Annotated in this window: 57 protein-coding genes and 1 tRNA gene (2 of these 58 only partly in view); 35 read left to right on the top strand and 23 right to left on the bottom strand. The window is 55.7% G+C overall.

Annotation, left to right across the window (positions count from 1 at the left end; translation table 11 throughout):
- The 4 genes from obgE to rplU form a co-directional block, all read right to left on the bottom strand.
- Positions 1–282 carry the beginning of a GTPase ObgE gene (obgE, locus tag ACSQ3H_RS05180; protein WP_436116064.1) on the bottom strand. It extends 753 nt beyond the left edge of the window, so 282 of the gene's 1,035 nt are visible here — the first part of the coding sequence; its start codon is at positions 280–282; the stop codon falls past the left edge of the window.
- A 94-nt stretch (positions 283–376) separates the two neighbouring features.
- The gene (locus ACSQ3H_RS05175) at positions 377–997 is read right to left on the bottom strand and encodes a GNAT family N-acetyltransferase (protein WP_436116063.1); all 621 of its coding nucleotides are present in this window, start codon (positions 995–997) and stop codon (positions 377–379) included.
- Between the two features lie 117 nt (positions 998–1,114).
- On the bottom strand, positions 1,115–1,387 hold the full coding sequence (gene rpmA / locus ACSQ3H_RS05170) for a 50S ribosomal protein L27 (RefSeq protein WP_099997631.1): 273 nt from the start codon (positions 1,385–1,387) through the stop codon (positions 1,115–1,117).
- A 25-nt stretch (positions 1,388–1,412) separates the two neighbouring features.
- Positions 1,413–1,895 (bottom strand): 50S ribosomal protein L21, encoded by a 483-nt coding sequence (gene rplU / locus ACSQ3H_RS05165; protein WP_436116062.1) that lies wholly within the window; start codon positions 1,893–1,895, stop codon positions 1,413–1,415.
- Positions 1,896–2,246: 351 nt separating this feature from the next.
- Between rplU and ACSQ3H_RS05160 the strand changes: the two genes are divergently transcribed.
- The 4 genes from ACSQ3H_RS05160 (at position 2,247) to ACSQ3H_RS05145 (ending at position 4,517) form a co-directional block, all read left to right on the top strand.
- Positions 2,247–2,336, top strand: a tRNA-Ser gene (locus tag ACSQ3H_RS05160).
- Between the two features lie 497 nt (positions 2,337–2,833).
- Positions 2,834–3,151, top strand: a complete 318-nt coding sequence (locus tag ACSQ3H_RS05155; protein ID WP_436116061.1) for a hypothetical protein — start codon at positions 2,834–2,836, stop codon at positions 3,149–3,151.
- A gap of 524 nt (positions 3,152–3,675) precedes the next feature.
- Positions 3,676–3,981, top strand: coding sequence for a hypothetical protein (locus tag ACSQ3H_RS05150; protein WP_436116060.1), 306 nt, complete (start codon positions 3,676–3,678; stop codon positions 3,979–3,981).
- Between the two features lie 281 nt (positions 3,982–4,262).
- On the top strand, positions 4,263–4,517 hold the full coding sequence (locus tag ACSQ3H_RS05145) for a RidA family protein (RefSeq protein WP_436116059.1): 255 nt from the start codon (positions 4,263–4,265) through the stop codon (positions 4,515–4,517).
- On the opposite strand, the gene ACSQ3H_RS05140 is transcribed toward ACSQ3H_RS05145, so the two are convergent.
- Positions 4,514–5,218, bottom strand: a complete 705-nt coding sequence (locus ACSQ3H_RS05140) for an SDR family NAD(P)-dependent oxidoreductase (RefSeq protein WP_436116058.1) — start codon at positions 5,216–5,218, stop codon at positions 4,514–4,516. The genes ACSQ3H_RS05145 and ACSQ3H_RS05140 overlap by 4 nt on opposite strands.
- A gap of 762 nt (positions 5,219–5,980) precedes the next feature.
- Between ACSQ3H_RS05140 and ACSQ3H_RS05135 the strand changes: the two genes are divergently transcribed.
- From ACSQ3H_RS05135 to ACSQ3H_RS05100, 8 genes are all read left to right on the top strand, one after another.
- Positions 5,981–7,390 (top strand): adenylate/guanylate cyclase domain-containing protein, encoded by a 1,410-nt coding sequence (locus ACSQ3H_RS05135; protein WP_436116057.1) that lies wholly within the window; start codon positions 5,981–5,983, stop codon positions 7,388–7,390.
- Positions 7,391–7,545: 155 nt separating this feature from the next.
- Positions 7,546–8,532 (top strand): BMP family protein, encoded by a 987-nt coding sequence (locus tag ACSQ3H_RS05130; protein ID WP_436116056.1) that lies wholly within the window; start codon positions 7,546–7,548, stop codon positions 8,530–8,532.
- A gap of 22 nt (positions 8,533–8,554) precedes the next feature.
- Positions 8,555–10,003, top strand: a complete 1,449-nt coding sequence (locus tag ACSQ3H_RS05125; RefSeq protein ID WP_436116055.1) for an amidase — start codon at positions 8,555–8,557, stop codon at positions 10,001–10,003.
- Complete coding sequence (locus ACSQ3H_RS05120; protein ID WP_436116054.1) at positions 10,000–11,529, top strand: ABC transporter ATP-binding protein; 1,530 nt, start codon at positions 10,000–10,002, stop codon at positions 11,527–11,529. The genes ACSQ3H_RS05125 and ACSQ3H_RS05120 overlap by 4 nt, the downstream gene beginning before the upstream one ends.
- A complete protein-coding gene (locus ACSQ3H_RS05115; protein ID WP_436116053.1) occupies positions 11,519–12,568 on the top strand; it encodes an ABC transporter permease in 1,050 nt (349 codons plus the stop codon). The genes ACSQ3H_RS05120 and ACSQ3H_RS05115 overlap by 11 nt, the downstream gene beginning before the upstream one ends.
- Complete coding sequence (locus tag ACSQ3H_RS05110; protein ID WP_436116052.1) at positions 12,565–13,509, top strand: ABC transporter permease; 945 nt, start codon at positions 12,565–12,567, stop codon at positions 13,507–13,509. The genes ACSQ3H_RS05115 and ACSQ3H_RS05110 overlap by 4 nt, the downstream gene beginning before the upstream one ends.
- A 48-nt stretch (positions 13,510–13,557) precedes the next feature.
- Positions 13,558–14,856: an amidohydrolase family protein gene (locus ACSQ3H_RS05105; RefSeq protein ID WP_436116051.1), complete on the top strand. Its 1,299-nt coding sequence runs from the start codon at positions 13,558–13,560 to the stop codon at positions 14,854–14,856.
- A 206-nt stretch (positions 14,857–15,062) separates the two neighbouring features.
- Complete coding sequence (locus tag ACSQ3H_RS05100) at positions 15,063–16,004, top strand: Gfo/Idh/MocA family protein (protein ID WP_436116050.1); 942 nt, start codon at positions 15,063–15,065, stop codon at positions 16,002–16,004.
- Between the two features lie 29 nt (positions 16,005–16,033).
- On the opposite strand, the gene ACSQ3H_RS05095 is transcribed toward ACSQ3H_RS05100, so the two are convergent.
- Positions 16,034–16,663, bottom strand: coding sequence for a LysE family translocator (locus ACSQ3H_RS05095; protein ID WP_436116049.1), 630 nt, complete (start codon positions 16,661–16,663; stop codon positions 16,034–16,036).
- A 322-nt stretch (positions 16,664–16,985) separates the two neighbouring features.
- Here ACSQ3H_RS05095 and ACSQ3H_RS05090 point away from each other — a divergent pair, with 322 nt between their 5' ends.
- The 3 genes from ACSQ3H_RS05090 to ACSQ3H_RS05080 all read left to right on the top strand — a co-directional run bounded on the left by ACSQ3H_RS05090 (position 16,986) and on the right by ACSQ3H_RS05080 (position 19,614).
- Positions 16,986–17,954 carry a hypothetical protein gene (locus ACSQ3H_RS05090; protein ID WP_436116048.1) on the top strand — a complete coding sequence of 323 codons (969 nt, stop codon included), beginning with the start codon at positions 16,986–16,988 and terminating at the stop codon, positions 17,952–17,954.
- Positions 17,955–18,179: 225 nt separating this feature from the next.
- A complete protein-coding gene (locus tag ACSQ3H_RS05085) occupies positions 18,180–19,265 on the top strand; it encodes a fatty acid desaturase (protein WP_436116047.1) in 1,086 nt (361 codons plus the stop codon).
- Positions 19,266–19,284: 19 nt separating this feature from the next.
- Positions 19,285–19,614, top strand: a complete 330-nt coding sequence (locus tag ACSQ3H_RS05080; protein WP_436116046.1) for a MocE family 2Fe-2S type ferredoxin — start codon at positions 19,285–19,287, stop codon at positions 19,612–19,614.
- A gap of 73 nt (positions 19,615–19,687) precedes the next feature.
- Here ACSQ3H_RS05080 and ACSQ3H_RS05075 read toward each other — a convergent pair whose 3' ends face one another.
- The gene (locus ACSQ3H_RS05075; RefSeq protein WP_436119352.1) at positions 19,688–20,734 is read right to left on the bottom strand and encodes a LacI family DNA-binding transcriptional regulator; all 1,047 of its coding nucleotides are present in this window, start codon (positions 20,732–20,734) and stop codon (positions 19,688–19,690) included.
- 285 nt (positions 20,735–21,019) lie between these two features.
- Positions 21,020–21,355, bottom strand: a complete 336-nt coding sequence (locus ACSQ3H_RS05070) for a hypothetical protein (protein ID WP_436116045.1) — start codon at positions 21,353–21,355, stop codon at positions 21,020–21,022.
- Positions 21,356–21,432: 77 nt separating this feature from the next.
- Between ACSQ3H_RS05070 and ACSQ3H_RS05065 the strand changes: the two genes are divergently transcribed.
- On the top strand, positions 21,433–21,612 hold the full coding sequence (locus tag ACSQ3H_RS05065) for a hypothetical protein (RefSeq protein WP_436116044.1): 180 nt from the start codon (positions 21,433–21,435) through the stop codon (positions 21,610–21,612).
- Positions 21,613–21,639: 27 nt separating this feature from the next.
- Here the strand turns inward: ACSQ3H_RS05065 and ACSQ3H_RS05060 are convergent, their stop codons facing one another.
- Positions 21,640–21,930, bottom strand: a complete 291-nt coding sequence (locus ACSQ3H_RS05060) for a DUF6074 family protein (protein WP_436116043.1) — start codon at positions 21,928–21,930, stop codon at positions 21,640–21,642.
- A 255-nt stretch (positions 21,931–22,185) separates the two neighbouring features.
- On the opposite strand from ACSQ3H_RS05060, the gene ACSQ3H_RS05055 reads away from it, so the two are divergent.
- The 3 genes from ACSQ3H_RS05055 to ACSQ3H_RS05045 all read left to right on the top strand — a co-directional run bounded on the left by ACSQ3H_RS05055 (position 22,186) and on the right by ACSQ3H_RS05045 (position 25,139).
- Positions 22,186–22,608 carry a hypothetical protein gene (locus ACSQ3H_RS05055; protein WP_436116042.1) on the top strand — a complete coding sequence of 141 codons (423 nt, stop codon included), beginning with the start codon at positions 22,186–22,188 and terminating at the stop codon, positions 22,606–22,608.
- Positions 22,609–22,688: 80 nt separating this feature from the next.
- Positions 22,689–23,534: an SDR family NAD(P)-dependent oxidoreductase gene (locus ACSQ3H_RS05050; RefSeq protein WP_436116041.1), complete on the top strand. Its 846-nt coding sequence runs from the start codon at positions 22,689–22,691 to the stop codon at positions 23,532–23,534.
- 354 nt (positions 23,535–23,888) lie between these two features.
- Complete coding sequence (locus ACSQ3H_RS05045; RefSeq protein WP_436116040.1) at positions 23,889–25,139, top strand: aminopeptidase; 1,251 nt, start codon at positions 23,889–23,891, stop codon at positions 25,137–25,139.
- A gap of 66 nt (positions 25,140–25,205) precedes the next feature.
- Here the strand turns inward: ACSQ3H_RS05045 and ACSQ3H_RS05040 are convergent, their stop codons facing one another.
- Positions 25,206–26,309 (bottom strand): saccharopine dehydrogenase C-terminal domain-containing protein, encoded by a 1,104-nt coding sequence (locus ACSQ3H_RS05040; RefSeq protein ID WP_436116039.1) that lies wholly within the window; start codon positions 26,307–26,309, stop codon positions 25,206–25,208.
- A 121-nt stretch (positions 26,310–26,430) separates the two neighbouring features.
- Between ACSQ3H_RS05040 and ACSQ3H_RS05035 the strand changes: the two genes are divergently transcribed.
- The 4 genes from ACSQ3H_RS05035 to ACSQ3H_RS05020 all read left to right on the top strand — a co-directional run bounded on the left by ACSQ3H_RS05035 (position 26,431) and on the right by ACSQ3H_RS05020 (position 32,446).
- Positions 26,431–26,859 carry an Lrp/AsnC family transcriptional regulator gene (locus ACSQ3H_RS05035; RefSeq protein ID WP_436116038.1) on the top strand — a complete coding sequence of 143 codons (429 nt, stop codon included), beginning with the start codon at positions 26,431–26,433 and terminating at the stop codon, positions 26,857–26,859.
- 70 nt (positions 26,860–26,929) lie between these two features.
- Positions 26,930–27,739: an ImuA family protein gene (locus tag ACSQ3H_RS05030; RefSeq protein ID WP_436116037.1), complete on the top strand. Its 810-nt coding sequence runs from the start codon at positions 26,930–26,932 to the stop codon at positions 27,737–27,739.
- A 13-nt stretch (positions 27,740–27,752) separates the two neighbouring features.
- Entirely contained in the window at positions 27,753–29,198 is a 1,446-nt protein-coding gene (locus ACSQ3H_RS05025; RefSeq protein WP_436119351.1) for a Y-family DNA polymerase, read from the top strand.
- The gene (locus ACSQ3H_RS05020; RefSeq protein WP_436116036.1) at positions 29,198–32,446 is read left to right on the top strand and encodes an error-prone DNA polymerase; all 3,249 of its coding nucleotides are present in this window, start codon (positions 29,198–29,200) and stop codon (positions 32,444–32,446) included. The genes ACSQ3H_RS05025 and ACSQ3H_RS05020 overlap by 1 nt, the downstream gene beginning before the upstream one ends.
- A 4-nt stretch (positions 32,447–32,450) precedes the next feature.
- Here ACSQ3H_RS05020 and ACSQ3H_RS05015 read toward each other — a convergent pair whose 3' ends face one another.
- From ACSQ3H_RS05015 to ACSQ3H_RS05005, 3 genes are all read right to left on the bottom strand, one after another.
- Positions 32,451–32,693: a DUF768 domain-containing protein gene (locus ACSQ3H_RS05015; RefSeq protein ID WP_436116035.1), complete on the bottom strand. Its 243-nt coding sequence runs from the start codon at positions 32,691–32,693 to the stop codon at positions 32,451–32,453.
- A gap of 75 nt (positions 32,694–32,768) precedes the next feature.
- Entirely contained in the window at positions 32,769–33,575 is an 807-nt protein-coding gene (locus ACSQ3H_RS05010) for a transglutaminase-like domain-containing protein (protein WP_436116034.1), read from the bottom strand.
- 178 nt (positions 33,576–33,753) lie between these two features.
- Complete coding sequence (locus ACSQ3H_RS05005) at positions 33,754–35,712, bottom strand: AI-2E family transporter (protein ID WP_436116033.1); 1,959 nt, start codon at positions 35,710–35,712, stop codon at positions 33,754–33,756.
- Between the two features lie 182 nt (positions 35,713–35,894).
- Between ACSQ3H_RS05005 and ACSQ3H_RS05000 the strand changes: the two genes are divergently transcribed.
- The 3 genes from ACSQ3H_RS05000 to ACSQ3H_RS04990 all read left to right on the top strand — a co-directional run bounded on the left by ACSQ3H_RS05000 (position 35,895) and on the right by ACSQ3H_RS04990 (position 37,123).
- Positions 35,895–36,053 carry a DUF3309 family protein gene (locus ACSQ3H_RS05000; protein ID WP_436116032.1) on the top strand — a complete coding sequence of 53 codons (159 nt, stop codon included), beginning with the start codon at positions 35,895–35,897 and terminating at the stop codon, positions 36,051–36,053.
- Positions 36,054–36,309: 256 nt separating this feature from the next.
- Positions 36,310–36,648 carry a DUF883 family protein gene (locus ACSQ3H_RS04995; RefSeq protein ID WP_436116031.1) on the top strand — a complete coding sequence of 113 codons (339 nt, stop codon included), beginning with the start codon at positions 36,310–36,312 and terminating at the stop codon, positions 36,646–36,648.
- A 1-nt stretch (position 36,649) separates the two neighbouring features.
- A complete protein-coding gene (locus ACSQ3H_RS04990) occupies positions 36,650–37,123 on the top strand; it encodes a hypothetical protein (protein WP_436116030.1) in 474 nt (157 codons plus the stop codon).
- Here the strand turns inward: ACSQ3H_RS04990 and ACSQ3H_RS04985 are convergent.
- Positions 37,100–38,632, bottom strand: a complete 1,533-nt coding sequence (locus tag ACSQ3H_RS04985) for an HWE histidine kinase domain-containing protein (protein ID WP_436116029.1) — start codon at positions 38,630–38,632, stop codon at positions 37,100–37,102. The two genes, ACSQ3H_RS04990 and ACSQ3H_RS04985, sit on opposite strands and share 24 nt — an antisense overlap.
- A gap of 139 nt (positions 38,633–38,771) precedes the next feature.
- Between ACSQ3H_RS04985 and ACSQ3H_RS04980 the strand changes: the two genes are divergently transcribed.
- Positions 38,772–38,993, top strand: coding sequence for a hypothetical protein (locus ACSQ3H_RS04980; protein ID WP_436116028.1), 222 nt, complete (start codon positions 38,772–38,774; stop codon positions 38,991–38,993).
- Between the two features lie 8 nt (positions 38,994–39,001).
- Here ACSQ3H_RS04980 and ACSQ3H_RS04975 read toward each other — a convergent pair whose 3' ends face one another.
- The gene (locus ACSQ3H_RS04975) at positions 39,002–40,390 is read right to left on the bottom strand and encodes a sensor histidine kinase (protein ID WP_436116027.1); all 1,389 of its coding nucleotides are present in this window, start codon (positions 40,388–40,390) and stop codon (positions 39,002–39,004) included.
- Between the two features lie 53 nt (positions 40,391–40,443).
- Positions 40,444–41,199, bottom strand: coding sequence for a Crp/Fnr family transcriptional regulator (locus tag ACSQ3H_RS04970; RefSeq protein WP_436119350.1), 756 nt, complete (start codon positions 41,197–41,199; stop codon positions 40,444–40,446).
- Between the two features lie 143 nt (positions 41,200–41,342).
- Between ACSQ3H_RS04970 and ACSQ3H_RS04965 the strand changes: the two genes are divergently transcribed.
- Positions 41,343–41,702, top strand: a complete 360-nt coding sequence (locus ACSQ3H_RS04965; protein WP_436116026.1) for a hypothetical protein — start codon at positions 41,343–41,345, stop codon at positions 41,700–41,702.
- A 20-nt stretch (positions 41,703–41,722) separates the two neighbouring features.
- On the opposite strand, the gene ACSQ3H_RS04960 is transcribed toward ACSQ3H_RS04965, so the two are convergent.
- Entirely contained in the window at positions 41,723–42,274 is a 552-nt protein-coding gene (locus tag ACSQ3H_RS04960; protein ID WP_436116025.1) for an RNA polymerase sigma factor, read from the bottom strand.
- Positions 42,275–42,285: 11 nt separating this feature from the next.
- Positions 42,286–42,489, bottom strand: a complete 204-nt coding sequence (locus tag ACSQ3H_RS04955; protein ID WP_112532194.1) for a NepR family anti-sigma factor — start codon at positions 42,487–42,489, stop codon at positions 42,286–42,288.
- Between the two features lie 183 nt (positions 42,490–42,672).
- On the opposite strand from ACSQ3H_RS04955, the gene ACSQ3H_RS04950 reads away from it, so the two are divergent.
- The 3 genes from ACSQ3H_RS04950 to ACSQ3H_RS04940 all read left to right on the top strand — a co-directional run bounded on the left by ACSQ3H_RS04950 (position 42,673) and on the right by ACSQ3H_RS04940 (position 45,328).
- Positions 42,673–43,467 carry a response regulator gene (locus tag ACSQ3H_RS04950; RefSeq protein WP_436116024.1) on the top strand — a complete coding sequence of 265 codons (795 nt, stop codon included), beginning with the start codon at positions 42,673–42,675 and terminating at the stop codon, positions 43,465–43,467.
- A 76-nt stretch (positions 43,468–43,543) separates the two neighbouring features.
- On the top strand, positions 43,544–43,708 hold the full coding sequence (locus tag ACSQ3H_RS04945) for a DUF1328 domain-containing protein (protein WP_027231091.1): 165 nt from the start codon (positions 43,544–43,546) through the stop codon (positions 43,706–43,708).
- A gap of 153 nt (positions 43,709–43,861) precedes the next feature.
- On the top strand, positions 43,862–45,328 hold the full coding sequence (locus ACSQ3H_RS04940) for a glycosyltransferase family 39 protein (protein ID WP_436116023.1): 1,467 nt from the start codon (positions 43,862–43,864) through the stop codon (positions 45,326–45,328).
- Here ACSQ3H_RS04940 and ACSQ3H_RS04935 read toward each other — a convergent pair.
- Positions 45,270–45,989, bottom strand: coding sequence for a glycosyltransferase family 2 protein (locus ACSQ3H_RS04935; RefSeq protein WP_436116022.1), 720 nt, complete (start codon positions 45,987–45,989; stop codon positions 45,270–45,272). The two genes, ACSQ3H_RS04940 and ACSQ3H_RS04935, sit on opposite strands and share 59 nt — an antisense overlap.
- Before the next feature lie 310 nt (positions 45,990–46,299).
- Here ACSQ3H_RS04935 and ACSQ3H_RS04930 point away from each other — a divergent pair, with 310 nt between their 5' ends.
- The 4 genes from ACSQ3H_RS04930 to ACSQ3H_RS04915 all read left to right on the top strand — a co-directional run bounded on the left by ACSQ3H_RS04930 (position 46,300) and on the right by ACSQ3H_RS04915 (position 50,803).
- The gene (locus tag ACSQ3H_RS04930; protein ID WP_436116021.1) at positions 46,300–47,703 is read left to right on the top strand and encodes a murein hydrolase activator EnvC family protein; all 1,404 of its coding nucleotides are present in this window, start codon (positions 46,300–46,302) and stop codon (positions 47,701–47,703) included.
- On the top strand, positions 47,693–49,018 hold the full coding sequence (locus tag ACSQ3H_RS04925; protein WP_436116020.1) for a S41 family peptidase: 1,326 nt from the start codon (positions 47,693–47,695) through the stop codon (positions 49,016–49,018). Before ACSQ3H_RS04930 ends, ACSQ3H_RS04925 begins: the two co-directional genes overlap by 11 nt.
- 99 nt (positions 49,019–49,117) lie before the next feature.
- On the top strand, positions 49,118–50,254 hold the full coding sequence (locus ACSQ3H_RS04920) for a divergent polysaccharide deacetylase family protein (protein ID WP_436116019.1): 1,137 nt from the start codon (positions 49,118–49,120) through the stop codon (positions 50,252–50,254).
- A 24-nt stretch (positions 50,255–50,278) separates the two neighbouring features.
- On the top strand, positions 50,279–50,803 hold the full coding sequence (locus ACSQ3H_RS04915) for an RNA pyrophosphohydrolase (protein ID WP_436116018.1): 525 nt from the start codon (positions 50,279–50,281) through the stop codon (positions 50,801–50,803).
- A gap of 26 nt (positions 50,804–50,829) precedes the next feature.
- On the opposite strand, the gene ACSQ3H_RS04910 is transcribed toward ACSQ3H_RS04915, so the two are convergent.
- From ACSQ3H_RS04910 to ACSQ3H_RS04895, 4 genes are all read right to left on the bottom strand, one after another.
- Positions 50,830–51,696, bottom strand: coding sequence for an alpha/beta fold hydrolase (locus tag ACSQ3H_RS04910; RefSeq protein WP_436116017.1), 867 nt, complete (start codon positions 51,694–51,696; stop codon positions 50,830–50,832).
- Between the two features lie 44 nt (positions 51,697–51,740).
- Positions 51,741–53,243: a xylulokinase gene (locus tag ACSQ3H_RS04905; protein WP_436116016.1), complete on the bottom strand. Its 1,503-nt coding sequence runs from the start codon at positions 53,241–53,243 to the stop codon at positions 51,741–51,743.
- Positions 53,233–54,324 (bottom strand): ABC transporter ATP-binding protein, encoded by a 1,092-nt coding sequence (locus ACSQ3H_RS04900; RefSeq protein WP_436116015.1) that lies wholly within the window; start codon positions 54,322–54,324, stop codon positions 53,233–53,235. Before ACSQ3H_RS04900 ends, ACSQ3H_RS04905 begins: the two co-directional genes overlap by 11 nt.
- 117 nt (positions 54,325–54,441) lie before the next feature.
- Positions 54,442–54,621, bottom strand: partial view of an extracellular solute-binding protein gene (locus ACSQ3H_RS04895; protein WP_436116014.1) — the end only. The gene runs 1,275 nt beyond the window's last position; only the last 180 of its 1,455 coding nucleotides appear in the window; its start codon lies off the right edge, out of view; it ends in the stop codon at positions 54,442–54,444.

The raw sequence follows: 54,621 nt of genomic DNA, 5'->3' as shown, positions 1-54,621 counted from the left end.
CGTGCCGACTGGCACCTTGAGAATAACATCGGCACCTTTACCGCCGGTCATATCGCGACCCATGCCATGCATGCCGGTCTTGGCCTTGAAATGCTGCTGGTAGCGATAATCAATCAGCGTGTTGAGGCCATCGACAGCCTCCGCCCAAACATCGCCGCCCCGGCCGCCGTCACCGCCATCCGGACCGCCAAACTCCAAAAATTTTTCACGGCGGAACGACACCGATCCGGCACCACCGTCGCCGGAACGGATATAGACTTTCGCCTGATCAAGAAATTTCATGGAAGTTCAGTCCCTTTTGATGTTCCGAGGCATTACAGGAAAATCCCGGAGATGAAAACTGGTCGCCCCACCTCTTGGGACGACTAGTCAATGTTTACGACGTCCAGCTTCGTAGACCGATCCACGTCCTCCGGTCGAGCATATACCGCTCGACAGGCACGTTTCCGGCTGTGATCGAATCCATCATACCGGTGTTGGTATACTGGAAGCCGCTTTTATAGATCACCCGACGCGAAGCGATATTGGAGACACGGCAGGACGCATAAAGCTTTTCAACCTGTGTTGCCCTGAACACCAGATCGACGAGAGCATGTGCAGCTTCTGTCGCATAGCCCTTGCCCCAATGGGGCTCGCCCAGCCAATAGCCGATTTCCAGCTCATCCCTGCCGCTGCTCAGATGCTCATCCTTGTTGCGGCGATAATTGATACCACAACATCCGATGAAAGTGCCGGATTGCGCGAGGGTAATCGAGTAGACGCATTTGCCGATCTCGCCCGCATTGGCACGGCGCACGAAATCCACCGCATGTTCCTTCGTGTAGGGGTGCGGCATGCGGGAGAGCATTTCAGCCACGCGAAGATTGTCGGCGAGACGGGCAATTGCATCCACATCCTCGTTACGTGGCGCTCGTAAAACCAGGCGTTCCGTAACGAGAACGGGACAATCTATCAGATCCAGCCGTTCTTCATCGTCTTCCAGTATTTCAGCAACCATTTGTCTATCCTCCAGACACGAAAGGGGAGATGGGTGGTAATCCCATCTCCCCTTTGATCTTTTGGCGGTTGCCATACACCGGGTCCGATGGGACGCCGGTGCTTCAAGCAGGACCGGCTATTCTGCTGCTTCGGCGATCGGGTTGACGATCGACACGTAGCTACGGCCGTTGGCTTTGGTGCGGAAGGAAACAGTGCCTGCTTCAAGTGCAAACAGAGTGTGATCCTTGCCCAGACCAACGTTGACGCCGGGATGCCACTTGGTGCCGCGTTGACGCACGAGGATGTTGCCGGCAAGAACGCGCTCGCCGCCAAACTTCTTCACGCCAAGGCGCTTCGATTCCGAATCACGACCGTTGCGTGACGAACCACCAGCTTTTTTATGTGCCATCGGATTGCTCCTTTAAATCTTGTTCTTATTCGCCCGATGCGGGCTTCTCAGCCTTGGCAGCAGCCTTCTTTGGCGCAGCCTTGGCCTTTGGGGCGGCTTTCGTCTCGTTTGCATCCGCAGCAGCGGCAGCCTCCGCCTTCGGAGCAACCTCCTTCTTGGCCGGCTTTTCAGCGGCCTTCTTGGAAGGCTTTGCACCATCCGTCAAGATTTCCGAGATGCGGATCGTCGTCAGTTCCTGACGATGACCGCGCGTACGCTTGGAATTCTGGCGGCGGCGCTTCTTGAAGGCGATGACCTTGCGGGCACGGCCCTGTTCGACGACTTCAGCTGTGACCAGCGCGCCGCCAACGACAGGAGAACCGATCGTCGCGTCAGCTCCAACGCCAACCATCAGAACTTCGGCAAATTCAACGATATCACCGGCACTGCCGGCAACTTTTTCGACCTTCAGAAGGTCATTGGCGGCAACGCGATACTGCTTACCACCGGTCTTGATGACTGCGAACATTTTTTCCCTTTCGGAGTTCGGTTCGGTTTAGTGCCGTTTTGCGGCAATAACCGTCTTTTTGTCAGTCGTGACAGATTGATCGAAAGGCACTCTTACGCATAAGAATAAAGGCACCCGAATTCAAAAACAAACGGCGCGGAGAATCCCCCACGCCAGTCGTCGGGCGCTTATAAGATCAGCTTTGTCACAGAGTCAAGAAATTTAACGCAAAATTGCTCTTGTATCCTGAAGCTTTGCCCGCTATCTAGCGCGTCGCACGCTCAAGCCAAGCCCTTCGGGGTATTGCGGCACCGGCAGGGTCCATTTTCCCGGCCGATACATCCGGGGTCTTTTTTGATTGATCCCTCACGCGGAGAGGTGGCTGAGTGGTTGAAAGCACCGCACTCGAAATGCGGCATGGGGGCAACTCCATCGGGGGTTCAAATCCCTCCCTCTCCGCCATACGATCAATAAAAGCAATTGGTTAGAAGCCAATCTCAGGATTGCTATAGCCATTGACGTAACCGATGGTTTGGGGAGAGACACTTCCCGGCAGGTGTTCCAAGGGTGTTTGGATGATGAGTGCCCTGTACCGAACTAATGATTGCTTTAATTCGCCGGTGGAAACACGTATTTTAACGGGTCTTTGGAGCTATCAGATTGGGGTCCAACTCCTGTGCAAACCGGAGAGTAATATTGGCGCATAGGAGCGTTCGGAGAAGCTAGCTCGTATACTGTGAAGCATACTGGCGGGTGGGATCACGTATTCCCTACGCCCGATCTGCGTTAGATTTCATCTATGGCCTCACGCTATCTTAACCACCCAAGTCTACACTTTAATTGCTGAGCCCCAATGTCAGAGCCCGGCCAGCCTTTGTTTTGCGTTCAGGCAGGACGGGCCTCCACTGACATTTCGCGCGTTCAGCTAGGATTTTTGTCCGTCGCTCGTGGAGGAGTGGATGCGCGTTTGGTTTATCGTTACGACATTCTTGCTTTTGGTGGCCTCGCCAGCAGGCGCGCAGAATAAAATTCAGACGCAGACCACCGATGGGTTCCTGAAATCTATTGGCATGGCTGAACCGGCACCGCAGAGATTTGTTCAATCAAACGCCGCACTGCCCTGCTTTGCTGTTAGCAGAGGACCAGCAGACTCGATGGTATTTTTAGTGAACCAATGCAATGGGCAAACATGGATGCTCATCAGAATGCCCATAGAGAAGACGCCAGGAGAATTCCAATATGTTTGGCGGCCGGTCTATCCGACAAAAGAGCCTTAGATTCGAAGCCCCGCGGCAGCCATGAAGAATGCATCGATCTCAGTAATGAATTCTAACGAATCCGCGATTGATTGATGCGCGTGGAGTGCTGCTGCAAGATGCCGAGGCTGGTACGCAATGCCGGCGGTGAGGCTCGGCGCTGCCCTTGATGCCTCCGCCGAGCCTCACTCCTATAGTCCAGCAGAACCGGTCGATCTGCTCGAACCGAGCATCGATTTTGCCTCGACTGGAGCCAGCCGTTCTGCTTTGCCGCCGCAAGACTTCACGGGGAGCGGGGAATGAATCGGGTAAGTTCATGATTGCGACATTTGCGTTACTTGGCGGCGCGTCGGCCCGGACCACTGCCAGGAACGTCGCGCCGAACTTGTCGAGCCGGCGGAGCGCTGTTGACTGCGCGCGGGCATAGTTAAACGATGTCATGGATGTCATGTTTACATCCTCGCATTGGATCGAACTGCGTTTTTGAGCGTTGTGCAAAGGGGCCGTCTCACGTGCCCGCATGACTTAACTCGGAGGATACAGCTATGCATGCAGCCAATCTGCAAATCGAAGGTCTCTGCCTTGCTATCGCTTCTATCAACCGTTTGCTGGTCGAGAGGGGTGTCGTCACACAAGAGGAATTGGACACTGCATTCGACAAAGCAGAGGCCACCGCGCGCGGCGACAATCGGTTTACTGGGGACATGTCGCCATCAAACCGAGATGCTGTTTGTTTTCCTATAAGGGTCCTTCAAGTTGCCAACGATACTGGAGCAGAAAAGCCGTGGTCGTTTTCAGAACTTGCAAAGCTCGTTGCAGAGACGAAGGAGCCGTACAACGATCAACGTTAGGTTGGCGCAATTCAGGTTCATATATACCCTATGCCCCTGCCCTGCATTAGCGCCACCGGGCGCGTCTGGTGGCAATCCGCGGGTCATATCAGGAACAGCCCATAGCACTGGCCGGGAGATACGCGCCTTGCCTCCCACTTCCCCATCATCCGGCAAGTAAGATCGAGGTCCATCGTCGGCCCAAACGAAAAACCCACGCAACGCGTTTGCCTTATTGGCTGCAATGCTCTCTGAAAGAGCGACACTGTAAACGACTTCTAACCGCTGGAAAGATCAAATCAATGACATTGAAATGTATCAATCCTAACGAAATATCCACTCGCCTGACGTATAGCCATGTCGTCGTTGCTACAGGCAGCCGATTGGTTTTTGTCGCTGGACAAGTAGCCGAGGACAGTGAAGGCAATCTTGTTGGCTCGGGCGATATGATGGCCCAGTCCCACCAAGTGTTTGCCAACATCGGGCGCGCGCTCGCTGCGGCTGGAGCCAGGCCAGCTTCAGGTTCCCCACGCCACTCTTTGTCGGCGCGTCATTAGAAGGTCTCCACCCAAGGCCGCACCTCGATTTCCCAACTCCACGCATTCCGAGGTTGGCGAAGGAGTGCAAGGTAGGTCTCCGCGATTGCATCCGGGTCGAGCGTACTGTCCATGCGGTCAACCGGATCGGGGCGAGCGGCACTGCGAATGCCACCATCGATAACCACGTGGGCGACGTGAATCCCTTGCGGTGCCAATTCACGGGCGGCACTTTGGGCTAGACCGCGCAGAGCAAATTTGCCCATCGAGAAAGCGGCCGAGTGGGCAAAGCCCTTTACACTGGCGGTCGCTCCTGTGAAGAAGAGTGCGCCGTGCCGGTTTACAAGCATCCGTTTTGCCGCTTGCTGGGCAACCAGAAAGCCTCCGTATGCGGAGATATCTATCGCCTTGTGCACGGCTTCGGGATCAAGGTCTGTGAGCCGCCCGGGCAAACGCGCGGAAGCATTATAAATCACGATGTCGGGCGCGCCGATCTGTCCGTCCACCTGCTCGAACAGTTGCATGACATCCTCGGGATTGGAAGCATCGACGGTGAATGTATCAGCGTCGACCTGCGCTGCCAGCGCTTCCAGTTTGCTGGTGTTGCGTGCGGCCAGACCCACTTTAATTCCCTCGGCGGCCAGAACACGGCAGAGGGAAGCACTAAGGCCAGTTCCTGCACCGACGATGAGGGCAGTGCGATAGCGTAGCGGTGTCGTCATGTGAGCAATTGCCTGTATTCGGGATTACAACCAGAAATCGATCTGAATGGCGGATTCTAGCATCTTAACCGATCTGACTAGCTGAAACACCTGTTCGACAGGGCGGAGCGGTTGGTGTGGCCAATTGCCATCATAGGCATAGTCCAGTTGCCGTTGTCATCTTCTTCGGTTTGGCTTCTTGCGACGAATGCGAGTAGCGCGGGATCGCTTCAAGTTCGAGGTGCTAAATGAGCGGGCATGCGAAATCATGACACGAGAAAGGCGGCGTATCATGAATCAGCAGCACGCCTTTCTCGACAAGTCCGGGGCACACACAGGGCCTCATGAGTTTCAGCCAGTGATTCAAGCCAAGCTCCCACTTCCACGGGAATTTTTTCTTTACCGTTTGACCAAGCGTCAACCAATGAGGCGTCACACCCGAGTAATTCGGCAAGCTGAATTGGCGTCCAGTGCACGGATTCGAGAGCTTCTGCAAAGCGTTGCGGGGTCATTGCGGCACCCTACTCCAACCCTTGGGGATTTAAAATGGCCATCCAACCCGTCATGTTCAACAATTCTGGTGCGTTCTCACGCCAGTAGTTGCAACGGTATCGAGGATATCAACATCTTTCAGATGCACCAATGCAATGCTACCCGGCAGAGTTATGCCTCTGAAAGGGCCGACTATGTCAACTTTTTCGACGGTACCGTGTGATACGCTCGAAGTAATGTCCGCCTAACGAATTCGCTGTCCGCACGCCAGTTTCGGTGTAGAATAGGTCTATGGGTGAAGCTCAGCCTTTATTCGCAATGCTGCGTCAGTCGGCGCAGCCGGACATCGTCGAAGCCCTCGAGCGGCTCGTTCGCGAAGCGCCAGACCGCAAACTCGGCCGTGTCAATGCGCTCGCGTTCGCCTCTAACGAGGGACTTGACGAAGAGCAGACAATCAACGCCTTCTTGCATGCATCTCGTCTCGGCCTGTTCGAGATGTCGTGGAATGTTCTTTGTCCTGGTTGTGGCGGGGTACTCGATGCCAATACCTCGCTAAAGACCGTGCAGAGTGATGAATATACATGCGCGCTTTGCGCAGCTGGCTATGAGCCGACGCTGGATGAGATGGTCGAGGTAACCTTTACGGTGAGCCCGCGTGTGCGCCGGATCGACGCCCACAATCCGCACGAACTGCCCCCTTTGGAGTATTTCCGCCAGATCTATTGGGGCTCGGGTGTCAATCTGCCTGAGGAGGACTATGAGGCAAAGGTCGACGAGTTTGTTATGGAGTCGCTTGAGTTGCCCCCGGGAGAGAAGGCCGTTATCTCGCTGCAGTTGCCGGAGGCGTTCGTTATCATCTTTGAACCGGTTACACACGCGGCGCAATTCCTGAACGTAAAGGGCGCGCCAACAAAGGAGCGACAAAGCCTCTCGCTCGTGTTCGACCGCGCACACCGGCACCACGAGACCATCAACTTGCGCCCCGGTCCACTGCGCATCGTGGTGGAGAACCACACAGAAGTTCGCACATTGCCATCGGTGTGCTTGGCTAACGACGCGCTGCACGCACTGCTCGGCAACCGCCGCCCTTTCCTGACCGCCAATCGATTACTTTCCAATCAGACGTTCCGCGAGATCTATCGCACCGACACGATCGACGTGGACCAGCGGCTGAAGATCACCAGTCTCACTTTCCTTTTTACCGACCTGCGCGGCTCGACCGAGCTGTACGAGAGGGTCGGCGACCTTGCGGCATTTGATCTGGTGAAGACCCATTTCGCTATCCTCAACGAGATTGTGGGTGCAGAGGCAGGTGCCGTTGTGAAGACGATCGGCGATGCTGTGATGGCCACCTTTCCAACACCCCACCGGGCTGTGGTTGCGGCGATGCGGATGCGCGAGGCTATGCTGCGGCTCAACAAAGAACGCGGCAGCGAGGATCTGCTTTTAAAGATCGGTATCCACGAAGGGCCGTGCATCGCCGTGAGCCTGAACGAGCGGCAGGACTATTTCGGGCAGACCGTGAACATTGCCTCGCGCGTGCAGCACCTGGCCACATCGCGCGAAATCTTCGCCACCGGTTCCGTGCTTGAGGACCCGCGCGCCTCCGAACTCCTGGCACAGCGTGGTCTGACGCCGATGTCGCACAACGTCATGCTTCGCGGCATCACCGACCAGATCAGCGTCTTTACGATTCCATAAGCTCGGCTCATGGGCATTGGTCAAATCCGACCCGGGATAACCTTAGTGGCCTACGCCATATTGATCGTTTTTTGAGCACCCATTCACTTGACACGTTTTTGTGCAAATCCTACTGTTTTTTGAACAATTGGTAAAAAAACAGGGGAACGAGACAAGTGACAAAACAAACTATAATTTCGCGGCGCGCAGTATTGGCAACGGGAGTGGCCCTGGGCGCGGGGCTTTTGGTGCCGGCCGCAAGGGCGCAAGCGGTTATGAAGGTCGCGGGCATTCATGCATCCCCCGTTGAAAATGCGTGGAATTCGTGCCTCCACAAGGCACTTCAGGACGCCGATGCCGACGGTACCATTGAATATGTCTTCTCCGAAGGCGTATCCGGAACGGACTATCCTCGGGCAATGCGCGAATATTCCGAACAAGGCTGCAAACTGATCGTTGGCGAATCCTACGCCGTGGAGCGTGAAGCCCGGCAGGTCGCAGCCGATTATCCTGATACCGCTTTCCTGATGGGCTCCAGCGGAGAGGCATCAGGCAAAAATTTCGGCGTTTTCGGAACCTGGAATCACGGCGGCGCCTATCTCGCTGGCATGCTTGCTGGCGCCATGACGAAATCGGGAACGGTCGGTTCAGTCGGTGCGATTCCGATTCCCGAGGTCAACATGTTGATCAATGCCTTTGCGGCTGGCGTGAAGGAAGTCCGGCCGGATGCCAAGCATATCGTCTCTTTCATCGGCACCTTCTTCGATCCACCGAAGGCGCGTGAAGCCGGCCTCGCCCAGATCGACGCGGGCGCCGACATACTCTTCGGAGAGCGGATTGGCACCGCCGATGCCGCCAAGGAGCGTGGGATCAAGTCGGTCGGTTCGTTGATCGATTATACGCCGAGATATCCCGATACGGTTTTTGCCAATGCCATGTGGTATTTCCGGCCGATCCTTGATGCCGCCGTCGCCGACGTGAAGGCGGGAAAGCCAACTGGCAGTAACTACACGCCCTTTGGTTTGATGAAGAATGGCGGCAGCGACATCGTTTACGTGAAGGGTGTGGCTCCGGCGGCAGCGGAGGCCGCCATGGAAGCCAAACGCAGTGCCATCAAATCTGGGGCTTTCGAAGTTCCGATCATGGTGGAGCAGCCCAAGTAACAACGGCGATTGTGTGAGCGGCGTGAGCCTGTTGAAGACATCGAAGCAAGGGAAAGCCCGTGGCGATGCGACAGCGCTTGCTGAGGCAATCGGCACCGGCGAGTCATCCTGTACTGACGCCATGGCGGCAGCCTTGGCCGCTGCCGCGAACCACTCCGGTATAGGAGCAATCTGCCATATCGACCCGGATGGCGGTATGGCGGCCGCGATGGCGATGGAACGGGAGCGCGTCACTGATCACGTACGTTTCAACGCGCGGCCCTTCGCGGGCGTTCCCACGCTGGCCAAGGATCTCGGAGGGCCCTTTGCAGGCTTCCCGGTCAATGCAGGTTCGCACGCTTTGGAAGGGCGCGCGGACCGTTCCGCTGACTCGGATATTGCAAAGCGCTTTCGCGATGCGGGCTTCTGTCTGTTCGGCCTTACCACGAGCCCGGAATTCGGTCTTTCATTGGCAAGCGAACCTGCGCGTGGTCCGATCTGCCGTAACCCTCTTGATCTCACCCGAACGGCTGGGGGCTCTTCCGGTGGTGCTGCCGCAGCCGTTGCCTCCGGTATCGTGGCAATCGTCCACGCAACGGATGCAGGTGGCTCAATCCGGGTGCCCGCCGCGTGCTGCGGTCTCGTCGGACTTAAACCGACACGGGGCACCATGCCCGGGGGGCCACTTTTCGGCAATCATCTCGGCGGCATCGCCAGCGAAATGGCAGTCTGCCGTTCCGTGCGTGATACGGCGCTGATTTTCCAGACACTCCGCGGCAAGGCTAAAGGTCCCTACGCCGATCCGGTTGCCCTGCACCATAGTGAGAGCAAGCTCCGTATTGGATTTTTGACCGACACGGGGGCACTTTATCCCACCGATGATGAACGGCGCCAGACTGTCATGGAGGCCACGCGCGTACTGGAAGCAGACGGACACAAAGTTGTACCGCTCGAATGGGAAGCCTTGGAAAAATCCGCTGCCACAAGCCAAAAAGTATTCGCGGGCATCGTTTCCGTAAACCTTGCCCGCCTCGCGGATAGCGCCGCGATCGATATGGAACTTGCCGAGCCACTGTCGCGCGCCTTTGCCGAGCGGGGTCATCGTATGGCGGGGACAGAATTGTGGGGCATACTGAACGATGCACTCCATGTCAGTTACAATGTCTGGGCATTGTTCGAAACGGTGGACTGTATCCTGACGCCCATGCTCTCTTTTGCACCACCGGTGATCGGTTCCTTTCCAACCGATCACATGGATACAGAACTGCATCTCGATCGCATGGCGACTTTCGCGCCGCTTGCCTCGCTTGCCAATGTGTCCGGCTTCCCGGCGATTACCCTGCCCTTCGGCCGTGCCACGGACGGCTTGCCTTTGCCCGTGCAGTTACTCGCCCCTATGGGGCATGAACCCGTATTGCTTGCCGTTGCTGCAAGGCTTGAAGCGGAAGAACACTGGCATCATCGCTTCCCTGTGGCGGGTTTGGCGGCATGACGCCCGTTCTCGAACTCTCCGGCATCAGCAAGCGCTTCGGCGACATCGTTGCCAACGAGAACATCTCCATCGCACTTCGCAAGGGGGAAATTCTGGCGCTGCTTGGCGAAAACGGCGCCGGCAAGACGACACTGATGAGCATTCTCTTTGGACATTACACGGCAGATTCCGGCACTGTCCGCGTCGATGACGTGGAGTTGCCTTCGGGCAAACCCCGTGCAGCGATCAGAGCTGGCGTCGGTATGGTGCACCAGCATTTTTCACTGGCGCCAAACCTGACGGTTCTGGACAATGTCATGACCGGCACGGAAAAACTCTGGTCATTCAAGTCCGACACCGCCGCGGCGCGAACGAAACTCCTTGGCATATCTCAGCGCTTCGGCCTCAGCGTCAATCCCGATGCCAGACTTGCCGACCTGTCGGTGGGCGAACAGCAACGGGTGGAAATCCTCAGGGCGCTCTATAACGACGCCCGTATTCTCATCCTCGACGAGCCGACGGCGGTACTGACGAATATAGAAGCGGAACGCCTGTTCAGCACGCTGAAGGAAATGGCAAAGCAAGGACTTTCCTTGATCTTCATTTCCCACAAGCTCGATGAGGTGATGGCGGCCGCCGATCGCATCGTCGTCCTGCGTGGCGGCAAGGTGGCAGCAGAACGGCGCGTGAGCGAGACCAGCAAGGCGGAGCTGGCCGAACTCATGGTCGGCCACCGCGTGACACGCCCGATACGTGATGCGGCCACGCCCGGCGCCGTAGCTCTGGAAGCGAACGGGGTGACGGTCCGGCGGGGCGGCGTGGACAGGCTCAAGGACATCAGTTTCCGGCTGCGCGAAGGTGAAATACTTGGCATCATCGGCGTCTCGGGAAATGGCCAGGCGGTGCTCTCGCATCTTGTGTCCGGTCTTACGGAGCCAAGCATCGGCAATATCCGGCTTTTCGGGGAACCCCTTGCAAACCTTAGCGTGCGCGCCCTGATCGAATCCGGTATCGGCCGAATTCCGGAAGACCGCAACAATGAGGGCGCGATCGGCGAGATGGCCATATGGGAAAACACCGTATTGGAGCGCATCTGGGCTCCCGCCTTCTCGAAATACGGTCTGGTGAACCGAAAGGCCGGCATAGCCTTTGCGCAACGGATCATCGGGGAATTCGACGTGCGGGGCGGCAGGCCAACCAGCCGCACGCGGCTTCTTTCCGGCGGCAATATGCAGAAGCTCATTCTCGGGCGCAATTTGCATGACCGGCCGCGCATCCTCATCGCTGCCCAACCGACGCGCGGTCTCGACGAAGGCGCGGTCGCGGCCATCCATGCCCGCATACTGGAAGCGCGCAGACAGGGAACCGCGGTGCTCCTGATATCGGAAGACCTCGATGAGGTGATCGGTCTTGCCGACCGCATTCAGGCCATCGTCAAAGGCAGGCTTTCACCGCCGGTCGCCGCGGAAACCGCCGATCCACGCATGCTCGGTCTGATGATGGCAGGAGAATGGCTCCAAAGCGAAGAGGCTGGCCATGCGTCTTGAACGTCGGGCGCACAGGCCTCTTTTCCTCGTACTGGTTTCTCCGCTGATCGCAGTGGCAGCCGCGCTTGCCATAGCGGGAATCCTGATTGCGATGGCCGGTGCACCGGTGCTCGAGGCCTATTGGCGGATCGTCACCGGAGCTTTCGGCACGCGTCTTGCTGCCACCGAAACGCTGACACGCGCCACACCGCTCATCCTGACCGGTCTTGCCGCTGCGGTCGCGTTCCGTGCGCGGCTCTGGAACATTGGGGCTGAAGGACAATTCTATGTCGGCGCAATTGCCGTTGCGGCCCTCGGTTCGAGTGCGCTCGCCGCTCTTCCGGGACCACTCCTCATCCCTATCCTGTTTGCCGCGGGGGCCCTGGCCGGAACGCTGCTTATGCTGCTGCCTTTGTGGCTGCGTCTGCGCTTTTCCGTCGATGAGGTCGTAACAAGTCTGCTCTTGAACTTCGTGGCCGTTCTGTTCGTTTCACTGCTGGTTGAAGGCGCTCTCAAGGATCCGCTGGCTTTCGGCTGGCCGCAGTCTCTGCCGGTCAGCGAGCATGCGTTACTGCCAAAGCTCATCGCGCGATCCCGCCTCCACATCGGTCTCGCCGTGGCCGTTGCTGCGGCCATTGTCGTGCATCTTCTACAATCGCGCACCGTGTTCGGCATGCGGTCGCGCGCGGCGGGCTTGAACCCAGCGGGAGCGACCTTCGCGGGTGTGCCGCTCGGCCTGACGCTGGTTAAGGTCGCCTGTCTTTCTGGCGGACTGGCCGGCCTCGCAGGTGCCATCGAAGTGATGGGGGTTAAAGGCTACGTCACCACTGATCTATCGCCGGGTTACGGCTATTCGGGCATTATCGTCGCGATGCTTGCCAATCTGCACCCGGTCGGCGTGATCGCTGCGGCCGTTTTCACGGCGGCGATGTTCGTGGGCGCTGATGGCATGAGCCGGGCACTCGGCATCCCGACCTATATTGCCGACGTCATTGTGTCGCTTTCCCTGCTGACGATGCTCGTCGCCCTGTTCTTCACCCAATACAGGATCCGCAAATGACGGCCCTCTTCGATATAGTCGCCTCGGCGGGCCTATGGGCTGCGGTCTTGCGTATCGCAACGCCGCTGATTTTCGGAACGCTCGGCGCCGTTCTGTGCGAGCGCTCCGGCGTGCTGAACCTTGGCATCGAGGGCATCATGACTTTCGGTGCGATGGTCGGCTGGTTGACTGTCTATAATGGTGCGGACCTCTGGACCGGAATGCTGGTGGCAGCACTCGCCGGCGCCGTGTTCGGATTGCTGCATGCCCTGTTGTCAGTCACGCTCGGTCTGTCGCAGCACGTAACTGGTCTCGGCATTACGCTGTTTGCCTCGAGCCTCAGTTATTTCCTCTTCCGGCTCAACGTGCCCCTCGCTTCTACGCCGCCGACAATCGTGCCGTTCAAACCAGTTTCTATTCCCGTATTGTCCGATCTGCCATTTTTCGGTCAGGCCATTTTCACCCAGACGATGCCGACCTATCTTGCGATCCTGATCGCCATGATGATGAGCTATGTCATCTTCCGGATGCCCCTCGGACTTGCGATTCGCATGACCGGGGAAAATCCCCACGCGGCCGAAGCGCAAGGCATCAACCCGGTCCGCATACGCTATAGCGCCATCATGGCGGGCAGCGCGCTCATGGGTATGGGTGGCGCGTTTTTGACGCTTTCGGCCTTCAACAGCTTCTTTCCGACGATGGTACAAGGGCGCGGCTGGATCTGCATCGCGCTGGTGGTATTTGCCTCGTGGCGACCGGGGCGTGCACTGTTGGGCGCATTGCTCTTCGCCTTTTTCGATGCTTTCCAGCTCAGGCTGCAACCGGTTCTGGGCGACAGGGTTCCATACCAGATTTTTCTGATGATTCCCTATATCCTGTCGATTGCAGCGCTTGCCCTCGTGGCGCGGCGAGCGAAGGTGCCGCAGGCGCTGATGCAACCCTACCGTCGTGGCGAACGGTAAATCCTGTTTGCGAGCCGATTGTCCTCAACCCGTTTTCCATGGTGCACCATGTTTGACCTGATCATCCGAAATGCAAATCTTCCCGATGGCCGGGAGGCTGTCGATATTTGTATCCGAGACGGCGAGATCGCAGAGACCGGATCAAAGATCGAAGCGACGGCCACTGCTGAAATCGACGCCACCGGCCGTCTCGTGACTCCGCCCTTCGTCGATCCGCATTTTCATATGGACGCCACACTGTCCCTTGGCCTGCCCCGTATGAACCATTCCGGCACGCTGCTGGAAGGTATCGCCCTCTGGGGCGAGCTGCGCCCGGTCCTTACCAGGGAAGCAGTCGTGGAGCGGGCACTGCGCTATTGTGACCTCGCCGTCAGCCAGGGCCTTCTCGCCATTCGCAGCCATGTCGACACCAGCGATCCAGGACTGGTAACGGTGGAGGCGTTGCTGGAGGTACGCGCGAAGGTCGCTCCTTATATCGACCTTCAGCTCGTGGCTTTTCCACAGGACGGCTATTATCGCTCCGCCGGAGCGGTCGAAACCTTGAACCGCGCCCTCGACATGGGCGTCGATATCGTCGGTGGCATTCCGCATTTCGAGCGCACGATGAGCGAGGGCGCGGCATCGGTGGAAGCCTTGTGCCGGATCGCCGCCGAGCGCGGGCTGCCGGTGGATATGCATTGTGACGAGACCGACGATCCAATGTCGCGGCACATCGAAACACTCGCTGCTGAGACCATACGATTCGGACTCAAGGGGCGTGTCGCCGGCTCCCACCTCACCTCCATGCATTCCATGGACAATTATTATGTTTCCAAACTCATTCCGTTGATAGCCGAAGCCGAGATCAACGTTATTCCTAATCCGTTGATAAACATCATGCTGCAGGGACGGCACGATACATATCCCAAGCGGCGCGGCATGACCCGCGTGCGCGAACTGATGGAAGCGGGTCTCAATGTAGCCTTCGGGCACGATTGCGTTATGGATCCGTGGTATTCGATGGGCTCCGCCGACATGCTGGAGGTTGGACATATGGCGATCCATGTCGCCCAGATGGCCGGCATCGACGACAAACGCAAGATATTCGACGCACTCACTGTCAATTCCGCCAAAGCCATGGGACTGAAGGGCTATGGCCTTGCAAAGGGCTGTCATGCTGACCTGGTCATCCTTCAGGCGCGCGATCCGCTGGAAGCACTGCGGCTGAAAGCCCACCGGCTTGCCGTCATCCGCCGGGGCAAGATCATCGCCCGTTCTGCCCCGAAGATCAGCGATCTCATGCTCGAAGGACGGCCAGCAAAAGTCGATGGGGCGGAATATGCGCCCCTGCGCATGGCGACATCTTGAACAGGTTTTCGCCTGCTCTATGTCGCGCGAAGGCCAGATTTCGCAAGAGACCCTGCCCGTTTTCGAATGCAAGATCTGTGGCCGCCTGACTATGATGGAGGGGAGAGATGGTCACGACGTGGTTCGCTGCTTAGTATTGTGCACAGCACGGCTGCCTCTTGTTAAGGGGATATTTGGTTGTTAAACCCCGTCAAAAGGAATTCGTCATGCTCCCAATCAGTTTAGCAATTGTCGGTGTTGGTAAAATTGCCCATGATCAGCATCTGCCTTCGATCGCCGGCAATCCTGATTTCCAGCTTGTCGCAACGACGAGCCGCAGTAATACGGTAGAAGACATTCCTAATTTTGCGACAATAGAGGAAATGCTCGCTGCCATCCCTTCCATCGACGCGGTGTCGCTCTGCATGCCTCCGCAGTTTCGCTATGACGCCGCTTACAAGGCTATCGCCGCAGGCAAGCACGTGTTTCTTGAAAAGCCGCCAGGAGCAACATTGAGCGAGGTGGCTGACCTCGAGGCTCTTGCCATTGCCAAAGGTGTTTCGCTTTTTGCCAGCTGGCATTCCCGATATGCTGCTGCCGTTGAGGCTGCGAAGTCTTTCCTGGCATCGGCGAGTATCGCAAGCGTCCATGTCGTCTGGAAAGAAGATGTCCGCCATTGGCACCCCAATCAGGATTGGATATGGCAAGCCGGGGGCCTCGGAGTCTTCGACCCAGGTATCAATGCTTTATCAATTATAACGCATATCTTGCCGACGGGTATTTTTCTCAGAAGCGCAACGTTGGAATTTCCAGAGAACAAGCATGCACCAATTGCGGCCGACCTTTACCTGACGAACGCTGAAAACGTGTCTGTCCATGCGGAATTTGATTGGCGACAGGTCGGTGAGCAGACTTGGGACATTATAGCAGAAACTTCTGCCGGACAGATGGTTTTGGCGCAGGGCGGTTCAACACTTACCGTTAACGGCGCGGTTATTCCGGTTTCATCGGAGACGGAGTACGCAGCTCTTTACAGCCGGTTTGCCGATCTGATCAAAAACGGGAAATCCGACGTCGATCTTGCGCCTCTTCGGCACGTTGCCGACTCGTTCATGCTCGGTAAGCGCGTCGTCGTTGCGTCATTCCACGATTTGCCTGGAGCCGACTGAGCCCTGCGATTGACTTGAACTGAGGCAGGTTATTTGCGCGTCGCAAATGCTGCGGTAACTCCGAGGCCGATGAACGACGTGCCGGCGAACCAGCGCTGCAAGCGCAGGAACCGCCGGTTGCGGCGGAGGAAATCGCCTGCTGCCCCGGCTATCAGCGCGAATATCCCGTCGCTGACGATCCCGAGGCCCATAAAGGTGAGGCCGAGAATAAGTATCTGCCAATGCAGCGCGCCACGAGCGGGATCGACAAATTGCGGCAGGAAGGCGAGGAAGAAGATCGCCGTCTTCGGATTGAAGAGATTGACCACGAAGCCATCACGGAAGACGCGGTGCAGAGACTCAGCCGGCACTACGGGCGCTTCGGGATCGAGCTCCTTGGCCAACAAAGTGCGAAGACCGATCCAGATAAGATAGGCGGCACCGAGATATTTGACGATCGAGAAAGCGAGCGCCGACGACACGATGAGGGCCGAAAGCCCGACTGCCGCCGCAGTGATGTGGACGATGGTGCCAAGATGAATGCCAAGCACTGAGACAAGGCCCGCTGCCCGCCCCTGCTCGACCGACCGCGCGACGATATAAAGTACAGCCGGACCAGGCGTCAGCAGAAGCACCACTGACGCTGCTACGAATAAGCCCCACAAGGTCAAATCAGGCATAGCTTTCCCCTCACTTCGCTTTCTGTGAGCAAACCACATGGCGGTTGCCGAAACAAGAGAGGGGCCCACTCCCCTTGTACGCCGCCTCCTTCGGCTATTTGAAAAAATGATTATTCCCCTCGAAAGCTTATCCACAAATCGGCTCAAGCGCGGAGCGCTTCGGTGCAGACTCGCAAAAGCCACCTTGTCGGGGACTACTCTAGCAACGGACAAAATCAAACCATATTTCGGCAAGACTTTATTATCCTACCCATGAACATTTTCTTGGTGGACGCATTTCAATTCGTATTGCTGAACTGGCGCGGAGTAAGGATTTGCGACAATGAAAAAGCTCATAATTGCGGCCGCAACCTGTGCGGTTCTTTCCAGCACAGCCTATGCCGTTGACGACAAAACACGCGATGCCATTCAAGCGCTGAAATTTACCAAGGCGAATGCCTATGCGAAGGCCATCGACTTGTATTGCTTTGCCGATCATCCGTTTGCAAGTCAGCCCCTTGCCGATGCCGCCTCGCAAGAGGCGGAATTCCGCAAGGAAATCGACCAGAACGAGAAAGCTACGGACATTATTGCGGATGCCAATCGATCAGCAGCAGAACACTTGAAAGTCGATCAATCGGCCTGTGCGCCAGCCGCTAGTTACGTCGATGGCGTCGTAGCGACGATTGAGGATGCGAAACAGCATATGGCCGCCATCAAGCAGACGCTCTCCGACGCAAAGGCGGCTGAGGAAAGGGCGGCTCAAGCCGAAAAGCGGTCCGCGACATGCCACGAGCTGCAATCGCGCGCCGACGCTGCCGATCTCGATGGCCTGGTTTCCTACCGTGTGCCGCTCCTCGACTGTGCGGACGTGCTCGGCGTTGACAATATTGCCAAGGTGGATGCCCGCATCGAGAAGCTACGCGCCGATCAAAAATCGGCTGATGACGCTAAGCAAAAGGAAGCTACCGATGCAAAAGCAGCTGGCGCTGGCGCCGACGCGAAACGAGCTGCCGAAGTCGCGGCGAACATGGCAAAGCCAGCTCCCAAGCCAGCGGCCAAGCCCGCCGCAGAGTTGGCTTTCATCGGCAAATGGGACCAGATCGACGGCAGTTGCAGAGGCAGGCTGTGGGATTTGAACACCAGGACGTATGACGGAACGCCAATCAATAATGTCGAACGCAACGGCAACGATTATCGCGTCGAATTGAGCGATGGCTATGCCTTCGTGCTGCAAAACGTGACGAAGAGAACCCTGACCTGGTATTCGCCCGAAAGCGGTGACAGCTTCCGTTTGAAACGCTGCAAATAAGCGGCTGTAGAGCGGTAGGATCGATCCTGACTGCCTGGAGCTCACTTCGCCTCAGATGACAATTATTCCTGACAACAATTTACCGAAAGGAGATCGTTGATGGTTTTCCATCAAAAGTGGATTGGACCCGATCTATGCCCGTTCGCTACTTTTGAACCGAAGTTGGAAGGAGTTCGGGCCTGAGTTTGTAAGGCCATGGAGCTCGTCTGCCGCGGAGGAGGAAACATGGCCAGTACATTACACCAGCGCTACGCGTTATCAGGATCAAATGCGGGCGCAGCGGAAATGACCGATGAAGGGTTCAAGGACTGCGTTGAGGCACACTGGTTTGCTGCCACCGTAGACCGCAAGGCCATGAAAAACCTGATGAAGCGATCGGACAGGGAATCGCTCCGCCACTTCGGTCTTTGGCTTGGTCTGCTGATCGTCTCGGGCGTTGCCGCATTCCTGACCTGGGGTACATGGTGGTGTGTGCCGGCTTTCGCCGTCTATGGCGTGCTTTATGCAGCAAGCGACCATCGAGCCCATGAACTCTCGCATGGCACACCATTCAAGACGCGGTGGCTGAACGAATGGCTCTATCATTTGAACGGCTTCATGACGCTGCACGAGGGCTTTTACTGGCGCTGGAGTCACTCGCGCCACCACACGCACACGATCATCGTCGGGCGCGACCCAGAGATCGCCGTTCCACGCCCTCCGGATATTCTTGGCACAGTACTCGATCTTTTCTTCCTGAAATCGGGGCCAATTCAGATTTTCAACATTGTGCGCCAGGCTTGTGGCAAACTGACGGATGATGGCGAGCATTTCGTCCCCGACTCAGAACGATCCAAGGTGTTCTGGTCATCGCGTATTTATCTTGCGATCTTCATTGGTACTGGCGCGACATGCTGGGCCATAGGTTCGATCGTGCCTGCAATGTTCATCGTATTGCCGCGCTTCTATGGCGCTCCACTGACACAGATGTTCAACGTCACACAGCATGCGGGCCTCGATGAGGATGTGTACGACCATCGTCTCAATACGCGGACCTTCTACACCAACCCGGTCTACCGCTTTCTTTACATCAACATGAACTATCACATCGAGCACCACATGTTTCCGATGGTGCCATTCTACAACCTGCCAAAACTGCACGCGCTCATCAAAGATCAATGCCCGCCTGCCTATACGAGCATCTGGGCTTGCTACAAGGAGATCATTCCGGCGCTTTTGGAACAGGCGAAAAACCCAGGCTATTACGTGCAGCGACCGTTTCCAGCAGGCATTACGCCTGAACTCGGTCTGCAAGTCATCCCAGCCGAGTAAACCTAAAGAGGAGGAAATCATGAATATTGCTGCACAAACATGGCTTGATGCCTGTGGAGCGGATGATATCGATAAGGAAGACGTAGCCCGTTTCGATCACAATGGAAGAACATTCGCCATCTACCGCTCACCGGACGACCGTTTCTTTGCGACCGACGGTTTATGCACCCATGAAGCGGTGCATCTCGCCGATGGACTCGTGATGGACCACATCATCGAATGTCCGAAGCACAATGGACGTTTCGACTATCGCTCTGGAGAAGCCAAGGGCGCGCCCGTATGCAGGAATCTTCGCACTTACGAAGTGAAGATTGACAACGGCCGGGTTATTTTAAGGGTGGACTTCTGATCCACAACCAGCAAATCAGGGCATCCGGATATCCGCGCAGCTGATCGTCCGTCCTGAAGAGACGGGCGTCGCCTCAATATAGCGTGGGGGCGTCCTCGCTGAACCCCTCAGGAATTGAATCAACGGTATGGACGGTAAAGGGAACGTAGGCCATTGCAGAGCGGGTTGTTACCTCTGAAGGACGGGCGATGCTGTGGAGCATGGTCTCAATGGCGTGGCGGGCCTCCATCTCGGGGTTTTGATCGATCGTCATGGTCATGGTTCCTGATCGCAACAACCGAACGGTAACATCGGTCAATTCGTGGCCAAAAAACAGAACCTTGCCGGCCAATCGGCTACTTGTCAGCGCTTGTTCGACCGCGCGGTTCGCTCCACCAGCATTATAAATGCCGACCAGATTTGGGCACTGGCGAATAGCTTTGTCGAGCAATCTGCCGGACAAGCTAATGTCGTCATTGCCCTCCAGCACCTCGCACAGCCGTAAATTCTTTCCGTATTCGCGTAGACCGCTTTCAAAGCCCGTCACGCGTTCCATATGCCCACGATAGCGAAAGCTGTGACAGAGAACGATGATATCGCCCGACTGATGCGCCATTCGAGATAGAAAAAAGGCGGCCGTCCTGCCGGCACTGAAATTGTTGACTCCGACATAGGCACGGCGCTGCGTTTGCGGCAGGTCGGAGACGATCGTAACCACAGGTATTCCTGCCTCACTCAATTCGTCGATAACCTGTTTTATCTCTGGATCCTCGTGCCCGTAGATAATCAGACCATTGTTGGAATTTGCTTTCAAACGTGCGGCTATTTTTTGCGGAGTCCAGCCATCGTAGAAATTCCGATGGATCGTTACGGAGCGGTCGAGCGTTGATGCTGCCCTGATGAAGGCGCTGTTAAGACGTTTTATAAAGGGAGCGGTGCGCTGTGCCAAGGCGACTTCAACGCGAATACCAGAGCGGTAGATTGCGGGCAAAATCCGGCGCAAACCCAACTCCTCGGCCGCCGCTATCACTTTCGCTGCGGTCAATGCCGAGACGTTCCCACGCTCGTTCAGTACGCGGTCGACGGTCGCGATGCCGACATTGGCCAACTTTGCAACATCATCCAGCGTCGATCTCTTCATACAACCACCCGCTCCTCTCAAGCCCTGATACAATTGAAGGTTAGCGCACCAGGGGCGAAGAGCAACTCTTACGAATTTTTCGACTATGCCTGTCTTGCCTCGTGGCGTATCGGATCGTCCCTTACGGTCTGGAGAAGGCGGGAACGCGGCATTTTGCCAGTTTTGGAACCCTGCTGTCTAGCAAACGTTGATTCGGTGAATGGGCGGATATTTCGATTTGAAAGGAAGACAGTCATGTTGAAAAAACTTCTTGTCGTTGGAGCAACAGCTTTGATTGCCATAACGTCAGTCCCGCAATCCTTTGCCCAATCGATCCAGATTGGTCCTGACGGGATCCGGCTGCAGGACCCCCGGCGCGAGCAGGATTACCGGCGAATGTCGGATATAGGTGAGCGAGAAGCTGTTCGTATTGCCAGGAGCGAAGGTGTCCGCGACGTCGATAACGTCAGACGAACGAGATCGAGATTCGTTGTGGAAGGCACAGATCGCCGCGGCGATGATATCCGCGTCGACGTGGATCGCCGTACAGGTGATGTCATTTCTGTAGAATAGTGGGCGACCCGGAATAATGTGCCCGTCACTGCAAGTGGCGGGCTTTTCCACGCCAATAACCAAGGTCATAATTCTTTCCAGAATTAATACGGCAAGACGTGTATAAAGCTTTCGATATTTCAGAAACAATCAGACCAAGGCACATCATGAAAATCTATTTGCGCAAGACGACCCAGTCAAACACTCATCAGCTTGAAGAACAACGTGGCCGTGAGGACTACAAATCCATACTTAGCATCTCGGGCGATGCGACTAAGTTCCAGAAGAAATGTGCTGCTTACAAAGCTGGGTTGCAGGCCGAAGGGCACTATGTCGTCGAAGCCTAAAAGCCGAAATGGAACCGTTCTACAAGCTTAGTAAGCCGATGTATCGCTATAGACGTCAGCGAGGTCATAAAGGCGTGACAGCTCCAGTTCGACTGCGGTGAAGAATGCGCCGACCTGCTCGTCCTGTTCATCTTCCGGAATACCTATCCGGTCCAAATGCCGGAACAGCATATCGGCGATTTGGTTGCGATAGGCTTCTGCCTGCCGATCGGTAGCTTTCTCCATAAGTTTGGCCGCTACGTCGCGAACCTTCGCCACGCGTTTCGTCAGGGGAAACGCAATGATCTGGCATGGGATCGGGGATTCAGCTTCGAACATGCTCATACTCTTCCAGTCCGGCAACATCGTGCCGCGCTTGCATTGATTCGCTCAACGATAGGGCGAAGATCCCTAACAATGTGTTCAGCTGGCATTGGATACGGTGGATTTGAGCACAACGGCACGGTTACGTAACAAGTTATGTAACAAGCCGACGAACAGATTGTGTGTAACGAGACCATAATGTTGCCCGCTACGGTACGCATGCCTATTCAAGTTCGGGTAAAGTGATTCGCATTCGTTACGGCATCAGATATGGCACTCAGCAATGCAGAGAGACAAAGACGGCACCGCGAGCGGCAGAAGCAAAAGCTCGCCGCGGCTGCGCCGGATCTCTCTACGCAGTACGAGAATGTCGGTGCTGACTTGCGTGACAAACTATATGAGCTTATCGACGCGGAAAATGCGCGGCGCGAACGTGCCGTAACACCTATCGGACAGACAGATTTCCGACGGGTGATTCTCGACATCGCTTTAAACGAAAATCGTTCCGGCATCGCCGACGCTGCCCGCATGATTCTGCTCAAGGCTCTCTGCATGGGTGAAAGTTCGGAAAAGGAAATTCTCGACGCACGCCGGCAAAAAGATGCGCGGGCCGACCAGAAGACTGAAATACGCGATCCAAAGGAACAAGTGACGCCGCTTGCCCATTATCTGCGTGTCCCGAATTTCGGCTGATCGGCGCTATTTTACTTCTGTTTCCGTCTTCTGCTAGGCTCCCGCCACACCCCCCATGCGATTCAGCGAGGACCAGACCCATGGCACATCCTGCCTTTTCACCCTTCAATGTAGCCGTGATCACAGGGGGCGCATCCGGCATCGGCCTTGCAGCCGCAAAACGTTTCGCTTCTATGGGATTGAAGGTCGCCATCGCAGACCTTGCAGGCGTAAAGCTCGATCAAGCACGCACTGCGGTCTCTGAACTGAGCAATGACGAAAGCGTCCTCGCCATCGCGACGGACGTAACCGATGTTGGTAGCCTGCAGAAATTCCAGCGTGCGGTCGATGATAAATTCGGTGGCGTTGATGTTCTGATGAACAATGCCGGCATTCAACCTGGAAGCAGCATTTTCAATCCGGATAACTGGGACAGGATCATTGCCACTAATATGTTCGGCATCATCCGCGGAAGCCAGGTTTTCGGTCCGCACATGATTCGCCGGCAAAAGCCGGGCCTTATTATCAATACCGGCTCCAAGCAAGGCATCACCACCCCACCCGGCGATCCCGCTTACAATGTCTCGAAATCCGGTGTGAAGACTTTCACTGAGGCCCTGCAGCATGACTTACGTAACATCAAGGGTTGTCACGTAACGGCCCATCTCTTCATTCCGGGATTCGTCTACACGCCCCTGACTGCAGGAGACCGCACCGAAAAGCCTGCTGGCGCATGGACCGCGGAACAAACCGTCGATTTCATGTTGGAGCGCGTGTCAGCTGGCGATTTCTACATCCTCTGTCCGGATAATGATGTAACCCGCAGTCTCGATGAGCGGCGCATACTCTGGGCAGCCAACGACATCATCAAGAACCGCCCGCCTTTGTCGCGCTGGCACCCGGACTTTCAGGATGAATTCGCTGATTTCCTCGAGCAGACGGAATAGGGATTCCCGGTTCGAGCCATGCTTCGTGAACTGTCAGCCCACAGCATACCTAAGACGAATTGAAATCGCGTTTCGGCTAACCTGATAGTCCGCGTTCGCCTTGGAGAGTCTCCTCAAACCTGATCAATCAACTCGCTAGACCGCTTTGTATCACGGCGGACAGCTAGTAGCTTCTGGTACGTAACGATCATGATTGCGCTATCGCTCATCGTCTACTTGCGCATGCGCGATACCCGCGATCACAGCCTCATCCACGAGGATTGATCCAAGCAATATCCGGATCAGTCGCTTGATACGAGGACTGATCCGGTTCTATGCTTACGGCATCGTTTCCTTGATCAAGATGGATTCACAATGACCTCATCGCCCAAAATCCCCGCCATCGATCCCGTCAAACTCGATCGTCTGGCCGAAGTCGCCATCAAGATCGGGCTGCAGCTGCAGCCCGGACAGGATCTCCTTATCACCGCACCCCTTGCCGCAGTGCCGCTGGTGCGCCGTATTACGGAACATGCCTACAAGGCTGGTGCTGGATTGGTAACGTCGCTCTACAGCGATGAAGAAGCCACACTGATGCGCTACCGCAATGCACCGCACGACAGTTTCGACCGTGCGACCAGTTGGCTTTATGAGGGCATGGCCAAGGCTTTTTCCGCCAACACAGCCCGGCTTGCAGTCGCCGGTGACAATCCGATGCTGCTCTCTTCGGAGGATCCGGAAAAGGTCTCACGCGCCAACAGGGCACAATCGCGAGCCTATCAACCCGCGTTGGAAAAGATCACCAATTTCGAAATCAACTGGAACATTGTTTCGTATCCGAATCCATCCTGGGCAAAGCAGGTGTTTCCCGATCAGGATCCGGAGGTCGCCGTTACCATGCTCGCCGACGCAATCTTCGCGGCGTCCCGTGTCGATCTCGATGATCCGGTCAGCGCCTGGCGCGATCACAACGCCGCCCTGCACAAACGGACAAAGTGGCTGAATGCTCGTACGTTTTCGGCGTTGCATTTCAAGGGACCGGGCACGGATCTCACCGTCGGCCTTGCCGATGAACATGAGTGGCATGGTGGCGCTTCGGTCGCCAAGAACGGCATCACCTGCAATCCGAACATTCCGACAGAGGAAGTCTTCACGACGCCGCACGCGCTTCGGGTCGATGGCCACGTTTCCAGCACCAAGCCCCTATCGCACCAGGGCACTTTGATCGAGAATATCAAGGTACGCTTTGAAGGCGGCAAGATTGTTGAAGCAAAGGCAACGCGCGGCGAAGAAGTCTTCAACAAGGTACTCGGCACCGACGAAGGCGCGCGGCGTCTTGGAGAAGTGGCCCTTGTCCCGCATTCCTCGCCGATTTCGGCATCGGGTCTATTGTTCTTCAACACGCTTTTCGATGAGAACGCTGCCAGCCATATCGCGCTTGGCCAGTGCTATTCGAAGTGCTTCGTCAATGGCGGCGAGCTTTCGCCCGATGAAGTCAGTGCACGCGGTGGTAACAAGAGCCTTATCCACATCGACTGGATGATCGGCTCCGGCGAAATCGACGTCGACGGCATCAATAAGGACGGTACAGCCATTCCGGTTATGCGCAAGGGCGAGTGGGTCTGATCCTCAATTTCGGACAATAAAAAAACGCCACCGCATGTGCAGTGGCGTTTAGTATTTTTACTCTTGTCAGGCGACGAGACGTCCCGCCGTCTCCGTCTGGGCATATGCCTTACCAAAGCGATTGGCGAGGAAAGCGTCAAGCGCAATATCTTCTTGCTTAAGGAAACCCTGCTGTGGCAAGTCGCCCTTTGCCAGCATATCGAGCACGGCGCAGATAGCCGATGCCGTGGTGATCTGGATACCGCTATAGAGCTGCGAGCCGATATGGCTGCTGTAGACCTTGTTCGCGTAGGTCTCTTGCAGGAGGCGGCCTTTCTTGCGGCCGCTGACCGTAACGAAAATCACGACGACATCCTGCAAGGTCGATGGCAGAGCGTTTTCGAGGATATCCTTGAACACATCGCGGCGGTCACGCAGTCCAAGATCATTGAGCAGCGCCTTCATGATGGCCGCATGGCCGGGGTAGCGGATCGTGCGGTAGTTGAGCGTGCGCACCTTGCCGAGCAGCGTCTCACATAATGTGCCTAGGCCGCCTGAGGTATTGAATGCCTCGTAGGTCACGCCGTCGAGCGAGAATTCCTCGCGCTCTTCGAGCGGCGGCACTTCCGTCAACTCGCCATCGACGATAGCTTCGCAAGGTTCGCAATACTCGTTGATGACACCGTCGGTGCTCCAGGTCAGATTGTAGTTCAGCGCATTTGACGGATATTGCGGCAGCGCGCCAACACGCATGCGAACGCTTTCAAGCGTGTCGAAGCGTTTGGCCAGATCATTGGCGACAATGGAAATAAAGCCGGGCGCAAGGCCGCATTGGGGAATGAAAGCGGTCTTGGCAGTCATTGCCAGCTGCTTGACGATGCGCGTGCTCGCAACATCTTCGGTAAGATCGAGATAATGCACGCCGGATTTGGCAGCAGCTTCAGCAATGCGTGTTGTCAGATGGAACGGCGCGGCGCTGAGCACAGCGAATTTGCCATCAAGAACCTGTTCAAGTGCGCCGACTTCGGCAATCTCGATACAGGCGGTTGCAACGAGCGGTGATATGTCCAGCGCATCAAGCTGTGCTTGCGCACGATCAACGACGGTTACGCGATAATCTCCGGTACCAGCCAGAAGATTGGCGATGGTCCCACCGATTTTCCCTGCGCCGACAACAACGATCTCTTTCATGTGATTCCCCTCGGATATAAAAACTTTATATGAATTTCGCATATTGCTCGGCGAAATGAAGTCTATAAACTGACGATATAACGCCCTTAATTTAGTCATTACGCCGAATGGATTTGTCATTATGCTGACAGAAGCCGATCATTCCCTGCTTTCTCTGCTGCGTGAGAACGCCAGAGCCTCGACAGCCGACCTTGCCCGCAAGCTTGGCGTATCGCGCACCACAGTGCAAAGCCGTATCGAGCGGCTGGAAAAGCGCGGCATGATCCGGGGGTATAGCGTTCAGCTTTCACCGGAATACGAACAGAATCTGGTCAGGGCACATGTGCTTGTAACTGCCTTGCCAAAACTGGCGGTGAAGGTTGAGGCCGCTTTGCGGAAGATTGCTTGGGTCAGAACGCTTCACTCGGTCAGCGGGCAGTTCGATATGATCGTCATTGTGGAAGCGCCGTCCATCCAGGAACTGGACAAATTGCTCGACGAGATCGGAGCACTCGAAGGTGTCGAACGCACAATGTCATCGATTATTCTCTCCACCCGTATAGATCGATAATGGCTCACGCAACAACCTGATACATGCCGCTTGACTCTTACCGCCATCGGATTCCATAATGGAACATATCATGAACATTAGAAAGTATACCGTAGTGACAACTGTCGATCTTGCGGCGTTGAGACGCGACATTGCGTCTCTTGGAGAGCAGAATGCGCGGGCGGCGCAGCGCTCCGCCTTTGACTTCGGCGACAATGCTATTGACTGCTTCTTTCGCGAGGGTCTGCAGCGCGGTGCTGTGCATGAAATCTTCGCAGAAGAGGCTGGCGATGCGGGTGCGGCCACGGGTTTCGTCATTGCCTTGGCCCTCCGTGCTTCCCCAGATAAGAGCCAACTTCTTTGGCTGGAGGAAGATTTTTCCGCACTGGAAAATGGCTTCCCCTATGCACCCGGCTTACAAAATATCGGGCTTGATCCGCAGCGTCTCATCATCGTGCGATGCGCTTCGCCGCAGGATGTCTTGAAAACAGCTTCCGACAGTCTCGGCATTCGTGGCATGGGCGCAGTCATCATCGCGCCGTGGAGCAATCCGAAATGTCTGGATTTGACCGCCTCACGCAAATTGCTTTTGACGGCGCAACAAACCGATGTGCCGGCTTTTCTTTTACGATTAGGCGCATACCCCAGCGAAAATGCCGCTGTCACGCGCTGGCTGATCCGTGCTGCACCTTCGCAATCGAGTGGCGCCAATGCACCCGGACAACCGGTCTTCGAAGCAAAGCTTATACGCAACAGACAGGGAATGACAGGCCATTGGATTCTGCAATGGGAGAGTGATAATCATGTTTTCAGACAGGTCGAGCCGATTTCTGGCACTGTGGTTTCCACACCTTCCTACCGACCGCCTCAAACGCGAAAATCCGGGACGCGCCCATACTGATCAGCACCTGATCGTGGTGGACAGACTTGCCAATGCCCTGCGGCTGACGGCTGTCGATGAAAAGGCAGCCAAGGCAGGTCTCTATAAAGGCATGGCCCTGACCGATGCACGCGCGCAATTTGAAAAGCTGGATATCGCTTTCGCCTCGCCGCGCAAGGATGCCGCACTTCTCGAAAAGCTTGCCGACTGGAGCGACCGCTATACCCCGCTTGTCGCGCTTGACGAGCCGCACGGTCTCATTCTCGACCTGACCGGCTGCATTCATCTTTTTGGCGATGAAACCTATCTTATCGAAGATATCCATAAACGCCTTCACCAGCATGGCATGATCGTCCGCAGCGCTATTGCAACTAACCCCGCTGCAGCACGTGCCCTTGCCAGACATTCGCCCGGTGGAATTGTCAGCCAGAATGACGAGTCGCGCAGATTATACGCCTTGCCGCTTCATAGTCTCGATATCGAAGAAACCCATCTTGCTGGCCTTAAGCGAGCCGGTTTGCGCACCGTCGGCGATATCGATGTCTTGCCCCGAGCGGCACTCACGGCGCGCTTCGGCACAAATCTTGTGAACCGTCTCGACGCACTGTTCGGGCGTCAGGACGAACCTATCTCTCCTCGCCGCATCGTTCCGGTTTGCATGGTCGAGCGGCGTATGGCTGAACCGCTCATCGCCATGGAATCCGTTGAGCACGTACTCCTTTCCTTGAGCGACGAACTCTTCCGAAGCCTGCAAGAAAGGGTTGAAGGTGCGCGAGAGGTCGAAACGAGTTTCTTCCGAGCCGACGGCGATGTGCGTCGTATCAGCATTCAGACCGGGCGGCCTGTCACTGAGACGAAGACTCTCTTCCGATTGCTGAAGGAGCGGCTTTCCACACTCGGTGATCCGCTCGATACCGGCTATGGTTTTGATATCATCCGGCTTGCCGCAGTTCGCGTGGAGCGAAGCCAGGCAATACAAAAAAGCCTCGACAACCGCGCCCAGGAAACAGAAGAAATCAACACGCTTGTCGACCGGCTTTCCATCCGTCTTGGCAGTTCCCGCGTCCTGTGCCCGGTTCCTGTCGACACACACATTCCGGAGCGCGCCGTTTTGCTTGAACCTGCAGTCAAGGCAAAACAGGATACACCGGTTGAATGGTCGCCGGGACCGCATCCCGGCAATCCTCCGGAGCGACCGATTCGGCTGTTTCAGCCACCCGAGCGGATTGATGCCACATTTGAAGTCCCTGACGCCGCCCCAGCACGATTTGTCTGGCGCCGGGTACAGCATATTATCACCTTGGCAGAGGGACCGGAACGTATCGCCCCCGAGTGGTGGCGCGAACATGCCGGCGCGCTGACGCGGGATTATTACCGCCTCGAAGACAATAGAGGCCGTCGTTTTTGGGTGTTTCGTGAAGGCTTGTATGAGCGTGGCGATCCCACACCGCGTTGGTTTTTGCACGGGATCTTTGCCTGATGCGACTTTACACGGAACTTGCCGTCACCAGCAATTTTTCATTCCTTGAAGGCGCCTCGCAACCGCATGAACTGGTGCAGGCTGCAGCCATACTCGGGCTTGATGGTATGGGCATCGCTGACCGCAACACACTGGCAGGCGTGGTGCGCGCCTATAAGGCTCACAATGAACTCAAGGAAAAAGCAGGAATACGCCTGAACCTTTTCATTGGGTGCAGGCTGGTCTTTATCGACGGCACTCCGGATCTGCTTGTCTATCCACGCGACCGCACCGCCTATGGTCAGCTCTGTCGTCTTTTGAGCGAAGGCAAGGATAGGGCGAAAATCAAGGGTGAGTGCCATCTGATGTTCGAGGACTTCTTCTTTCGCGCAAAGGACTTTCAGATTGCGGTTATGCCCCCCATCCGTCCAGATAAAAAACTCAACTTCTTCCTGAAAGATATTTCGATGGCAGCGCCGGGCTCAGTCTGGCTTGGTCTTGCCATGCCGCATCAGGGTGCAGACCGGCGGCATGGTGAGAAGTTGGCGCGCATTGCAGGCGATGCAAATATCCCGCTGCTGGCGATCAATGATGTACTCTATCACGCCGCTGCCCGGCGCCCGCTACAGGACGTACTGACCTGCATCCGCGAACATGTCACCATCGATACGGCCGGGCGCAGGCTGGAAAAGAATGCGGAACGGCATTTGAAATCGCCGGATGAAATGCAGCGAATTTTCCGGCATTTCCCGGCGACGCTTCAGGAAACGCAGCGTTTCGTTGAGCCGATCGGCTTTTCCCTCGATCAGCTGAAGTATGACTATCCTGACGAACCTGTGCCTCCCGGTAAGACCCCACAACAACATCTGATTGATGAGACCTGGAAAGGTGCGGCAAAGCGCTATCCCGATGGCATTCCCGACAAAGTTCGTGAGCTTGTGGAAAAGGAGCTGGCCCTGATCGGAAAACTGAATTATGCGCCTTATTTTCTGACGGTCTATGATATCGTCACCTATGCCCGCTCGCAGAATATTCTGTGTCAGGGACGCGGGTCGTCCGCCAATTCCGCAGTCTGCTATTGCCTCGCCATCACCGCCGTCGACCCGGTCAAAATCAATCTGCTGTTCGAGCGGTTTCTCTCGGCGGAACGCAAGGAGCCGCCTGATATCGATGTCGATTTCGAACATGAGCGGCGCGAAGAGGTGATGCAATGGGTTTATAAACGTTACGGCCGCGATCGTGCGGCCATAGTCGCTACCGTCATCAGCTATCGTCCGCGAAGCGCCATCCGCGATGTCGGTAAAGCTTTGGGACTGACCGAAGATGTAACCGCAGCTCTTGCCAATATGGTCTGGGGCAGCTGGGGCACGACGGTTGAAAAGAACGAAGTGCGGCAAGCCGGACTGGATCCCGACAATATAATGATACGCCGTGCTGTCAGGCTGGCGACCGAATTGATCGGTTTTCCGCGCCATCTTTCCCAGCATGTCGGCGGATTTGTCCTGACACAGAAACGGCTAGATGAGACCGTTCCCATCGGGCCTGCAGCCATGGCAGATCGTACTTTCATAGAATGGGATAAGGATGACATCGACGAACTCAACATTATGAAGGTCGATGTGCTGTCGCTGGGGATGCTGACCTGCATCCGCAAAGCGTTCGACCTCATTCATCTGCATGGTGGCAACCGCTACGAGCTGGCCACCATCGAACAGGACGATCCAAAAGTTTACGACATGCTTTGCAATGCCGATTCCCTTGGTGTGTTCCAGGTGGAAAGCCGCGCCCAGATGAATATGCTGCCACGCCTGCGCCCAAGAACCTTCTATGATCTGGTGATCGAAGTCGCCATTGTCCGCCCTGGTCCAATTCAAGGCGATATGGTGCATCCCTATCTGCGCCGCCGAAATGGAATAGAGAAAGTCCATTATCCATCCCCTTCTCCGGAGAAGGGCGACAAGGATGAATTGCGCAACGTTCTTGAAAAAACCCTCGGCGTTCCTCTGTTTCAGGAACAGGCGATGCGAATAGCAATCGAGGCGGCGAAATTCAGCCCCGACGAAGCCAATAAATTGCGCCGTTCCATGGCCACATTCCGCAATGTCGGTACGATCAGTGAAATGGAAGGGAAAATGGTGGAAGGCATGGTTCGCCGCGGTTATGAGCGGAGCTTTGCCGAAAACTGCTTCAACCAGATCAAGGGGTTTGGTGAATATGGTTTCCCGGAAAGCCATGCGGCAAGTTTTGCCATCCTCGTCTATATTTCCTCCTGGATCAAATGCCATCACCCAGCAGCTTTCGCAGCCGCCCTGTTGAATTCGCAGCCTATGGGCTTCTACGCCCCCGCTCAGATCATCCGCGATGCACGCGAACATGGCGTCGAAGTGCGGCCTGTCGATATCAATTTCAGTGAATGGGACAACACGCTGGAACGAATTGATCCTAAAACCCTCGCCTTGCGACTGGGTTTTCGACAAGTCGAAGGCTTTTCGAAAGCCTGGGCGGACGAAGTCTGCGCAAGACGCGAGCGCCATTATAGTGACATCGAAGAGCTGCGCCGCCTGACACGGCTGGAAAGACGGGCCTTTGTGCTCCTTGCAGATGCCGATGCGTTTCGCTCGCTTGAAATTGACCGCCGCGAAGCACTCTGGGCGGTCCGTCGCTTCCCCGACAATGAAACCCTGCCACTATTCCAGGCCGCTGAAACGAATGAACTGGCAAGGGAAGCCGAAACCAGGCTGCCGCAAATGAAAATGTCCGAGCATGTGATTGCCGATTATGAATCGACACGTCTCTCGCTCAAGGGCCATCCGATGCAATTCCTTCGTGAGATGTTCATCGCGGAGAATGTTTCGACCTGCAAGCAGGCAAACGGCCTGGGCAACAATAGGCGTGTCAAGCTCGCCGGAGTAATCACCGTCCGCCAAAGGCCCGGCAGTGCCAAGGGCGTTGTCTTCATGACTATTGAAGATGAGACTGGCATCGCCAATATCGTTGTCTGGCAAAAACTGTTGGAGAAATATCGCAAGGAAGTCATGGGATCGCGCCTGATTCTGATCGAAGGTATGGTTCAGAGCGCAGATAATGTCGTTCACATTGTTGCCAGGAAATTATTTGATCGAACAGGCGATCTCTACCGTCTCTCCGAGCAACGAACTACCTTGCCTGTGTCCCATAGTGACGAAGTGATCCATCCTGTTCCGGATCAACCGCGGGCCAGTCATCCACGCAAGGTGCGTATTCTGCCGAAATCGAGGGATTTTCACTGAACGTTCAAGCCTGCTTACTCTCCTTGGCCAGCGCCGCCCTGTCTATTGCCGTAATCATGCAGATTTCCAGATCACCCAGACCATCCTTGATCTCGGATACCGAAATACCGGCAGCTTCCGCATCGGCAGCACATTTTGCAGCAAGTTGCTTTGGCCGACGATCATGATGTGCCATATCCGCCGGTTTGTTGGCATCGACATTCGTGTCGATCCAGTTATTAACGAAATCGATCGCTCTTTGGCTCATACATTTTCCTCCTTGGCATTGCCAATGTCTCCCGACAAACTGCCGGAAGCGCAGAAGGTTGCGAAAAACACGCGGTCAAACAGCCTCGTCGGCCCAAACCTTGAACCTCGTCAGAACATTAGGCCCGAATATATTCGTCAGAGGCACATCCGCCGCATCGCGCCCATGCGCCACCTTGATCCGGCCTATACGGGGCTGATTGTTACGTGGATCAAAAGTATACCATTGCCCGCCGAGGTAAACCTCCATCCACGCACAAAAGTCCATTTCCGCGTGCGGTAAGGGTATGCCGATATCGGTAATATATCCAGTGCAATAGCGCGTCGGAATATTCAGACAGCGCGAAAAGGCAACTGCGAGATGCGTGAAATCACGGCACACGCCGCGGCCTTCAAAATATCCCGTGGACGCCGTGCGCGTAGGGTTCGAATGCTCGTAGCCAAACACAATGTGGTTGTGCACAAAATCGCACACGGCCTGAACACGTTGCCAGCCTTCCGGTATGTGGCCAAATAGGCGCCATGCTTCCTCGCTCAACAAATCGGTTTCGCAATAGCGGCTGCCCATAAGATAGACCAGCGTTTCATCCGGAAGATCCTGTACCCGATGCTGAACAGCATCGAAAACCACAGGGTCTGGCATGCCACTGTCGCGCACGATAGCATTTGTCGAGCAAAAAAATGTGCCCGGCGCAGCGAGAATACGATTGCACCAGTTGCCGAACTGGTCGTGATACCCCTCGACACTGGCACCGAAGGTGGTCTGGAATGTCTCGATGCCTTCAAGATCGGCAAACCGTGAATGATGCACGTTCAAAATGGCAATCAGAGGCGTTTCCTGCGTAAATTCGAATGTCAGTTCACACCCCACATTAATCCTCATCGGCAGTTCCTTTTAAAAGCTGAAAGTCTGATTTCGATATAAAAAGACAGCACGACAGACTATCGCACAAAAAGCAACCGGCCCGAGAACGGACCGGCTGAATTCGTCAGCGTCAAAAGGCGATCATGCCGTGCGCCGCAAAAAACCACTCGTCAAAAATGCAAGATCGGCGGTTTTCTCATGCACAAACCTGCTCGATCGCCGCTTCGATCGACGATGCAAAAAAACAGTTGCGCGTTGATCCGACGATCTTCTCACCATCAACGTCGTCAGCATTTTCGGCCCAGAATCCGATAATAATCTTTATGCGCGCGTTCCGCCGTCTTATGCGGCGAACGAGATAGCGTGCGTGAGCGACCGAAGACGTGTTGAGATAGCTGATGTAGATGGCGCCAACGCCCGTAAGATCAAGCTTCCCTATATTGACCGCCTCAAGCTCTTCGTGAGAAATATCGCGAACATAAAAATCCTTGCGTTCAAGAAGATCACCAAGAACAACCGCTGCGGCATCGTCAAGGTCGCCGCGTCCGCCTGCGGACACCATGGCTCTGGGCTTTTCGGTTTTCGACTTCTTGTCATCAGACTGAGCCTTCTTAACCTCGGCTTCCTCCTCTTCTTCGTCCTCAACATCATGGTATTCAGACAGGTTTTCAACAAGGAGGATCATGCTTTGCGCCACACGGCTGCGCCTCGGCTCGTCAAGCACACCCCGGCCTCTGTCGTGTTCGGCGAGCAGTAGCGCCGGAATAGCAACTGAAGCGTAATAGTCCATGATGGTCGCTGATTGCAGATATTCCTCCGCTTTTTCTGTTGCTTCATCCGGATCGCCAGACAACAGCCGTTGATATAGCTGTTGCGGTGGAAGGAGCACCGGCTCATTGCCGAGGAGAACATCGAGAAACTCGAACTTCGGCACATGTCTGCCAAGAACGACAAGGCACACAGTAAGCGGTGTCGAAAGGATCAATCCGATCGGACCCCAGATCCAGGTCCAGACAATGGCGGCCATCAGGATAGCAACCGGAGACAGTCCGGTTTTGGAACCATAGAGCAGCGGCTCCATAATGTTGCTGCTGATAAGTTCTAGCACGATGAACAGAGCAGCCGTCCAGAAAAGCACCATCCAACCCGGATCGACAGCCAGCGACAGGATAAGCGGAAAGGCAGCTGCAATGATCGGCCCGATATAGGGCACAAAACGTAGAACGATCGCCAGCATGCCCCACAGCATCGGATTGGGAATACCGATGAACCATAGCCCGATTCCGATTGGTACGCCGAAGCTGATATTGATGATCAGCTGCATGAGCAAATATTGGCCGACGCGTTTACCGGCATCATGCAGGGCTGTCGTCGTTCGATGAATATCGCTCGCTCCCACTAGCTTGATGAAGCGATCGCGTAAATCTTCACGCCGCATCAGCATGAAAATGACCACCACGATGACAATGCCAATTGTCGCCAGGGGCTGGATCAACGGCCCGGCAAAGGTCTGGAGCAAACTCAATGGATCTGGGGGTGGGTTGCGGATTTCCACCGGCACGGGCTTGTTAGGATCTTGCCCGTGTAGGGGCGGCGTGGGCTCCGGTGGCGCGACATTCTGGGGAGGTTGACGCGCCGGGTATGATTTGGCCGCAGCCCCATCGCCGGTAGCGAAGCGTTCGACCTCATCCGAGCGGCCTATCTCGTCGCTAAGGCGCTTGAACACGCGCGCGCCACGATCAAAAATACTATTACCAGACTGCGCATCCTTGATCGCGCGAATCTTCGTTTCAATGTTGTACTGATAGCTTGGCAGGTTCTGCGCCAGCACCGTGAGCTGGCTCGCGATAATGCTGACGAACACGAAGATCACAAGAAACGCCGTTATGACTACACTGAATACGGCAACGCCTTTCGGCACACCTGAACGGTGCAGGCCGGTGACCAATGGTGACAGCGCAAAGGTCAAAAGCAACGCCAGCGCCAATGGAACGAAAATGACTCGGGCAAAATAAAGCGCTGCGACAATGGCTATCGCAACAATGACTGGTGGAAACTGATTTGCCGCATTCCCCGAAACAGGCGAGTGGATCGATCGTTGGGTTACCCGTTCGACGGCACGCGGCGACGCCCCTCCGACCTCTTCAGAGGGCATGAAAACCCACCGTCATGACATCCATAAAATCCCATCTCCGTTGAAACCCTCGACAGGAACGAAGTCGGCTCAATTTGGTTGCATTCGTGCCTCTGGGCCGTGCTTCGGGCTTATCCCTCGGGAACCAAATCCTATTTCGTGTGTTTTCCGACTGTAAGGTTTCCCAGGAGAAGGAGGAAAGAATGTCACTGACGACAATTCTCATCATCATTCTCATTTTGGCGCTTATTGGAGTATTTCCAACTTGGCCGCATGCAAGAAATTGGGGCTACGGTCCCTCCGGACTCGTCGGAATAGTCTTGGTCGTTCTGTTGATTTTGCTTCTGATGGGAAGAATTTAACCCGGCTATTAGTACCCAGTTTCGGACGATCACCCTGGAGACAGCAGAAGAAAAGGAGTTTTAAAAATGTTACGTGGTGTTTTGCTTTGGCTCATTGGGCCGCCACTTCCGATCATCCTCATTCTGTGGTTCATGGGCTACCTGTCATAAGGTTGGAAATGGAAGGCCACTGGCAGACCTGCAGCGGCCTTCCTTGGAACAAATACTGATGACCGACGTTTCCTGACATCCAGCTGTTTTTTCAAGGAGTTTTTCCATGGCCACGGTTTCTTCCAAAGTTCGCAAAGGAGTCGATGACGCGACCGACAGCAATCCTGATTTGCAAGCGCAGGTTGCGGCGCTGAAGGAAGACATTGCGAATATTGCAGCGACCCTAGCCAAGATAGGAAAGAACTCCGCCAAGGACGCCACGCGCAGCGCAGCAAGTACTTACGAAACCGCAAAAGTTCGAAGCGAGGAAACGTTCGAGGACCTGCGCCTACAAGCACGTGAACTCGAAGACCAGCTTACCGAAACTGTTCGTGAAAATCCGCTGACCACGATTGCCGTCGCCGCCGGCGTCGGTTTCCTTCTTGCCCTGATCGCCCGCCGCTGACATGTTAAAACTACTGACCCCACTTTTGACCAGCGTCGCCGCCGGTGAAGTTGGTCTCGCGATAAACCGAGTAAAGCGCAACGCCGTCTTCTTGGGCGTTATCGCTGCGCTGGCAACTATCGGCCTGATTTTCCTGCTTGTCGCTGCCTATATCGCCCTTGCCGAACGCTACGGTGAAATGCATGCTTCGCTGACCCTCGCAGGGAGCGCGTTCGGCTTGGCTCTAATTGCCTATATAATTATGAAGATTGTCGAACGGGCTGCACGAAAGCGTCAGAGCGAGCGTGCAAAGGTTGACACATCCGCTCTTCTCACAATAGCAGCTCTTGCCGCAGCGCCAGTTGTTCTGCGATCCCGCGCGCTCATGATGCTGGCAGTTCCTATCGTCGCCTTCGGCGGTCTTTCGCTTCTGACAAAAACAAAGCCGAAGAGAAGGTCTCCTAAAGACACCTCATCCATTGGCAAGGATATTTGAGTGATCGCGGATTGGCATGGAAATCAAAGCCTCAAGGCCGGTTTCGGGATAACTCAATCTGACGCTGCTCGACAGAACCTTATCCAGGCTACGCTCGATCAATCTTTCGCCAAGCCCTCGCGCTTCCGGCGGTAGCACTCTCGGACCATTGGATTCGACCCAGTGGATGATGACGCGGGATTCGTCCAAGCCCGGCTCGATCTGCCATGTCACCCGTACGCGGCCACCGGCGACAGAAAGCGCGCCGTGCCGGGCAGCATTGGTCGCAAGTTCATGCAGCGCAATGCCCAGTCCGAGGGCGTGGTCCGGCGGCAGCACCATATCCTCGCCCGCTAGCTCGATCTGTCGAGGATCGAAGATCGCATAAGGTTCGACCTGTTTTGCAACCAGATCGACGAGGCTGATACCGCTCCATTCCCGATCGGAAAGCAATGTGTGGGCTTCTGAAATGGCCCGAAGACGCCCTGAAAACGCCTCCATGAACTCGGCTGGATCGGAGGTGCGATTGAGCGTCTGCCGCGCCAGAGATTGCAGCATCGCCAAGGTGTTCTTTACACGGTGGTTTAGCTCGCGTAGCAGGAGTCGAGTCTTTTCGGCAGCATTCTTCGTATCCGTAATATCGATATTGACACCAACCGCGACCACAGGCTTCCCTTGCGCATCCCGCTCAAAAATACGGCCGCGTCCGAGAAGCCATTGACCGGATGACGCAGCGCGGAATTCTCCGACGTAGTCCTGATTGTTGACGAGCGCGCGCGTAAAGGCTGATTTCATCATCGGAAAATCGTCGGGGTGCATTGCCCGGAAGACGTCTTCGCCGCTGACGGGCTGATCGGGACTAAGGCCAAGCATGGAATAGGCCATCCTGTTACCACTGAACTTACCCGTGCGCAGATCCCAGACCCAGCTGCCGACATTGCCGACCTCCAGTGCCATGGAATTGCGATCTTCATCCCGATGCAGCTTCGCCACGGCGTCGGTCCCCGTACGGGATTCACGTTTGAGCGTAATCAACGAACCCGCAAGTCTTGCCAGATGCATGAGTTGCTCCTGCTGAGCCGGAGCGAATTCCGTTCGCGACTCGTTAGAGACGACACTGAGGGCTCCGATACACTCGTCCGAGACGCAGATCGGCGCGACGGCTATGAACCGGATGTTCGGCGTATGGGTGACCGCATCGATTTCGGAATAGCGGACATCCTCGGCAGCGTTGAGAACGACCAGGCAATTCTTGTCGGGCGAGGCCAGTGAACTCGCTTCGATGGCCCAGATATTAACCAGCCCAAGTCGGCCTGCACGAGACAAGACACGGCTTTGTTTCTCATCGACCAGCGAGATTTGCGCGCCGCCGCTGTTGGACATGGACAATGCAAGTTCCGCCAGACCATGGAGATCCTTGTCATGCTCTCGAATTTCAAGCGTCTTTAAACTCGAAAGAACATCACGACGCGACGAACCCGATAGAAATTCCAACGTGTTTTCTGAAATGTTTCCTGATTTCATATCCATATGATGCCTCACAAAGAGTCACCCTTACCAATACCATCGAAACAGCTCCCCTCAGGAACGCAACCCTTTGTGCTTTGTTCCTTACCGGGAACATTTAACCGGCAGCTTCGTTTCTGTTGGGCCATCAAAGGAGGCCGAAATGCTTGAAGCGAACGACATTCTTTCTGACGAAGGCCTGAGCAGGGCCCAGAAGATTGCCAAGCTGGAAGAACTGTTGAGCGAGGCTCGGGGACTGCAGCGAGCGGCTACGGAAGGCGGCATGGATCCCGACGACGGCGTGACACGGAATTTACGCGACATCGAATTGGCTCTTGATCAGTTGAACGCCGCAAAACCAGAAACAGGCGCAGCAACGCTCTGACGAAGCGATCATTCATCGTTTTCGGCGGACTCCTCCGGCTGCACCTCCGTGAGGCCTGGCAATGCCACCGTCACTGAGGTGCCCCCGCCGGGATTGACTGAATAGACGACGGACCCGTCAAACTGCTGGCAAAGCTGATCGACGATGAGCGAACCGAGTCCCGAGGAGCGTCTGTTCAACTTCTTCTGCATGCCGACGCCTGTATCGGCAATCTCCAGTCTTAGGACTTCATCTTCACCACGCGCGAGATCGATTCTTATCTCTCCTGATTTTTTACCCGGAAATGCGTGTTTTATGGCATTCATCGTCAACTCGCCGATGATTATCCCAAGCGTCGTTGCATCCCGGGAGCTTAAATTTATTGGCGTAAGCTTTGCAACAATCCCGATATCCCTGTCATGCGCAGTCGACTCCTTGATGTCAGCTATGACGTCCGGCAGATATTCGTCAGCGCGGACAGTTTCATGGTCCTTTCCAAGCCGCAGACGCCTGTGGGCGGAGGATATGGTCTGAATTCTGTCTCGTGCAGCTCCGAGTGCGGCACGTATTTCCTCCGACGATACGTCGCGCATCTGGATTCCGAGTAGCGACGAGACCGTTGCAAGCGAATTTCCGATGCGATGGTCGGAATCCTGCAGCAGTGTTTCCACACGCGCGCGCTCCCGCGTTGCTATGAGCATGGCCCTTTCAAGTTCCGCCGTCCGGTTCTGCACCATGCTTTCCAGTATCGTTTTTTCTGAAAGAAGCAATGATTGTCCCTCGGTCAGCTTGCGTACATAACGCCTGGTGCGGTTCGCAAGAACGACTGCCAAAACCAGAGCACCACCAAGGGAGGAGAGCGCAGCTATGGTTAGCCAGCTTCTCATTCGGTCCACAGCAATGTTTCGCTCGATCAGCCTTCGATCTTCTTCCCCCAGGAAGCTATCTACTGTCTTGTTGATTTCATCGAGTTGACCGACGCCGAAATTTGGTCCGAGGGATGCAAGAGCTTCCGTATTCATGCCCGCAAGCGCCAGGGAAATCGCCGCATCCACGTTTCTCTGTTTTTCTTTCGCCAGATCGCGGATTCGAGTCGCCGTAGCCTGCTGCCGTGGATTTCCCTTAGTCATTTCCGCAAGCGTGTTGAGGCTCTCGTCGAGCCGGGCGGTTGCGTTCCGGTAGAGAGCGAGCAGCGGGGCACTATGGGTCAGAATGAACCCGCGCTGGCTGCTGTGAGCCTCGTTCATCAGCGACAGCGAACTATACGCCTGTTCGCGTACTTTATAGGTGGCCAGGACATCGTCGATCTGATTGTTGACGCTACGCGCAAGGATAATCGTGGAACCCGCCGAGCCAATGATCAGAGCGAGCGAAAGTACGATCGCCAAGCCCCTTAGCGGTCTCTGTGAAAAGCTCATGACTATTCTGCGCCACCACAACAAACAGTGTGCCCTCCATTGCCTGGAATATCCTAGATATATGGTCGGAGCGTACCCGGCAAACCCTGCCATCCCGACATGTCCAAGAGCACGTCTTCATCAAGAATCTCGCATCCGCGATCAAGCCAACGGAGGGCGTTACGAGCTGCTAGCTTTTTCAACGTCTTATTGGTGTGAACAATCGAAAGGCCGAGCGTATCGGCTACATGCTGTTGCGTCAGCGGCACGGTCAGCTTGTCATTTTTGACCATCCCGACCGATTTGGCACGCTGGAACACGAAAGCAAAAAGATAGGCTGCCCTCTCCAAAGCCGTACGCCGCCCCACGCTCAGCAGGATTTCGTCGAGCATTTGTTCCTCGCGTGAAGCGATCCAGGTTATATCATAAGCGAGTTCAGGATAGTTGCGGAACAGGTTCGAGAGTTTATCGCGCTGAAATACGCAAAGTATCATCGGCGACAGTGCCTCGATCGAATGTTGCATCTCTCGCATCACCGATCCCTGCAGACCAATCAGGTCACCTGGAAGAACATAGTTCAGAATCTGCCGGCGACCATCTTCCAGTGTCTTGTAACGGAAGCCCCAGCCCGAGAGCACCGTAAAGAGGTGCGCACTATTGGCGCCTTCCACAAGGACAGTCGTACCGGCATCGGCAACCAGCTCGCCCGTCTTGAAATCCGAGAGAAACGATATTTCCTCTCTGTTATGCCGTTGGAAATGCGGAAACTCCCGCAATGGACATTCGTCACAGGGATACCGCCGGGCAGCTGAAGCCTTCGTGGTTTTCATCATGGCCGTTCAGTTGATGGTCACGTGACAAGTTATCATGCCACCTGCGAATTGCTTAACATTTCTTCGCAATCGATATGTCTTAGTTAAATGACATTGCGATACCGCCCTGTGCATAAGAAGTTCCCACAGGAGCAGCTTTAATGGAATTGAAAGGCATGCGACTTCTGGTCCTCGAAGATGAATATCTGATTGGACTGGAGCTGGAGCGCATCGCGGAAGAGTGCGAAGCACAATCTGTCGATCTGGTCTCAACGGTTGATGAATTAGTTGCCTGGATCGACAGCGAGGCCGAATGCGACATTGCAATCATCGAGGTTCAGGCACACGGCATTTCTTCTTTGCGGGCAGCTTCCCGATTGCAGTTGCGCGGCGTGCCAGTTGTTTTCACCACTGCTTATGATGTGGAAACAGGCGGCATAGATGGCTTTGCCGGCGTTCCGGTTGTCGGCAAACCTTATGGGAAGAATCAGATTGTCAAAGCAGTAGCTGCAGCGAGATAGCCATTCAAAGAAGTGGGTCCTCAGGCGAACTTGTTTGACGTGACTTGCGTTGCAATCGAATCAGGGCCGTAGTCTACCTCCCCCTGAACATCGAGCAATTCCTGCAGACGTGTTCTGGCGCGGCTCACGCGGCTTTTGATCGTTCCGACTGCACACTCGCAGATCTCGGCGGCTTCCTCGTAAGAAAAACCCGACGCACCGACAAGGATGATCGCTTCACGCTGATCGTCGGGGAGCTTTTCGAGTGCCTTGCGAAAATCCTGCAAGTCCAGCGAGCCATATTGTGCCGGATGAACGGACAACTGTTCGGTGAAAATTCCGTCGGAATCCTGAACCTCACGCCCGCGCTTGCGCATCTGGCTGTAGAATTCGTTGCGCAAGATCGTAAACAGCCAAGCCTTGATATTGGTGCCGGGTTCGAACGAATCCTGCTTGGCCCACGCCTTCATGATAGTATCCTGCACAAGGTCATCCGCTCTGTCCGGATTGCCGATCAACGACACTGCGAACGCCCGCAGTTTGGGCAGCGCAGCAATCAAATCTCTCTTGAAATCGGCAGATTCATGTACCATTCAACAGCCTGCTATTTGGATGATTGCGTGTGATTGCGTTCAGCCTCATCAAGCTTTTCAAGAAGATCAAGAAAACGAGCCGGAATTTCCTCCTCCTGCACAGATGCGTAAAGTGCGCGTAACTTTAAACCAATTTCTGTCTCGGCGTTCTTTATATCGCGGCGGCGAACCCGCACCTTCTCAGGAGCGTCAATAGAATTCTTTTTGGCGTTCATTGTTTGATCTTTGCTGGTGGTTCGTCGCTGTAGTATCAATAGGGCCTATGTCCAGGGCACATTAATGACGACAATTCCTGACAAAAGGGAAAGTTCCGTTGCAGGGAACTTTTTTTTTGTGAAAGTGTTTCAGGTAACCCGCTGCCGCTGCAATACCCCACCTGAAACAGGGAACTCATCATAATGTCATTATCCACCCGGATAGCTCCACATCTGCCTTATCTTCGCCGTTTCGCTCGCGCCATCACCGGCTCGCAATCTTCCGGCGATGCCTATGTCGCGGCGACACTTGAAATTCTGATCACTGATGTTTCTCTTTTCCCAGAAGCAGGATCCGATCGTGCGAGCCTCTACAAGCTGCTGATCAAACATTTCAACTCCGTCAATGTTCGCCCTCTCGAACTGAAATCCGAGTTCGGCTGGGAACGACACGCGGCGGCCAACCTTACTGCGATCGCACCGAGAGCCCGTCAGGCTTTCTTGCTGATCAGCCTGGAAGGTTTCAGCCAAGCCGAGACGATGGAAATTCTCGATGTCACAGACGGCGAACTTTACGGGCTGCTGGATGAAGCATCCGTCGGCATTTCGAAACAGATCGCTACCGACATTCTGATTATTGAGGACGAACCGCTGATCGCCATGGATATTGAGCACATGGTCGAGAGTCTCGGGCACCGTGTCGTTGGCATTGCTCGCACCCGCGACGAGGCGCTCAAGATTTATTCCGCCACTCATCCGAGCATGATTCTGGCAGATATCCAGCTTGCGGACGGAAGCTCAGGCATCGACGCGGTGAACAATATTCTCAGCCAGGACGCGGTCCCAGTCATCTTCATCACTGCCTTCCCTGAAAGGTTACTGACAGGCGAACGTCCAGAGCCGACATTCCTCGTCACCAAGCCATTCAATCCCGATATGGTCAAGGCGTTAATCACCCAGGCTCTCTTCTTCAAAGAGAGCAGCAAGGCCAAGGCATAGAGCGCGTTGCCCATCTGCGCTCGGGAACAAAACGGCCTCTGGCTCGTTTGAATCCGACAAGACAGGGAGATGATAAATGCTTTATTATGCTGTAATTTTTCTGATCATAGCACTTGTTGCGGGCGCGTTGGGATTTGGTGGTATTGCTGGTGCCTCGGCGGGTATCGCCCAGATCATTTTCTACGTGTTCCTGGCACTGTTGCTGATCTCACTAATCGCCAGCATCATACGCCGGGCATAACCGCAGCAAGTCACAAAAAACCGCCGGTCTTGTACCGGCGGTTTTTTGTATCCGTAAAGCTGCCCGCTTGGGATTGCGGCAAACTGTGCTTTTGTAGTAGGTCACCCTGCAAAGAAAGCGTTGGGGGCAAGGGTGTTCTGGCGAAGTTTCAGCATGGCCTCACTGGATGGCCCAGCGATCAATTGGTCAAACCTCGCCCGCCTGGCGCCGCGTGCAATCGTTCTCTACATTCTTGTCATTCTGGTACTGCGTCTCCTTCTCTCGCGCTTCATGGAAATTGACGAGGCGCAATTCGTTGGCGAGGTTGCTTTCGCATGGAACTATGGAAACTCGCATCCGCCCATGTACAACTGGTTGGTGCGGCTGGCGCTCGAACTGACTGGCTGGAACTGGGTCCCCGCCGTTGCTCTGGTACGACTTTCCTTGCTTGGGCTCTATCATTGGCTTACTTTCGATACGGCGCGGCGATTAGGTGGTGACCGCGCGGGTGTTTTGGCCTTGGCCACATCGGCACTTCTGCCACAGATTGTCTGGATGTCCATCCAGACCACAGCACACACTATTCTCGTTATTTCCGCAGCGATTGGTATTGTCCATTCCTTTGCCCTGTTGCACGAGGGTAAGGGTACTCGTGCCTATGTCTGGTTTGGCATCTGGGCTGCAATCGGGGCGCTGGCCAAGTACAATTTTTTCATTTTCCTGATCAGCTTCCTCATCGCCGCCGCGATGACACCAACCATTCGCCGTCAATTGTTTCAGCGGCAGATCTGGATCTCGATTGCAATTTTCGTTGCCGCTTTTACACCTGTCGTCGTCGCCTCCCTTAATGCACCCCCGGCGGCGACCGCCGGCAGAATGTACAAGCTTGCCCAAGCGATCGGCTATCTGGAATCATTCGATCTTCCGCGTGTAGGGCTCGACGGGCTCGCCAGCCTCCTGATTTCAACCTTCCTGTGGGCTGGCCCTGCCCTTATCTTCTTCCGTATTGGTCAGATTCGAGATCATCCACGCCCCGTGCCGGATGGCGACGCGGATGTCCGCAAGCTTCTGCTTCGCACAATACTGATTGGCCTTGCCGCTTTCGCGGTGCTGGTTTTCGTTGCCGATTATCATTCCGTCGCAGAGCGATATATGGCCCCGATCCTGGCACCGACTGCGATCCTCTTGGCGCTCTACCTGCCGCAGGTGCTCGGCGCACGCAACCTGCTGGTCATCTCGGGTGCCATGTACATCCTTGCCCCGCTCGCGGTCACAATGATTGCCCTGTTCGGTACCGCCCGATTCAATTTTCCCTTCGACAGCATCGCCGACGCCATCCGCGCCCAGAACCCTACGCCCGCGAGGATCACCTCCAACCGCCAGGATGATGCAGGCAATGTGGCAGCCCTGCTGCGTTGGCCGCCTGAACGGGGCGAGGCCTCAGATATCGTGCTTGTCTGGCAGGGCGATGACCAGCCCGGCGAGGGTGCGCTAGCGCGATTACCGACCGACGCGCAGCCAATCGGACCGGTAACACGTGTTACGGCGCGAGTTAGAAACTTCAATGGGGAAATGCGAACCTTCAGCTTCCAGCGCTATTCATCTCGATTACCGATACCGGATCAGAATAGCGGCGGATAAGCCAGAAGACGCCAACCGTATCGAGAAACGCCACCGCAGCGCGATCAAAAAAACCATATTTTGATACGCCGGCCAGTCTTGGACGATCCTCGACGTCCACCTCGATCACTGGCAAACCCGCCCGTCGCGACAAAGCCGGGATGAACCGGTGCATATTGTCGAAATAGGGTAGACTTTGCGCCAGCACAGCCGGAAGAACCTTGAAACCGCACCCTGCGTCTCGGCAATCGTCCTTCAGCAGCCGTTTGCGAACAAAATTGGCGGATCTTGAAGTCAACAGTTTGACGATACCGTCATTACGCCGTTTCCTCACACCCGCGAAAAGCGCCGGGGACGCGCTTTCAAGGCGGGGCCACAATCGCGCAATATCCATCGGGTCGTTCTGACCATCGCCATCCAGAGTCGCAATCCACCGCCCTTGCGCTGCTTTAAAGCCGCTGATCAAAGCTCGCGATTTACCAGTGCGTTTTTTGTGGCGCAGCACACGGGTATGGTCGCCGGCCGTAGCCGCCTCCTCTGCCGATCCATCTGCCGATCCATCGTCTATCACAATGATTTCATAGGATGGGCCGGACAAGAGGGCTGTATTGATTTCCCTCACCAGGTTTCCGATGTTGCCGGACTCGTTGTAGCAAGGAATTACGATTGTCAAATCGGTCATACTGAGAACCATTGTGAAGCGGATGCACCACATCCGGATGCCCAAGATTGCTGATTGAGGGGATAATTTACGGATGCAGATATCAGCTAAATATATACATGTTGGAGCGAATTCCATCCCCCTGTACAAGTATCGGCGGTAAGGGCGTGCTCTGAGGTATTTCGACGTGGTGATTGTGATGCCGCAATTCCGCCACGCCGATCGATACTAAATCAACCGGCTTTCGACACGGCTGGTTTATGGTTAATACTTCATTAATCGAAGTCTCCCTAAAGTCGGGATCAAACCATATCTCTATTCCGGTCCGGCAATGAAATTTGAGGTACCAAAGGCAATCCTGGATATAGGCAAACGCACATTTTCATATGTCGTTGTCCTACCTCTGACCTTTGCCGGTATTTTGGCAGTTCAACCGCGGATTCAAGCCCAGGAAACACCTCCACCTTCAGTTCAGCAACCGGCCCAGGAACCGTTGGATGCCCAGGAACCGTTGGATGCAAAGCGTGCCAGGACCGCCAAGGAACTTGAGGATCTGACCGGGCAGATATCGCTGTCCTCAGACCGTGTTACGGCGCTGGATAACGAAATCTCGACATTGAAAAAAGATCAGACCACGATAACAGCCGCGCTAATCCAATCGGCCAAGACCGAGAAGAAGCTGAGTGAGGATATAACCGGTTTCAGCGACAAGCTGGTCGATCTGCGCGAGCGGGAAGACAGCATAAAGACATCTCTGAAAGCTCGGCGCGGTGCGCTCGCCGAAGTGCTGGCGGCCCTGCAGCGCATGGGTCTTAATCCCCCACCGGCGATCCTCGTTCGCCCCGACGATGCCCTCGCCTCCGTGCGAAGCGCTGTCCTTCTTGGCGCTGTTGTCCCCGAAATGCGTCAGCAGACGGAAGTCTTGATCGCCGATCTCAAGGATTTGACGCGTGTCAAAACCTCGATTGCCGAGGAACAGAGCCGTTTGACCGCCGCGCTTTCCGGGCAAGCGGAGGAGAAGAAACGCCTCGACCTGCTTCTTGCTGAGAAGCAAAAAATGCAGACCACCTCTGAAGAAACGCGTCTCGCCGAGCAACAGCGTGCCGAGGACCTTGCCAGGCGCGCCACGTCGCTGCGTGATCTCATTGCCTCCATGGAAAAAGACATGCAGGAGGTCAAGAAGGCCGCCGATGAGGCGAGCGCGCTGGAACAGCAGAAGATCGCTGCAAGCCAGCAACGGGCCGATGATTTCGCCTCCAACCAAAGCCGTCTCTCGGCGCAAGTGAATTTTGCGTCGCTGAAAGGCCATCTTTCCATGCCAGCAGCGGGCAAGCTGGTGAAACATTTCGGTGATGAGGATGGAGTGGGCGGCGTTGTTCAGGGCGACACGCTCGAGACCGCTGCAGGCGCCACAATTACTTCACCGGCAGACGCCATAGTCCTTTATGCCGGCGCATTCAGGTCGTATGGTCAACTCTTGATACTTGACGCGGGCAATGGATATCATGTTGTCTTGGCGGGAATGAATAAAATCAACGTCTCCCAGAACCAGTTTGTGCTGGCTGGGGAACCGGTCGGTGTGATGAACAAGCAACTTATTGCGAGTACCGCACCTGTTCCGATGGGAAATGGAGCTCCAATGCTTTACATTGAGTTCCGAAAGGATACAAAACCTGTTAATCCCGCTCCCTGGTGGGCGGAAAGGCTTGCTGGAAGGACCGCAAATGATACGTAGGCTAACGCTTCTCATGGCCGGAGCCCTCATGGGTGCAACGGCAATGGTCGTTGTACAGGGAGCTCTGCCGACAACCGCCGCAGAAGCCGCGGGCACCGACACCTATAAACAGCTATCAATTTTTGGTGATATTTTCGAGCGCGTCCGCGCCCAGTATGTCACCCCGCCGGATGACAAGAAGTTGGTCGAAAGCGCCATCAACGGCATGCTGACCTCGCTCGATCCGCATTCATCCTACATGAATGCCGAACAGGCCCAGGACATGCGTGTCCAGACCAAGGGTGAATTTGGCGGCCTCGGCATCGAAGTCACCATGGAAAACGAGCTGGTAAAGGTCATTGCTCCGATCGAGGATACGCCAGCCTCTAAGGCCGGTGTTCTGGCCGGCGACTATATTTCGCAGATCGACGGAACTGAAGTACGCGGCATGACCCTTACCGATGCCGTCGACAAGATGCGCGGTGAGGTCAATACGCCGATCGAACTGACACTCATCCGTCAGGGTGCCGACAAGCCGATCAAGCTCACCATCGTCCGCGACGTGGTCAAGGTCAAAGCTGTCCGCTCCCGCGTTGACAATGATGTTGGTTATGTCCGCGTTATCTCTTTCACTGAACAGACCTTCGAAGATCTGCAGAAGGCGATCAAGGATATCCAGAGCAAGGTTCCAGACGACAAGCTCAAGGGCTTTGTCCTTGATCTCCGCTTGAACCCCGGTGGTCTGCTCGACCAGGCCGTCGCCGTGTCGGATGCCTTCCTCGACAAGGGCGAAGTTGTCTCGACACGCGGTCGCGATCCGCAGGACATCACCCGCTTCGACGCAAGGCCCGGCGATCTGACCAACGGCAAGCCGCTCATCGTCCTGATCAATGGCGGTTCGGCAAGTGCTTCGGAAATCGTCGCAGGTGCGCTGCAGGATCATCGCCGTGGAACGATCCTCGGAACACGCTCTTTCGGCAAGGGTTCGGTGCAGACGATCATTCCGCTCGGTGAAAATGGCGCGTTGCGTCTGACTACAGCGCTGTATTATACGCCCGCTGGCAAATCCATCCAGGGCAAGGGTATTGTACCGGACATCGCTGTTGACCAGCCTCTCCCGGCCGAGCTCCAGGGCAAAGCTGAACCAATGAGTGAATCCAGCCTGAAGGGTCACATCAAGGGCGTGCAGGAAGACGCCGAAGGTTCTGGTTCAATCGCCTATGTACCACCGGATCCAAAGGACGACCTGCAGCTTATCCAGGCGCTGAAGCTTCTGCGCGGCGAGCAGGCCAATGCAGCCTTCCCGGCCGACCCCAAGAAGGGCGTGCCTAACTGATATGAAAATGGGGACCGGGCTTTTCTTCTATAGTCTGGTCCCCATGGCTCGTTTCTCCAGCCATAATGCTTTCCCTGATATCCTCTGCGGCCAAAACGCGTGAACTCCGATCTCAACCGGCCGCTGGGGCAAAACAGCAAACGGCCAGTCTCAAAATCTGACAAGAAAACAGTAACACGCTGGCTGGTTCCATCGGCTGCGGTTGTCTGCGTTCTGGGGCTCGCCTCGCTCGTCACGTACACCAGCCATCAAGGATTCCGAAGGCCCGAACCGGAGGCGCCAAAGCCGCAAATTGCGGAAGCAGCGCCAAGTGTAAAGCCGCCAACCCCTCTACGTGACGACAAGAGCCAGCCCGGCAATATCGTCACGGCCCCCGAAGGTGGCCCCAAGATCATCGTCGTCGGTGATCCTATGAAACGCTCGCAGGACCCGCGCACCGCTCATATTCCTGAACCCGACATGCTGGAGCAAAGCCCGCAAGGGCCACTCCCAGTCATCGCGCCCGATGGCCGGCGTCCGCTCGATATCTATGCCCGGCTGTGGTCAGGCGCGCGCGGCGCTCGCGTCGCCATTGTCATCGGAGGACTAGGCCTGTCGCAAACCGGTTCGCAGCAGGCAATCCAGACTTTGCCACCTGAAGTGACGCTGGCCTTCTCTCCGGAGGGAAATAGTCTTCTCCGCTGGATGCAGGCAGCGCGCCAGGATGGCCATGAAATCCTGATGCAGATACCGCTGGAGCCGTACGACTACCCGCGGGTCAATCCGGGCCGCAACACGCTGACCGTCGAGGCATCGCCAGCAGCGATACTGGAGAATCTGCATCGAGCCATGGGCCGCATCAGCAACTATACAGGCGTCATGAATTATATGGGCGCGCGTTTCACTGCCGAGCCGGCGGCCATGACGCCGGTCATTCAAGACATCGCCAAGCGGGGGTTGCTTTATCTGGACGACGGCACCTCCGCACGCAGCAAGGCCGATAGCATTGCCGCGCAGCAAGGTGCTCCATTTGCTGCGTCCGACGTGTTGATCGACGCTTCCCAGGATCGCGGCACGATTCTGAAAAAACTTGACGAACTGGAGCGCATCGCTCGCGCCAAGGGTACCGCCATCGCCACAGGCTCGGCCTTCGATGTTACGGTGGAAGCCGTCACTTCTTGGGCCAACGAGGCAAAGGCGCGCGGTATAGAGATCGTCCCTGTGTCCGCCCTTGTCCGCGATCCGGAAAAAGGTTAGCAACCGCCGGCCTGGAGCATTTGCATGAGCAAGAACAAGAAACCTGTCGATCCTGAATCCCTGCCCTACCGCCCCTGCGTTGGCATCATGGTGCTGAACAAGCAGGGACTTGTCTGGGCCGGGCACCGCATCGTCATTGCCAATGACGAAATGGACGGCGCAACCCAGCTCTGGCAGATGCCGCAGGGCGGCATCGATCTGGGGGAAGACCCGGAGCCGGCAGCGCTGCGTGAACTCTATGAGGAGACCGGTATGAAATCCGTATCTCTCCTCGCAGAAGCACCCAACTGGATCAATTACGATCTGCCTCATCACCTCGTTGGCGTTGCGCTGAAAGGCAAGTATCGCGGTCAGACGCAGAAATGGTTCGCCTACCGTTTCGAGGGCAATGAAAACGAAATCGCGATCAACCCGCCGCCCGGCGGGCACACCGCTGAATTCGACCAATGGGCATGGAAACCGATGGCTCAATTGCCCGACCTCATCGTTCCATTCAAGCGCAGGGTCTACGAAGAGGTCGTCGCAGCGTTCAGGCATTTAGTGGATTAGATTACTCTCGGACCTCCTACTGGACCTTATCGATTCTCGCATATCCTTTTACTCGTTGTATGCCCGATCAATGCTTGGAGCATTGTGTTCCAGTCCTCCGGATGCAGTTCATGACCGCCTCCTTCAATCTCGACTAGCTTCGCCTCAGGCACGATCTTGATGAATTCGCGCCCATGTTCGACGGGAAAGATGGGATCAGACGTGCCGTGGATAACGAGGAGCGGTGCTTGAAGGCGAGTGAGCTGACCCTTCCATTGATCTCCGCTGGAAAGCAGGAAATGATTGGTTGCGCTTTCGAAACGCCGCGCCCGGTCATAGTCAGTTACGATAAGTTCTCGCGCACGTTGCTCATCAAACGGATGTCTTGTACCAGAAATCGCGCGGGCGTCAGCAACCATGAACTCAATCACCTGCGTGCGATCCGACCAATCGAGGTCAGCGGCCCTGGCTGAATGCTCTATGTAGGCGGCAGTCATTCCGGGTAAATGAGTGGTGTCGACGCCGACTGGCGACGTGCTCATCAGTGTCAGTGTTCGGCACCGATGCGGATATTTCAATGCCACAAGTTGAGCGATCATGCCTCCCATGGACATGCCAACAATATTAGCCGCGGAAATGCCGTAGCCATCAAGCACGCGAACCGCATCGTCCGCCATGTCGTCGAAGCTGTATTGAGGTTTGCCAACCGGATAGTTTGTCGAAAGCCCGGTATCGCGATTGTCATAGCGGATCACATAGTGGCCTTGCTTTGCAAGTTGCTGACAGAATTGTTCCGGCCACCACAGCATCGAGGCCATAGCGCCCATGATCAGCAGGATTGCCGGGTCATGCCGATTGCCGAATGCTTCACTTGCCAGATCGACCTCATCTGCCTTGACTAGTCTCGTTTGCATGCCGCCACCTTGACACAGCCCTCTCGACATTTCACCGCTAGATGTCATTGGGGCAACCGGTCCAGATCGTCGTAGAGTGCTTGACTGTGTTTATAAAGTTTCTCGAAGAATATCTGCATGGGTGCGTATACATCTGACCAGCGCGGATCCGGCATAATCTCCTCAACATAGGAAACATGAGCGTCCACAGCCGTCTCGACGTTCACAAAGCGTTCAGTCGCTGTGGCGGCCAGGATGGCGCAACCAATGATGCCGCATTCAGCTTCAGCAGGCACAAGGATTGGCATGTTGTAGACGCTGGCCTTGATGTTCATCCAAAGCTTCGTCTTTGCGCCCCCGCCCGACGCGACTATTCGTTCAAGAGGCACCCCGGAAATGGCATCGAGAACGTTGATATGGCGCTTTACGGCGAAGGCAACGCCTTCAAGAACAGCGCGATGCATATGCGCAAGGCCGTGTGCCGCTCCTATCCCGAAATATTGTGCGCGTGCATTACGGTGCTCGCCGAGCCGCTCACCCACAAGATACGGCATAAAGAACAGCCGTTCCGATCCTGGCGGTGCCTCTCCCGCCCTCTCGACAATATCCGGATACGATAGCTGCTTTTCATGGAAGGCACGGCGCGCCCATCGCATGGAGTCGCCGCCGGATTCCAACAGCATGAATGCGCCCCAATTGCCTTCGACCGTTCCAACATTGCAAACGGCTGGATCAAGCAAGGGCTTCTTCGCAATGGCAGTGATGATGGCGGATGTGCCCATGACCTCAGATCCGATACCCGGCCGGCAGACGCCGGATCCCAGGAGCGCAGCCGGATAGTCTGCTGCGCCGACAAGAACCGGCGTCCCCTCGCGCAAACCGGTCTCGATCGCGGCTTTTCCGGTCACGTAACCAAGAATTTCTATCGGGTTGCGCAGTGGCGCTAGCTTGGTCCTTTCAAGCCCGAGAAGCCTGATCATCTTGTCCGACCATTCGCCGGTCCTCGGGTTCATTAGGAAGCTCGCGCCCCCGTCGGTACGGTCCATCGCAACCTCGCCGCTCAGCCGCAGATTGATGTAGTCTTTCGGCATAAGGACTGCAGCTGTCCGTTGGTAAGCATCTGCATCATTGTCGCGCAGCCACTGCAGCTTGAAGCCAGGCCAGGCGGGCGTCGCCGGATTTGCGCAATCGGCAAGATAGGTTTCGGGCAAATGCGATCGCTCGAAAGCTTTGACGTAACCGACAGTGCGTTTGTCGTTCCACAATGGAGCAGTATCGCGGACCAGTTCGCCGGCGTCGCCCACCAGAACCGTCCCGTGCATCTGGCCACAGGCGGCAATGGCATCGATATTGGAGCGCGCGTGTGGAACCTTGTCGAGCAACTCGCGGATCGTGGTGACAACGCCCTGCCACCAGTCGTCAGGCCGCTGTTCCGACCAGCCGAATTGCGGCACGATCTGCTCATGTTCCCGCGTGGCAATCACAAGGATTCTGCCCTTCGCGTCGACCAGTGCGCTTCGGACGCTGCCAGTACCTACATCGATCGCAAGCGTGAGCTTACCTGCCAAGTGTTTCGCCCGTACTCTTCAAAAACAGGTGCATCCTTTCAACATCGATCGGAATGTTGACGACATCGTCGGGACGGATCGGCGAGCCCGCGGCAACCTGCGCTGTGAATGCAACGGTCCCCGTCTTGCCGATGGCCAGAGTGTGGGGCCCCAGCGGCTCGATATCGGCCACCTTCAATGGCACCGTGGGCAACGAAGCAGCGGCAATCATCGTGTGCTCCGGCCGGATACCGAGAACGACGTCTTCGCCAACCGCGGCAGTCAGAGATCCGGATCGATTTGCGGGGATTGGAACCGCGACATCGCCACCCGCCCAGAAGCTGAGCCCGCTACCATCCCGCTCGAGCCGACCTTCGATGAAGTTCATGCTCGGTGCACCGATGAACGCGGCGACGAACAGGTTCTTTGGCGATTCGTAGAGCGTGATGGGATCGGCGGCCTGCTCGATACGTCCCTGGTTCATCACGACGACACGGTCGGCCATCGTCATCGCTTCGACCTGATCGTGTGTCACGTAAACGATCGTGGTCTTCAAACGGCGGTGCAGAAGTTTGATTTCCGTGCGCATTTCAATACGCAGCTTGGCGTCGAGATTGGACAGCGGCTCGTCGAACAGAAAAACCTCCGGCTGACGTACGATTGCCCGGCCGATGGCGACGCGCTGGCGTTGTCCGCCCGAAAGCGCGCTCGGCTTGCGTTGCAGATATGCGCCAAGATTAAGGATGCGAGCCGCATTTGCGACAGAGGTTTCGATGTCAGCCTTCGAAGTGCCTCGCACTTTCATACCGTAGCCGATATTCTCAGCGACCGTCATGTGAGGATAAAGCGCATAGTTCTGAAACACCATTGAGCAATTGCGCAAACCAGGACGAAGGTTGGTAACATCACGGTCGCCAATGCGGATTTCTCCGGCTGTTGCCTGTTCGAGCCCGGCTATCATGCGCAAGGTGGTCGTCTTGCCGCAACCAGAGGGGCCGACAAGGACGACGAATTCCTTGTCGGCGATCACCAGATCGAGCGGCGGAATGACCTCGACCTTGCCAAACGACTTGGTGACCTGTTGCAAACGCACTTGGGACATGCTGTGCCTTTTCATACGAACTCCGCCGCGCTGCTATAGCGACGACGGACGCTTCATTTCACATCTGGCACTATCCCGCCCGCGCTTCGGGCGGAGCGGGATAGCAGTTTTGGTCTCTTATTTTGCCGGCAGGCCCATCGAGGAGCGATAGGCGGCAAGCTGCTTGTCGCGACCAAAATCATCGGTCAACTTGTTCCACCCCTGCGCCACCGTATCCAGCGCCTGTTGCGGCGTGACTTCCCCGGCCAGTGCCTTCGACAGTTCGATCTCCAGAATTTCCGTATAGGAGAAATAACC

It is taken from the genome of Phyllobacterium sp. LjRoot231 (genome assembly GCF_964253365.1).
Classification (GTDB): Bacteria; Pseudomonadota; Alphaproteobacteria; order Rhizobiales; family Rhizobiaceae; genus Phyllobacterium.
This window is presented reverse-complemented; position numbering and strand designations above follow the sequence as displayed.

What these genes read in the sequence shown, in the direction of transcription:
- ACSQ3H_RS05010 (WP_436116034.1), bottom strand. Translation starts at nt 33,575, where the DNA reads ATGAGGATTAATGTGGGGTGTGAACTGACATTCGAATTTACGCAGGAA.
- ACSQ3H_RS05000 (WP_436116032.1), top strand. Translation starts at nt 35,895, where the DNA reads ATGTCACTGACGACAATTCTCATCATCATTCTCATTTTGGCGCTTATT.
- ACSQ3H_RS05100 (WP_436116050.1), top strand. Translation starts at nt 15,063, where the DNA reads ATGCTCCCAATCAGTTTAGCAATTGTCGGTGTTGGTAAAATTGCCCAT.
- ACSQ3H_RS04980 (WP_436116028.1), top strand. Translation starts at nt 38,772, where the DNA reads ATGCTTGAAGCGAACGACATTCTTTCTGACGAAGGCCTGAGCAGGGCC.
- ACSQ3H_RS04990 (WP_436116030.1), top strand. Translation starts at nt 36,650, where the DNA reads ATGTTAAAACTACTGACCCCACTTTTGACCAGCGTCGCCGCCGGTGAA.
- ACSQ3H_RS04975 (WP_436116027.1), bottom strand. Translation starts at nt 40,390, where the DNA reads ATGAGCTTTTCACAGAGACCGCTAAGGGGCTTGGCGATCGTACTTTCG.
- ACSQ3H_RS04935 (WP_436116022.1), bottom strand. Translation starts at nt 45,989, where the DNA reads ATGACCGATTTGACAATCGTAATTCCTTGCTACAACGAGTCCGGCAAC.
- ACSQ3H_RS04945 (WP_027231091.1), top strand. Translation starts at nt 43,544, where the DNA reads ATGCTTTATTATGCTGTAATTTTTCTGATCATAGCACTTGTTGCGGGC.
- rplU (WP_436116062.1), bottom strand. Translation starts at nt 1,895, where the DNA reads ATGTTCGCAGTCATCAAGACCGGTGGTAAGCAGTATCGCGTTGCCGCC.
- ACSQ3H_RS04970 (WP_436119350.1), bottom strand. Translation starts at nt 41,199, where the DNA reads ATGAAAACCACGAAGGCTTCAGCTGCCCGGCGGTATCCCTGTGACGAA.
- ACSQ3H_RS05145 (WP_436116059.1), top strand. Translation starts at nt 4,263, where the DNA reads ATGACATTGAAATGTATCAATCCTAACGAAATATCCACTCGCCTGACG.
- ACSQ3H_RS05015 (WP_436116035.1), bottom strand. Translation starts at nt 32,693, where the DNA reads ATGAGCCAAAGAGCGATCGATTTCGTTAATAACTGGATCGACACGAAT.
- ACSQ3H_RS04960 (WP_436116025.1), bottom strand. Translation starts at nt 42,274, where the DNA reads ATGGTACATGAATCTGCCGATTTCAAGAGAGATTTGATTGCTGCGCTG.
- ACSQ3H_RS04900 (WP_436116015.1), bottom strand. Translation starts at nt 54,324, where the DNA reads ATGTCCCAAGTGCGTTTGCAACAGGTCACCAAGTCGTTTGGCAAGGTC.
- ACSQ3H_RS05070 (WP_436116045.1), bottom strand. Translation starts at nt 21,355, where the DNA reads ATGACCTTGGTTATTGGCGTGGAAAAGCCCGCCACTTGCAGTGACGGG.
- ACSQ3H_RS05055 (WP_436116042.1), top strand. Translation starts at nt 22,186, where the DNA reads ATGGCACTCAGCAATGCAGAGAGACAAAGACGGCACCGCGAGCGGCAG.
- ACSQ3H_RS05065 (WP_436116044.1), top strand. Translation starts at nt 21,433, where the DNA reads ATGAAAATCTATTTGCGCAAGACGACCCAGTCAAACACTCATCAGCTT.
- ACSQ3H_RS05040 (WP_436116039.1), bottom strand. Translation starts at nt 26,309, where the DNA reads ATGAAAGAGATCGTTGTTGTCGGCGCAGGGAAAATCGGTGGGACCATC.
- ACSQ3H_RS05030 (WP_436116037.1), top strand. Translation starts at nt 26,930, where the DNA reads ATGAACATTAGAAAGTATACCGTAGTGACAACTGTCGATCTTGCGGCG.
- rpmA (WP_099997631.1), bottom strand. Translation starts at nt 1,387, where the DNA reads ATGGCACATAAAAAAGCTGGTGGTTCGTCACGCAACGGTCGTGATTCG.
- ACSQ3H_RS05175 (WP_436116063.1), bottom strand. Translation starts at nt 997, where the DNA reads ATGGTTGCTGAAATACTGGAAGACGATGAAGAACGGCTGGATCTGATA.
- ACSQ3H_RS05020 (WP_436116036.1), top strand. Translation starts at nt 29,198, where the DNA reads ATGCGACTTTACACGGAACTTGCCGTCACCAGCAATTTTTCATTCCTT.
- ACSQ3H_RS04940 (WP_436116023.1), top strand. Translation starts at nt 43,862, where the DNA reads ATGGCCTCACTGGATGGCCCAGCGATCAATTGGTCAAACCTCGCCCGC.
- ACSQ3H_RS05110 (WP_436116052.1), top strand. Translation starts at nt 12,565, where the DNA reads ATGACGGCCCTCTTCGATATAGTCGCCTCGGCGGGCCTATGGGCTGCG.
- ACSQ3H_RS04910 (WP_436116017.1), bottom strand. Translation starts at nt 51,696, where the DNA reads ATGCAAACGAGACTAGTCAAGGCAGATGAGGTCGATCTGGCAAGTGAA.
- ACSQ3H_RS04950 (WP_436116024.1), top strand. Translation starts at nt 42,673, where the DNA reads ATGTCATTATCCACCCGGATAGCTCCACATCTGCCTTATCTTCGCCGT.
- ACSQ3H_RS05115 (WP_436116053.1), top strand. Translation starts at nt 11,519, where the DNA reads ATGCGTCTTGAACGTCGGGCGCACAGGCCTCTTTTCCTCGTACTGGTT.
- ACSQ3H_RS05045 (WP_436116040.1), top strand. Translation starts at nt 23,889, where the DNA reads ATGACCTCATCGCCCAAAATCCCCGCCATCGATCCCGTCAAACTCGAT.
- ACSQ3H_RS04955 (WP_112532194.1), bottom strand. Translation starts at nt 42,489, where the DNA reads ATGAACGCCAAAAAGAATTCTATTGACGCTCCTGAGAAGGTGCGGGTT.
- ACSQ3H_RS05005 (WP_436116033.1), bottom strand. Translation starts at nt 35,712, where the DNA reads ATGCCCTCTGAAGAGGTCGGAGGGGCGTCGCCGCGTGCCGTCGAACGG.
- ACSQ3H_RS05075 (WP_436119352.1), bottom strand. Translation starts at nt 20,734, where the DNA reads ATGAAGAGATCGACGCTGGATGATGTTGCAAAGTTGGCCAATGTCGGC.
- ACSQ3H_RS05105 (WP_436116051.1), top strand. Translation starts at nt 13,558, where the DNA reads ATGTTTGACCTGATCATCCGAAATGCAAATCTTCCCGATGGCCGGGAG.
- ACSQ3H_RS05050 (WP_436116041.1), top strand. Translation starts at nt 22,689, where the DNA reads ATGGCACATCCTGCCTTTTCACCCTTCAATGTAGCCGTGATCACAGGG.
- ACSQ3H_RS04915 (WP_436116018.1), top strand. Translation starts at nt 50,279, where the DNA reads ATGAGCAAGAACAAGAAACCTGTCGATCCTGAATCCCTGCCCTACCGC.
- ACSQ3H_RS04925 (WP_436116020.1), top strand. Translation starts at nt 47,693, where the DNA reads ATGATACGTAGGCTAACGCTTCTCATGGCCGGAGCCCTCATGGGTGCA.
- ACSQ3H_RS05140 (WP_436116058.1), bottom strand. Translation starts at nt 5,218, where the DNA reads ATGACGACACCGCTACGCTATCGCACTGCCCTCATCGTCGGTGCAGGA.
- ACSQ3H_RS04985 (WP_436116029.1), bottom strand. Translation starts at nt 38,632, where the DNA reads ATGGATATGAAATCAGGAAACATTTCAGAAAACACGTTGGAATTTCTA.
- ACSQ3H_RS05080 (WP_436116046.1), top strand. Translation starts at nt 19,285, where the DNA reads ATGAATATTGCTGCACAAACATGGCTTGATGCCTGTGGAGCGGATGAT.
- ACSQ3H_RS05095 (WP_436116049.1), bottom strand. Translation starts at nt 16,663, where the DNA reads ATGCCTGATTTGACCTTGTGGGGCTTATTCGTAGCAGCGTCAGTGGTG.
- ACSQ3H_RS05155 (WP_436116061.1), top strand. Translation starts at nt 2,834, where the DNA reads ATGCGCGTTTGGTTTATCGTTACGACATTCTTGCTTTTGGTGGCCTCG.
- ACSQ3H_RS05135 (WP_436116057.1), top strand. Translation starts at nt 5,981, where the DNA reads ATGGGTGAAGCTCAGCCTTTATTCGCAATGCTGCGTCAGTCGGCGCAG.
- ACSQ3H_RS05035 (WP_436116038.1), top strand. Translation starts at nt 26,431, where the DNA reads ATGCTGACAGAAGCCGATCATTCCCTGCTTTCTCTGCTGCGTGAGAAC.
- ACSQ3H_RS04965 (WP_436116026.1), top strand. Translation starts at nt 41,343, where the DNA reads ATGGAATTGAAAGGCATGCGACTTCTGGTCCTCGAAGATGAATATCTG.
- ACSQ3H_RS05120 (WP_436116054.1), top strand. Translation starts at nt 10,000, where the DNA reads ATGACGCCCGTTCTCGAACTCTCCGGCATCAGCAAGCGCTTCGGCGAC.
- ACSQ3H_RS05150 (WP_436116060.1), top strand. Translation starts at nt 3,676, where the DNA reads ATGCATGCAGCCAATCTGCAAATCGAAGGTCTCTGCCTTGCTATCGCT.
- ACSQ3H_RS04995 (WP_436116031.1), top strand. Translation starts at nt 36,310, where the DNA reads ATGGCCACGGTTTCTTCCAAAGTTCGCAAAGGAGTCGATGACGCGACC.
- ACSQ3H_RS05085 (WP_436116047.1), top strand. Translation starts at nt 18,180, where the DNA reads ATGGCCAGTACATTACACCAGCGCTACGCGTTATCAGGATCAAATGCG.
- ACSQ3H_RS05090 (WP_436116048.1), top strand. Translation starts at nt 16,986, where the DNA reads ATGAAAAAGCTCATAATTGCGGCCGCAACCTGTGCGGTTCTTTCCAGC.
- ACSQ3H_RS05060 (WP_436116043.1), bottom strand. Translation starts at nt 21,930, where the DNA reads ATGTTCGAAGCTGAATCCCCGATCCCATGCCAGATCATTGCGTTTCCC.
- ACSQ3H_RS04930 (WP_436116021.1), top strand. Translation starts at nt 46,300, where the DNA reads ATGAAATTTGAGGTACCAAAGGCAATCCTGGATATAGGCAAACGCACA.